The sequence below is a fragment of the Hydrogenophaga pseudoflava NBRC 102511 genome (assembly GCF_001592285.1).
GTDB lineage: Bacteria > Pseudomonadota > Gammaproteobacteria > Burkholderiales > Burkholderiaceae_C > Hydrogenophaga > Hydrogenophaga pseudoflava.
The window spans coordinates 1-56657 of sequence record NZ_BCWQ01000004.1 but is presented as its reverse complement, the minus strand read 5'-3'; the positions used below and the strand labels follow the sequence as shown (position 1 = coordinate 56657).

Below are 56657 nucleotides of genomic sequence, written 5' to 3'. Positions count from 1 at the left end.
TGCCTGTGGTGCGCGGTGACGCCATGCTGCTGGCCCAGGCCTTCGGCAACCTGCTGAACAACTCGGTCAAGTACACGCGGCCGCGCGAGAAGGCCCACATCGAGATCGGCTGGAAGATCAACCCCGTGGGTGGCCGCACCTTCTACGTGCACGACAACGGCGTCGGCTTCGACCTGGAAAAGGCGCACAACCTGTTCGTGATGTTCCAGCGCCAGCACCACTCGATGGACTTCGAGGGCACGGGCACCGGCCTGGCCCTGTCGCAGCGCATCATCGAGCGCCACGGCGGCCGCATCTGGGCCGAAAGCGCGCCCGGCGAGGGCTGCACCTTCTACTTCACGCTGCCGTTCGAGGGACCCGAGCCGGAGATGGACTTTCCGAAGTCGTCGATGGCCGACCTGACGGTCTGAGCAACCGGCCCGCCGCCGGGCTCAGACCTGCAGCGGCGGCTGAGAGAGGTGCAACACCACCTTGCGCGGATCGTCGGAGAGGCGGTCCAGCGCCCGGTTCAGGCGCGCCAGCAGGCGTTCGTCGCTGAGTGCATCCTCCAGCGAATCCTTGTCGTCCGGCGGGGTGCTGGAGACCAGGCGGAAGCGCAGCGGCAGTTCGACGGGCAGGTTGGGCACCTTCTCCAGCCCCTTGGCCACCACGTGCTGGCCCAGCAGCTTGAGCAGCTCGGGCTTCTGCGGACCTTCGATCAGCATGGCGAAGCGGGTGTCCGAGATGCGGCACACCGTGTCCACGTCGCGCACCACGCCGCTCAGGCGCGACGCCGCCACCACCAGCGCCCGGTCACCGGCCTCGCGCCCTTCGCGCGCCACGATGTCCGCATGGTTGGACAGCTCCACCAGCATCACACCGCAGCGATGCCCCGAACGGCGCGCCCGCTTGAGCGCGTCGCGCAGGCGCAGGCGCAGCACCGGCGCGATCGTCAGCCCCGTCAGCGGGTCGGTGCTCTCCATCGCCCGCAGCCGCGCCCGGTTCTCGCTGAAGTCCTTGGCCCGCCGGTGCAGGATGTACAGCAGCAGAGGGATCTCGATCGCCGAGCCGATCAGCACCCCGTACTGTGTCGCCAGGCTGTCGGGCAGCACGCCGGCACTGCGCAGCGCCGGGAACGGGTACCCCAGGTGGACCGGCAGGAAGCCCAGGAAGAGCCAGCCGGCGTAGGTTTCGCCCCGGCGCCAGGTCCAGAGGCAGAGCGCAATGCTCAGCACCACCGACAGCAGGCCGTAGAGGTTGAGCAGCTTGAATGCCAGCGGCGACAGCAGGGCCGCGTAGACCAGGGAATAGACCACGCCGAACAGCGACCAGGCCACCACGAAGCGGTCGACACCCCGGGAATGGCGTGGCACCGCACAGGCCTCGCGCACGAACCAGATGCCCGAGCCGGTGAGCCAGAGCATGAAGAACGACGGCGCCAGATCGTTCCACACGGCCCAGTGGGGCCAGAAGAACAGCCCCCCGATACCAGTGAACGAGGCCTGGAAGCCCAGCATGGACGCCACGTAGAAACAGTAGGCGACAAAGGCCCGGTCACCATAGAGCCGGACGTGGACCCAGCCCAGGAACAGCACCAGCAGCCCGAACCCGAGGTAGCCGCCGATGAACAGGAAGGTGGTGTAGCGCTTGGACTGCAGGTTCTCTTCGGTCAGCAGCTGCAGCCGAGGGCTGGTGGGCGCCGGCGCGTTGGCCAGCCGCAGCCACAGTGGTTCGGTGAGCAGGGGATCGACCGAAAACACCGGCGTCTGGTCGGGGTGGCTCCACTGGGCCACCGGCAGGTGGTCGCCCGCACGCTGCTCGGTCCATCCACCGTCCGCCCCGCGGGTGTAGAGGCGGGCATCGTTGGTGAAGGCGGCCGCGGTCAGCATCAGGTACCAGCGCCGCCGGGAGTCCAGCTGGCCAGGCTCGATGCGGACCCACAGCGCCGACGAACCGAGCTCGAAGGACCGGTAGTGGTCCATCGCCTCCCAGGTGCCCGGGGACTCGGCGGCGACCTGGTCCACCGTGGCGCTGCCGGAGGAGTCGATCCAGAACCGCGTGGACAGGGTGATGTCGCCCTCGCCCGGCACCTTGTCGGCCCGGGCCGTCAGGGGCAGCAGCGCGGCCAGCGCCAGCAGTCCCAGCAACACCATGCGCCAACAGGCATGGAAGCTGGAGCGGAGGCGGGCAGTGGCGCTGGACGGCATGCCCGGATCGTAGCGGCTGCACCGCGCAGCTGTTACAACTTTCACGCCACTCATCCGGCCTTGGCGCCATCTGTCGCGTGAACGCCTCGAAGCGGTCGCCGGTGCCAGTCGCCGGTGGTCGTCAGCCGGTCTTCCAGCCGGTTCACCCAGCCTGGCGCGAGCGGGTCGTGGCTCCAGCCGGTGATCAGCTCGCCCATGGGATTGAGCACCCGGTCCGGCAACGCTAGGGGCCGGGTCTGGTTCATCAGGAAGCGGGTGAGCAGGTGGTAGCCGATGGCGCGGGTGAACAGCCGGGACAGCGAGAAGCCGGGCACCACCAGGCCGACGACGCCGTCGGTCACGCCCACGAGCAGCCGCCCGAGCTGGAACACCAGCCGCGTGGCCCAGGACACGTGCCCGTCGATGCCGATGCGGGCCGCCGTCTCGGGCCCGATCAGCCACCGGGTCAGCGGCACCGGCAGGCCGCGCAGCACCGGCACGCGGATCGAATGCGCCATGGCCGCCACGAGCGCCCGGCCCAGCGGCGGCCGCGGGTCGGCCTGGCCGGGCAGCAGCGGGGCCTGGGCCTGCAGCAGGTCGAACAGCGCGGCCGCCTCGTCCATGGTCCAGGCCATGAGCTCGCGGCGCACGCCCAGCACATGGCCCATCACGTTCCAGGCGTGCAGGTAGGCCTCCTCGTCCTCGCGCGGCAGGCCCAGCCCGAGGGTGCGCATGCCCTTGAGGAAGGAGTAGCTGAAGGTCAGCAGGGTGTAGGCCAGTTCGATCTGGTTGCAGGGCAGCCCCTGGGCGTCGACGTCCCAGCCGTGCGCGGCGAGTGCGCGGTGCATGCTGCGGTCGGCGCCCGCCAGCAACTGCGGCAGCACGCGACCACGCACCTTCTGCGGGTCGCCGCGCAGGATCAGGTGCCGGATCGTGGCGTGGATCAGCCGCACCTTGAGCACCTGGGCCACGCCCGAGCCCTCGGGGTCGGTCAGGCCGCCTTTCATCATCACCGGGAACACCATGGCGGCGGTCTGGCGGATGCGGTGCTCGGTGTGCTGTTCCAGCTGGCCGGCGATGTGCAGCACCTCGGCCAGCTGCGGCATCACGTAGCACTCGGGCAGGCTGGAGCAGAACAGCAGGGTGCAGGACAGCGGGCCGTGCTCCATGAAGATCGCCTCGGCCCGTGCGATCTTGCCCGCGTCGGCCCAGTCGGGCAGCGCCCGGGCCTGGGCCACATAGGCCTCCAGCGCAGCCGCCACCTCGGGGTCGGCCTGGCTGGCCGCCGCCCAGCCCGGCGCCAGCGCCGCGTTGTGGGTCCAGGCCGACATCAGCTGGTTGGCCTGCGCCAGACGGGTCGCCCCCTCGCCCGTGACCGCGCTGTCGCCCGTGCGCCGGCCGATCAGGGCGGTGATGGTGTCGTCCGCCGCTGGGTCGGCCTGCATCGATTGTGCGGCCAGATCCAGCCCGGCCAGCGGACGCGCATGGGCGGCGCGCTGGTGCGGGTGGGACCACTGGCGCCAGACGGCCCAGGCCACGACCACCGGCAGACCCATCGCAAAGAAGGCGATGGCCCGCACCTCGATGGGGTGGCCCAGCAGCACCTGGAACACCAGCCCGCTGGCGTAGATGAGGATGGGCACCAGCACCGCCAGCGGCAGGCCATCCGCGGGCGGTGGCGAGCGGCGCGGCGCGGCCAGCGCCTGGAAGCTGCCAACGATCAGCAGCGACACCGCCATCCAGCCGGCAAAGCCCTGCAGGGTCTCGCCGAACCAGCCGCCGTCGGTCTTCTGCATGATCCAGGCCTTGAGCACAAACACGAAGTACGGGTCGGCGCCCAGGTCGAAGGCGGTGATCACCATCGCCGCCAGCCAGGCCGTCAGCAGGCCACTGCGGAAACCTGGATTCGCGTGGACCGGCTGGCGCCAGAGCATCAGCGAGGCCATCACGTAGCCGATCAGCGCCAGCGCGAACCACATGAGCGGAATGGCCATCGGCACGTCCCCCAGGCGCGGGCCGAGCACCTCGGTGTAGGTGTAGCGGCCGAAGAACCAGCCGTGCGAGGAGCCCATCTGTTCGGCGAACCAGCCCAGGCCCAGGGCCAGCAGCATCAGGGCGCGCGACCGCCGGTAGCCCAGCAGCCGGGTGGCCGACCAGGCGCAGACCCAGAACATCACGGCGCACGAAACCACCAGGGCCAGAGTGAGGCCGGGGTAGTGCCAGGCGGTCCAGATCAGCAGCAGCGCCGTGCCAGCAGCCGCCGCCTGGAACACGGCGCGGTCAAGAACAGATGGGGCGGAGGAAGTGAGGGCAAAAGAAGGGGCCACAGCCAACGGCTTTCATTGCTTGGTCAACCCCCTTGGGCCGGCATTGTGACCGCAAGCACGGCGCGATACCCGCGCGGGTTCCCCCGCCCCGCGCGCAGGCGCCGTCAGCGCGGCACGAGGAAGGTGGTCTTCTCGTCCAGCCGGATCGCCTCGTCGGTGCTCGACTGCAAGCGGAACAGGATGGGGTGCGAGCCGCTCGCGGCGCCCGGGGGCACCTGCACCCGCACGGCCAGCGTGCGCACCTCGGTCGGCAGCACATCCACCACCGGCTCCGAGGCGAGCGCGATGCCCTCCATGCCCTCCACCGCCAGCCGGATCAGCTGCCGGTCCTCGGTGGCGTTCATGATCTGCAGGCGGTAGACGTTCTCGATCCGTCCCTGGTCGACCATGCGGGCGAGTGCGCCGCGGTCGCGGATCACGTCCACCTTCATCGGCACGCGCAGGTACAGGCTCACGCCCACCGCCACCGCGATCGCCCCCAGGATGGCCGAATACACCAGCACGCGCGGGCGCAGCGCGCGGCGGATCGTCTGTGCCTTGTCCCAGCCGCCGGTCATGGCGTTCTGGGTCGAGTACTTGACCAGACCGCGCGCGTAGCCGAACTTGTCCATCACCTCATCGCACACGTCGGCGCAGGCGCCGCAGCCGATGCACTCGTACTGCAGGCCCTTGCGGATGTCGATGCCGGTGGGGCAGACCTGCACGCACAGCGTGCAGTCCACACACGAACCCAGGCCCTTCTCCTTCGGATCGACCTTCTTGCCACGCGAACCGCGCGGTTCGCCGCGGGCGGCGTCGTAGGTCACGATCAAGGTGTCCTTGTCGAACATCGCGCTCTGGAAGCGCGCATAGGGGCACATGTACTTGCAGACCTGCTCGCGCATGAAGCCCGCGTTGCCGTAGGTGGCGAAGCCGTAGAAGAAGATCCAGAAGGTCTGCCAGGCACCCATGGTGCCCGCCAGCACCTCGGCGGTCTGGGCGCGGATCGGCGTGAAGTAGCCGACGAAGGTGAAACCGGTCCACAGCGCGAACAGCACCCAGGCCAGGTGCTTGGCACCACGGCGCGCGAACTTGGCGCCGCTCATGGGCGCGTCGTCCAGCCGGATGCGGGCGGCGCGGTCGCCCTCGATCTTCTTCTCGATCCACATGAAGATCTCGGTGTAGACCGTCTGCGGGCAGGCGTAGCCGCACCACAGGCGCCCGGCCACCGCGGTGAACAGGAACAGCGACAGCGCCGACATCACCAGCAGGCCGGTGAGGTAGATGAAGTCCTGCGGGTACAGCACCAGACCACCCAGGTAGAAGCGGCGCGAGAGCAGGTCGAACAGCACCGCCTGGCGCCCGTTCCAGTTGAACCAGGGCAGCGCATAGAACAGGATCTGGGTGAACCAGACCGCGGCCCAGCGCAGGTGGGTGAAGGTGCCGCTGACCGAACGTGTCTGGATCTTCCGGCGCGACTCGTACAGGGAGATTTCAACGGCGTCCGGCTCGGGACTGGCCGCCGGTGCGGCGGTGGCTGCAGTGGTGGTGGACATGGTGAGGGTGGGGGAAAGTCTGCCGATGCCTGCCACTTTCCAAGAACCGTGCCAGACAAAAAATTCTTTGAATTCAGGCACTTGCCATCGGCCAAGTCTCTGCGAAACACTGCCACTCCGCCAATGGCTGCCAATATGGCAGATCATCTGGCAGCCTGGAATTTCCGGGGACGCACTTGAAATGGGCAGGACCGGCCCTTATGATTAGCACTCGCTGGAGTTGAGTGCTAACACCCGACTCCCAGTCGATCCGCGGGGCCTAGCCCCATGGCCAGTGGCCCCGCCCATCTGACCCCCAACATTTGATCCATTTCAGGAGATGCAATGAACCTTCGTCCTCTCGCCGATCGCGTGATCGTCAAGCGCATTGACAGCGAAACCAAGACCGCCTCCGGCATCGTCATCCCCGACGCCGCCGCAGAGAAGCCCGACCAGGGCGAAGTCCTGGCCGTCGGTCCCGGCAAGAAAAACGACAAGGGCGAACTGTCCGCCATGAACGTCAAGGTCGGTGACCGCGTTCTGTTCGGCAAGTACAGCGGCCAGACCGTCAAGGTCGATGGCAACGAACTGCTGGTCATGAAGGAAGACGACCTGTTCGCGGTCGTCGAGAAGTAATTCGCCCCTCATCCATCCCCAATTACTGAATCGGAGAAATCAACATGGCAGCAAAAGACGTCATTTTCGGCGGCGAAGCCCGCGCCCGCATGGTTGAAGGCGTGAACGTCCTGGCCAACGCGGTCAAGACCACCCTGGGCCCCAAGGGTCGCAACGTGGTGCTTGAGCGCTCCTTCGGCGCCCCCACCGTGACCAAGGACGGTGTGTCCGTGGCCAAGGAAATCGAACTCAAGGACAAGCTCCAGAACATGGGCGCCCAGATGGTCAAGGAAGTTGCTTCCAAGACTTCGGACAACGCCGGTGACGGCACCACCACCGCCACCGTGCTGGCCCAGGCCATCGTGCGCGAAGGCATGAAGTACGTGGCCGCCGGCATGAACCCGATGGACCTGAAGCGCGGTATCGACCGTGCCGTCGAGTCCCTGATCGCCGAGCTGAAGAAGGCCTCCAAGCCCACAACCACCAGCAAGGAAATCGCCCAGGTCGGCTCCATCTCCGCCAACAGCGACACCTCCATCGGCGAGATCATCGCCAACGCGATGGACAAGGTCGGCAAGGAAGGCGTGATCACCGTGGAAGACGGCAAGTCGCTGCAGAACGAACTCGACGTGGTCGAGGGCATGCAGTTCGACCGCGGCTACCTGTCGCCCTACTTCATCAACAACCCCGAGAAGCAGGCCGCCCTGCTGGACAACCCGTTTGTCCTGCTGTTCGACAAGAAGATCAGCAACATCCGTGACCTGCTGCCCACGCTGGAAGCCGTGGCCAAGGCCGGCCGTCCGCTGCTGATCATTGCCGAAGACGTCGAAGGCGAAGCCCTGGCGACCCTGGTGGTCAACACCATCCGCGGCATCCTGAAGGTTGTGGCTGTGAAGGCTCCTGGCTTCGGCGACCGCCGCAAGGCCATGCTGGAAGACATCGCCATCCTGACGGGCGGCAAGGTCATCGCCGAAGAAGTCGGCCTGACCCTCGAGAAGGTGACCCTGGCCGACCTGGGCCAGGCCAAGCGCATCGAAGTGGGCAAGGAAAACACCACCATCATCGACGGCGCCGGCGCTGCCGCTGACATCGAAGCCCGCGTGAAGCAAATCCGCGTGCAGATCGAAGAAGCCACCAGCGACTACGACCGCGAGAAGCTGCAAGAGCGCGTGGCCAAGCTGGCCGGCGGCGTGGCCGTCATCAAGGTCGGTGCCGCCACCGAAGTCGAGATGAAGGAAAAGAAGGCCCGCGTGGAAGACGCCCTGCACGCCACCCGCGCTGCCGTGGAAGAAGGCATCGTCGCCGGTGGTGGCGTGGCCCTGCTGCGCGCCAAGCAAGCCGCTGGCGCCATCAAGGGTGACAACGCCGACCAGGACGCCGGCATCAAGCTGGTCCTCAAGGCCATCGAAGCCCCGCTGCGCGAAATCGTGGCCAACGCCGGTGGCGAGCCCTCCGTCGTGATCAACAAGGTGCTGGAAGGCAAGGGCAACTTCGGTTTCAACGCCGCCAACGACACCTACGGCGACATGATCGAAATGGGTATCCTGGACCCGACCAAGGTGACCCGCACCGCGCTGCAGAACGCCGCCTCCGTGGCGTCCCTGATGCTGACGACCGAGTGCATGGTTGCCGAGTCCCCCAAGGACGACGCACCCGCCATGCCCGGTGGCGGCATGGGCGACATGGGCGGCATGGGCATGGGCATGTAATGCACTGACCCGGCCCGGGGGCTTCGGCCCCCTGCCCAACAAAAGCCCCGCAAGGCGACTTGCGGGGCTTTTTTGTTGGGCCCCGCCGTGGGGTCGGCAGCGTTCAGGCCACCCGCTGCGGACCGGCCAGCGCATCGCGCATCGCCAGTGGCCGGAACAGGCGCCACCACGCCAGGCTGATGCCGATGGTGCCCAGCCCGCCCAGCACCACCGAGCCCACCGGACCGAAGGCCGCGGCCGTCACGCCCGACTCGAACTCGCCGAGCTGGTTGCTGGCGCCGATGAAGAGCGTGTTGACGGCCGCCACGCGGCCCCGCATCTGGTCCGGCGTTTCCAGCTGCACCAGAGTCTGGCGGATGACCACGCTGACCATGTCGGCCGCGCCGGACACCGCCAGCGCCAGCAGCGACAGCCAGAACGAGGTGGACAGACCGAACACCACCATGCACAGGCCGAACACGGCCACCGACACCAGCAGCTTGGGGCCGACGCGCCGCTCCAGCGCATAGCGCGACAGCACCAGACCGGCCGCCAGCGCACCGACCGCCGGGGCCGAGCGCAGCAGGCCCAGCCCCTCGGGGCCGACGTGCAGGATCTCCTTGGCGAAGATCGGCAGCAGCGCGGTCGCTCCGCCCAGCAGCACGGCGAACAGATCCAGCGACACCGCCCCGAGCAGCACCGGGTGGCCCCATACGTAGCGCACCCCGGCCAGCAGGGTCTGCGCGCTGACCGGCTCGTGCGGCACCGGCTGGCGCTCGTAGCGCACCCACAGACAGGCCAGCGCCGCGCCCAGGAACATAACGGTGCAGACGATGTAGACCGCGTTCAGGTTCACCGCAAAGATCAGCCCACCCAGGGCCGGCCCGCCGATGACCGCCGCCTGCGTGCCGGTGGAGGTGACCGCCGTGGCGCGGGCCAGCAGCGGCGCCGGCACCAGGGACGGCAGCAGTGCCTGCTGCGCCGACATCTGAAACGGCCGGATCGCCCCGAGCAGGGCCGACAGTGCCAGCAGCCACTCGCGCGAGACCGCGTGCGCCAGCGTGCCGGCCACCAGCAGCAGCGCCACCACCGCCTGCGCGGACAGGCACAGCGCCACGATGCGGGCGCGGTGGTGGCGGTCGGCCGCATGACCGGCGGGCAGCGTCGTCGCGAGTGCGGGGCCGAACTGGAACAGCCCGACCAGCCCCAGGTCCCAGGCGCTGGCGGTCAGCTCGTACATGTGCCAGCCGATGGTCAGCATCAGCATCTGGGTGCCGGCGACCGCCGCCACCCGGGCACACCAGAAGCGGACGAACGACGGATGGGACAGCAGATCGGACATGGCCGCAGGCTAGCACGCGCCCCGGGACGGCACCGGGGGGCCGGAAGCTCAGTCGCGGACCACCGGCTCCCAGCGCCCGCTGCGCTCGGACTGCCACAGCGCGTCGATCACCCGGGCCTGGGCGACCGCCTCACCAAGCCCGGACGCGTCGGGTGCTGTGCCGCCGCGCACGCGGCGTGAAAACGCTTCCACCTCCAGCCGGTACTGCTCGGCCGCGGGCAGGGTCTCGACCGTCACGCCGCTGCCGTCCAGCGCCCCTCCCTCGTCCAGCGCCAGCCGCATCTGGCCGCCGCGCGCCGCGTTGAAGGGGATGAAGAGTTCGATGCGACCCGTGGAGCCGACCACCTGCACCCGCTGGAACGGCACGCTCTGGGTCGAGACGGTGAAGCTCACCTGCCGCCCGCCGCCGAAGTCCAGCAGGGCGCTGGTCAGCCGGTCGACGCCCATCACCGGGTCGCGGTCGACCAGCGAGACCGCGCGCAGCGGCTCGGCCTCGAACAGGTAGCGCCCGGCCAGCACCGCGTAGCAGCCGATGTCGTACAGCGCGCCGCCGCCGATGGCCGCCTGGTTGCGGATGTTGGCGCCGTCGTCGTTGAAGTAGGAGAAGAACACCTGCACCGCGCGCGGCGTGCCGATGCGCCCGGCGCGCACCAGCTCGCGGGCCCGCTGCCACTGCGGGTGGTGGCGCACCATGAAGGCCTCTTCGATGTGCACCCGGGTGGCCGCGGCCTGCACGGTCAGCGCCTCGTCGGCGCTGAGGGCGAACGGCTTCTCGCACAGCACGTGCTTGCCGGCCGCGGCCGCCTGCAGGGTCAGCGGCACGTGCAGGTGGTTGGGCAGCGGGTTGTAGATGGCCTCGATGGCCGGGTCGGCCAGCAGGTCCTCGTAGCTGCCGTAGGCCTGAGGGATGCCCAGCTGACCCGCCGCGGCCTGCGCCGCCGGCAGGCTGCGCGAGGCGATGGCGCACAGCTCGACCAGCGGGCTGGCGAGCATCTCCGGGATCACCTTCTCGGTGCCGATCTTCGCCGTGCTCAGCACGCCCCACACCACTGGTTTCATGCGCGCTCCCGGTTCGGTTCAATGCTCAGATGTAGCGGTTGAGCAGGTTCTCCAGCAGCTCCTGCCGCCCGGAGACCGGCCGCGTGTCCTGGTTGCGCTCCAGCGCACGCGCAGCCACCTGGTCCAGCCCCAGGCGGCCCGCCATCAGGTCCTGGCCGAAGGGGGTGTTCCAGCCGGCGTAGCGGGCCTCGACATGGCGGGCGAGCTGGCCGTCGAGAACCATCTGCTCGGCGATCAGCAGCGCGCGCGCCGACACGTCCATGCCGCCGATGTGGCCGTGGAACATGTCCTCGGCGTCGATGGACTGGCGCCGCACCTTGGCGTCGAAGTTCAGGCCCCCAGTGGTGAAGCCGCCGGCCTGCAGGATCAGGTAGAGCGCCAGCGCGGTCTCGGGGATGTTGTTGGGGAACTGGTCGGTGTCCCAGCCGCACTGCATGTCGCCGCGGTTCATGTCGATGGAGCCGAAGATGCCGAGATCAATAGCGGTGGCGATCTCGTGCTCGAAGCTGTGGCCCGAGAGCGTGGCGTGGTTGGCCTCGATGTTGACCTTGATCTCCTTCTCCAGCCCGTGGCGCTGCAGGAAGCCGTAGACCGTGGCGGTGTCGAAGTCGTACTGGTGCTTGGACGGCTCGCGCGGCTTGGGCTCGATCAGGATCGTGCCCTTGAAGCCGATCTTGTGCTTGTAGTCCACCACCATGTTCAGGAAGCGGCCCATCTGGTCCAGCTCCTGGCCGACGCGGGTGTTCAGCAGGGTCTCGTAGCCTTCGCGGCCGCCCCAGAGCACGTAGTTCTCGCCGCCGAGTTTCAGCGTGGCGTCCATCGCCTCCTTCACCTGCAACGCGGCCAGCGCGAAGATCTCGGGGTCGGGGTTGGTGGACGCACCCGACATGAAGCGCCGGTGGCTGAACAGGTTGGCCGTGCCCCAGAGCAGCTTCATGCCGGTCTGCGCCTGCTTGGCCTGCAGCACATCCACCATTTCGTGCAGGTGGCTCACGCTCTCGCGCGGCGTGCTGCCCTCGGGCGCCACGTCGCGGTCGTGGAAGCAGTAGTAGGGTGCGCCCAGGCGCGAGAAGAAATCGAACGCAGCGTCGGCCTTCATGCGCGCCGCCGCCATCGGGTCGGCCACGCGCTGCCAGGGGCGCTCGAAGGTGCCGTCGTAGCCGAAGGGGTCGAAGCCGTTCCAGCAGAAGCTGTGCCAGTAGCAGACGGCAAAACGCAGGTGGTCCTCCATGCGCTTGCCCAGCACCAGGCGGTCCTTGTCGTACCACTTGAAGGCCAGCGGGTTGGTCGATTGCGGGCCTTCGTAGGCGATGGCGGGAATGTCGGAGAAGTAGGTGCTCATGGGTGTCTCGGTCTCGGGTGAAGTCGTTCGTTGGAAGTCGTCAGGGCCTGCGGTACAGGCTGCGGAACAGGTCGTGGCGCGGCGCCAGCAGCGCGCGCTCGGCGGGGTCGGGGCGGTAGACGGTGTCGACCGGCGGCGGCAGGCAGACCGAGGCCATCGGCGCGCCCACGGCGAGCGCACCCAGGCGGGCCGCCCCCAGCGCACCGCCAACGGCCGAGCCGCCGTGGGTGACGATGTCGACGTCCAGCGCGCTGGCCAGCATCTGGGCCCAGAAGCCGCTGCGCGCGCCCCCGCCGACCAGCGACAGGCGCGAGACGGTGCTGCCGGCGGCGTGCAGCGCGGCCAGACCGTCCAGCAGGCCAAAGCTCACGCCTTCCATCACCGCGTAGCCCAGGCGCGCGGCGTTGGTGTCGAAGTCCAGGCCGTGGAAGCTGCCACGCACTTTCGCGTCGTTGTGCGGCGTGCGCTCGCCGCTCAGGTAGGGCAGGAACAGCGGGGACGCGGCGCGGTCGCTGGCGCTCAGCCCCGCGGCGCGCGTGGCCACCTCGCCCGCGTTGGCGGCGCCCAGCAGGTGGGACACCCACTGCAGCGCGCTGGCAGCCGAGAGCATCACGCTCATCTGGTGCCAGCGGCCCGGCACCGCGTGGCAGAAGGCGTGCGTGGCGCTGGCCGCGTTGGGCTGGTAGTCGGGCGTCACCACGAACAGCACGCCGCTGGTGCCCAGCGAGAGAAAGCCCTGGCCGGCCTCGACCGCGCCCATGCCCACGGCGCTGGCCGCGTTGTCGCCCGCGCCGCCGGACACCACCGTGTCCGGCCGCAGGCCCAGCGCCTGCGCCACATCGGCCTTGAGCCGGCCGCCGGCCTGGCTGCCTTCGACCAGGCGCGGCATGTGGGCGCGCGTCAGCCCCGTGAGGGCCAGCAGCTCGTCGGACCAGTCGCGCCGCCGCACGTCCAGCCAGAGCGTTCCGCTGGCGTCCGACAGGTCGCTCACGTGTTCGCCGGTCAGCATCAGGCGCACATGGTCCTTGGGCAGCAGCACCTTGCTCACTTGCCGGAACACCTCGGGCTCGTGGCGCGCCACCCAGCGCAGCTTGGGCGCGGTGAAGCCGGGCATGGCCAGGCTGCCGCCCAGGTCGCTGAGCGCCGGCAGCTCGGCCATCATCTCGGCGCACTCGGTCGCGCTGCGGGTGTCGTTCCAGAGGATGGCCGGGCGCAGCACGCGGTCCTGCGCGCCCAGCAGCACCGCGCCGTGCATCTGGCCGGACAGGCCGATGGCCTCGGTCGCGGCGTATTCGGCCGGGTGCGCAGCCCGCAGCGCGGCCAGCGCGGCCTGGGTGGCGGTCCACCAGTCGGCCGGGTCCTGTTCGCTGTGGCCCGGGTGGGGCCGCGACACGCTGAGCGCAGAACCGGCCGAGCCGATGACGCGCTGGTCTGGGCCCAGCAGCAGGGCCTTCACCTCGGAGGTGCCGATGTCGATGCCGATGTACATGTGTGTGAAGCTCAGTGAATGAGGGAGGGGGCGTGCATGGGTCGCAGCTCGTGGTGCAGCACCAGGGCGGCGGCGCCGACGGCCGAGGCCAGCAGACCGTAGCGCGCCGGCCGCACCGGCGGCGGTGCCACGCCCGCGCTGGTGGCGTAGGCGTCGAGCGTGTCGCGCGCGGTGCGCACGATGTCCGGGTGCCGTTCGCAGGACGGTCCGCCGACCACCAGGGCCCCCGGGTTGAAGGTGGTCCAGAGGTTCTGCAGCACCACGCCCAGGAACACGCCGCCACGCGCCGGGTCGGGCAGCTGGCCCAGGGCCCGCGCGCCGAAAAAGGTTTCGGCGCAGCCCCGGCGGCCGCAGGAACAGGCCGGGCCGTCGATCTGCAGGATGCTGTGGCCGATTTCGCCGGCCATGCCCTGCAGGCCGGTGAACAGGCGGTCGTTGAGCACGATGCCGGCGCCCACGCCGACGCCGCAGGTGACGAAGATCAGCGAGTCCTTCGCGTCACCGTCGGTGAACTCGTATTCGCTGAGCGCGGCGGTGTCGGCCTCGTTCTGCACATGCACCGCCACCGGCGGGCAGCCCGCCTCGGCCAGGGCGCGCGTGATCAGCGGCAGGAAGGACACGTTGCGCCAGCCCAGGTTGGGCGCGAAGCGCACGGTGCCGCTGGCTTCGTCGAAGGCGCCGGGCAGGCCGATGCCCACGCCCGAGACCAGCACCGGCCGCGCCGCCAGCGCGGCGTGCGCGCGCACCACCAGCTGCGCCACCTGGCGGCACACCGCCGCCGGCTCGTGCTCGGCCAGCGCTTCTTCGACGGACCACAGCACCTCGCCGGTGAGCGACACGCCCACCACGCGCAGCGACTCGACCGCGATCTCGACGCCGATCATGGCGCGGCGGCTGCCGTCCAGCTGCAGCGGTGTCGACGGCCGGCCCAGGCCATGCGCGGCGGCCGGGCCGGTCTCGGTGACCCAGCCCTCGTCGATCAGCTCGCGCACCAGCAGGCTGACCGTCGACTTGGTCAGGCCGCTCTCCTGCGCGAGCTGGGCGCGTGAAAGGCCGCTGCGCCGCCGCAGCAGCCTCAGCAGCACGCTGCGGTTGATGCGTTTGACAAGTTGCTGGTCGCCGGTGGTTTTCATTCGGTGTGCGGGAGCGCGCAGGCCTCAGAGGCTGTGGGTCTGCGCCTTTCCTTCAGGTTGTTTGCCCGCGATGATCATGCCCAACACCTCGTCCTCGTTGACGTCGGCGGTGCGGTAGGCACCCACCAGGCGGCCGTTCTTCATCACCGCCAGCCGGTCGCTGAGGCCGAACACGTCGGGCATGTCGTGGGTGATCAGGAAGATGCCCACGCCCTCGGCCTTGAGCTGGCGCACCAGGTTGCCGACCATCGCGGTCTCCTCCGGCCCGAGCGCCGCGGTGGGCTCGTCCATGATCAGGATGCGGGCGTTGAAGTAGATCGCGCGCGAGATCGCCACCACCTGGCGCTGCCCGCCCGAGAGGCGGCGCACCGGCGTGCGCACGTTCTTGAAGTTCTTGTTGAGGCGGTGGAACACCTTGCGCGCCTCGGCGTCCATGCGGTGGTCGTCCAGGGTGTTCCAGCGCGTGAGCAGCTCGCGGCCGAGGAACAGGTTGGCCACGGCGTCGAGGTTGTCGGCCAGGGCCAGGGTCTGGTAGATCGACTCGATGCCGCAGCGCTGCGCGTCGACCGGTGTGCGGATGTGGGCCTTCTCGCCGTTGATCCGCACTTCGCCGCTGTCGATCGGGTAGGCCCCGGCCAGCATCTTCATCAGCGTGGACTTGCCGGCGCCGTTGTGACCGAGCAGGGCCACGACCTCGCCCGGGTAGAGGTTCAGGCTCACATCGTCGACCGCGCGCACGCCGCCGAAGGACTTGCCGATCTGGCGCATTTCGACCAGCGGTGCGCTCATGACAGGTCTCCCGTCAGGCGTCGGTAGACGACATCAAAAACAACAGCGGCGATCAGCACCTGGCCGATGATCACGTAACGAAGTCCGATGGAGATGTCCAGCAGCAGCAGGCCGCTGTCGATGCTCTGCATGATCAGCGCGCCCAGCACCGAGCCTAGGATGGAACCGCTGCCGCCGGCCAGCGCCGTGCCGCCGATGACCGCCGCGGCGATCACGTACAGCTCCATGCCGGTGCCCAGCGAGTTGGTGCCGGCGTTCAGCCGCGCGATGGAGACCATGGCGGCGATGGTGATCAGCACACCCAGCAGGGCGAACAGCATCAGCGTGACGCGGCGCACCGGGATGCCCACCAGCGCCGCCGCCTCGGGGTTGCCGCCCATGGCGAACACGTAGCGGCCGAAGCGCGTGCGGTGCACGATGAAGGACAGCACCAGCGCCACGCTGCCCCAGATCAGCACCGGGATCGGCACACCCTGCGGCGCGTCCTTGGTCGGGATCTGGTAGGCGTTCATGGTGGCCACGAAGCCGACCACGATCAGCGCCGGCACCGCCGCCACCAGGGCGTCCAGCCACAGCGGCGGATTGGGCACGTCGTAGGCAGCCTTGGCACGGCGGCGCAGCGCCGTCTGCAGCACCAGCGCCGCCACCAGCACAGCGGCCAGCACCCAGCTGGCCTGCACGCCGATGGCGCCGTCGAAGCCGCCGCCCAGGCGCTGGAAAAAAGCGTCGTTGACCGGCTGCGTCTTGCCGTCGGCCACCAGGAAGGCCGCGCCGCGGAAGGACATCAGCCCGCCCAGCGTGACCACGAAGGAGGGCACGCCCAGCATGGCCGTCAGCGCGCCCTGGTAGAGCGACACCGCGATGGCCACCGCCAGCCCGGCCAGCGAGGCCTCGACCCAGTGCCAGCCGGCGGTGTACATCAGCGTCGCGATCAGCACGCCGACAAAACCCATCACCGAACCCACCGAGAGATCGATGTGGCGCGCCACGATCACCAGCACCACGACCGTGGCGACGATGCCGACGACCGCCGTCTGCTGGGCGATGTTGTAGAGGTTCTCGGGCGAGAGGAACAGGCCGCCCGAGAGGATGTTGAACACGATGGCGGTGGCCACCAGGACAGCCCCCATCAGCACCAGCCGCCAGTCGACGGCCAGTTGTCTCAGCACATTGGGAACAGGACTCACAGACGCACTCCGCCGAAAAAAAGGACCGCGGGCTGAACCCAGCCCGCGGTCCGAGGGCCTCCATCCATCAGGAGAAACGCAAATTCAAATGCCGGGTCATTTGCAGGCGGCCGGACCCTTGGCCATGTCCACGCCCTTGCACAGGTCTTCCTTCTTGATCCAGCCGGCCTTGACCACCAGGTCCAGGTTCTTGGCCGTGATCGGCACCGGCTTGAGGAACTGCGCCTGCAGCGACACCTTCTTCTCGCCGCCGGCCCAGGCCGCGGCGCCCGCGACCTTCTGGCCCTTGGCCAGGGACACGGCGGCAGTGGCGGCGTCGCGGCCGAGGTCACGGGCGTCCTTCCACACCGACACCGTCTGCGTGCCCATGGCCACGCGGTTGAGCGCGGCGTGGTCACCGTCCTGGCCCGACACCGGAATGCCCTTGATGCCTTTGGCGGTCAGCGCCGCGACCACACCACCGGCCGTGCCGTCGTTGGAGGCCACCACGGCGTCGATCTTGCCACCGGTCTTGGTGATGATCTGTTCCATGTTCTTCTGCGCCACTTCCGGCTTCCAGCCGTCGGTGTACTCCTCGCCCACGATCTTGATGTCGCCCTTCTTGATCGCCGCGTCCAGCACCTCCTGCTGGCCGCCGCGCAGGAAGTTGGCGTTCGGGTCGGTGGGCGAGCCCTTGATCATCACGTAGTTGCCCTTGGGCTGGGCCTCGAAGACCGCGCGCGCCTGCATGCGGCCGACCTCGACGTTGTCGAAGGTGATGTAGAACACGCCGGGCGCCTCGATCAGGCGGTCGTAGGCCACCACCGGGATCTTCTGCTGCGCGGCCTTGTTGACGGCGGGCAGGATGGCGTCCTTGTCCATGGCCAGCACGATCAGCACCTTGGCGCCCTTGGCGATCAGCGAATCCACGTCGGACAGCTGCTTCTCGGGTGAGCCGCCCGCGTCGGCGCTGATGTAGCTGGCGCCCAGCTTGGCCAGTTGGTCCTTGATCGCCTTCTCGTCGGTCTTCCAGCGCTCTTCCTGGAAGTTGGACCAGCTCACACCCACCACCTGGGCGAACGCACCGGCGCTGGCCAGACCGAGCGCCAAAGCGGTCAACGTTGTCTTCAGTTTCATCCTTGTCTCCAGTGAACGGCCTGCTTGCGGGCCGCGGTTATTGAACGGATTGTTGGGACTTATCGTGCGCTGGCCCCCTCGCCGGCAGCCATTTAGTACGAACGACAAACTAATTATTTGTCGCCCCGGGTGCCGGCTCCTATTGGGACAAACCCGACATAGTTTGATGATTGAACTTAATAAGATGGGCCATGACCTTCCCACTGACAGCAAGCGCGGGGCGCATTCACTGGCTCGACGACGGCCGCCAGCGCCTGGGCCTGGTGCCCGGCTTCGGCGGCAGCGCCGCCGCGTGGTTCCTGCACCCGCAGGCCGATCCGGACCCGCGCCACCCGGACGTGCCGTTCCACCTCTGGCGCCCCTGGTTTGGCGACCCCGACCCGTTCAGCGTGGCCTCGCTGCCCCTGGTGCCCTGGTCCAACCGCATCAGCGGCGGCGGTTTCGAGCAGGACGGCGTGTTCCACCCGCTGGCGCCCAACCGCGCCGGAGAAGCCTGCCCCATCCACGGCGAGGGCTGGCTGCGGGCCTGGGACGTCATCGCCCACGACGAGCGGCAGATCGAGCTGCGGCTGGACTCGCGCCACTTCATGGGCAGCCCGTACGACTACATCGCCACGCAGCGCTATCAGCTGCTGCCCGACGGCATCGAACAGACCCTGTCGGTGACCCACCAGGGCGTTGCGCCCCTGCCCTTCGGCCTCGGGCAGCACCCCTGGCTGCTGCGCACGCCGGGCACCCGGGTGCAGGCCCGGGTGGGTGGTGTCTGGCTCAGCCACCCCGACCGCCTGCCCCGGGCGCACACGCCCGTTCCGCCAGACTGGGACCTGAGCGCCGGCATCGATGCCCACGGGTCGCTGATCGACAACGCCTTCACCGGCTGGGACGGCCTGGCCCGCATCGAATGGCCGGAAAGCGGCTGGGCCCTGACCGTGGAAGACACCGCCGCGACCGGCGACGGCTGCCTGCTGCTGTTCCGGCCCGAGGCCGGGCCGAGCTTCTGCGTGGAACCGGTCAGCCACCCGGTCGACGCGGTGCACCTGCCGGGCCGGCCCGGGCTGCAGCAGCTCGGGCCGGGTGGGTCGATGACCCAGTGCCTCCGGTGGCGTTTCCACCGGATCGGCGGGCCTGCGCTCAGCGCATCATCGCTTCGAGCTTGATGGTGTCGGCCACGAAGGCGCGGATGCCTTCGGCCAGCTTCTCGGTGGCCATCGCGTCCTCGTTCAGCGCGAAACGGAAGGCGGCCTCGTCGTACTGCACGAACGGGATGTCCATGGCCTGGGCCGCGGCAGCGTCCAGGGCCTTGGCCAGCGGCGCCTCGCTGGCCTGCAGCTGCGCCAGCAGGTCGGGGCTGATGGTCAGCAGGTCGCAGCCGGCCAGCGCGGTGATCTGGCCCACGTTGCGGAAGCTCGCGCCCATCACCTCGGTGGCGATGCCGTGCTTCTTGTAGAAGTTGTAGATCGCGCGCACCGACTGCACGCCCGGGTCGTTGGCGCCGGCCATCGCGGCCTCGTCCCACTTCGCGCCGGCCTGCTTCTTGTACCAGTCGTAGATGCGGCCGACGAACGGGGAGATCAGCTGCACCTTGGCCTGGCCACAGGCCACCGCCTGGCAGAAGGAGAACAGCAGCGTGAGGTTGGTGTGGATACCGTCGCGCTCCAGCCGCGCCGCGGCCTGGATGCCCTCCCAGGTCGAGGCGATCTTGATCAGGATGCGGTCCACGTGCACGCCCTCGCCCTGGTAGAGGTCGATGATGCGGCGCGCGCGCGTCACGGTGGCCTCGGTGTCGAAGCTCAGTCGGGCGTCCACTTCGGTGGACACGCGGCCGGGCACATGCTTGAGGATCTCGATGCCGAAGCGCACCAGCAGGCGGTTCATCACCTCGTCCGCTCCATGCTGCCCGTACTTCGCCACGGTTTCCTGCAGCAGGTGCGCGTACTCGGGTTTCTGCACGGCCTTGAGGATCAGCGACGGGTTGGTCGTCGCGTCGCGCGGTGAATAGGCGGCGATCTGGTTGAAGTCACCGGTATCGGCGACCACGGTGGTGAGCTGCTTGAGGGCATCGAGCTGGTTCATCGGTCTCTCTCAGGGTTGTCGAGGTTTCACAGAAAGATGTAACTGGGTTACCATTTTCGCATGCTTGACCGAATCAGAGCCTCCATGCCCTCACTGGCGCCCGCGGAACAGCGCGTGGGCAAACTCGTGCTGCTCGACCCGCGCAGCTTCGCCAGCCTGCCCGTGTCCGAACTGGCCGACCGCGCCCATGTGAGCAAGCCGACTGTGGTGCGCTTCTGCCGCAGCATGGGCTACGACGGCCTGTCCGACTTCAAGCTGAAGCTGGCCGGCACCGTGAGCGAAGGCGTGCCCTTCATTCATCGCAGCGTCGACGTGGACGACAAGGTCAGCGACGTGCTGGTCAAGGTGATCGACAACACGGTCGCGGCCTTCCTCAAGTACCGCAACGACGCCTCGACGCACTCGATCGAGAAGGCGGTCGACGCGCTGCTGACCACCTACAAGAACAAGGGCCGCATCGAGTTCTACGGCGCCGGCAATTCCGGCATCGTGGCGCAGGACGCGCAGCACAAGTTCTTCCGCCTGGGCATCAACGCCATCGCCTACAGCGACGGCCACATGCAGGTGATGAGCGCCTCGCTGCTGGGCCCGGGCGACTGCCTGGTGATCGTCTCCAACTCGGGCCGCACGCGCGACCTGATGGACGCGGCCGACATCGCGCGCAAGCACGGCGCCACGGTCATCACCGTCACCGCCAGCGGCTCGCCCCTGGCCACCGCCGGCCACATCCACCTGGCCGCCGACCACCCCGAGGGCTACGACCGCTACAGCCCCATGACCTCGCGCCTGATGCACCTGATGGTGATCGACGTGGTCGCCACCTGTCTGGCGCTGCGCATCGGCGGCAACAAGCTGCAGCCGTTGCTCAAGGAAATGAAGAACAACCTGCGCAGCAAGCGCTACGCCTGAGCCCAGCCCGTCAGGGTGCCGGCTTGTGCGACTTCAGCTCCGTCAAGGTGCTGGTGTTCAGGCTGCTGTTGCGGTAGTCCTTGTAGTCGGACTTGACCGCGCGCCCAATGGAAGGTGCGAACCAGATGGTCTGGGACACGCGGATTGCACCTTGCCAGTTGACTCCATTGATCCAGCCGTTCGACTCGATGCGAAAGGCATCGAACTCTCCACCGGGCGTCGCGACTTTCTCCTGCGCCACCACCTTGACTTCCAGTTCGGAGCGGGAGCGGCTTCCTGTCAGTCCCACCGCCTCAGAGCGGGTCCTCCAGGAATCGCCCACCTTCAAGGGAAACCGGTAGATTTCGATGGCCGGCTCGAACTTGGTTCCGGAAGCGCCTGAGACCAGCGGATTCAGATCGAGGTTGGTCACACCTTCGAGCTCCGGAGGATTGCGGTCCGGACGAACATGCTTCGTCTTGATCTGCCCTCCCTCCACCGAGGTGACCGTGACCGTCTCTTCCGACTGCTTGTTGTCGCTGCGGTTGTTGACCATGTAAACCGAGACATCGCCCACTTTGACCGAGGGCCTGGCGTTGCCGTCCGCCTGCGCCAGAACCACCACGGGCCAGGCCAGGAATCCAAACAGAAGATGTCTCAGCAGCATGGGACCTCCTGATCAAGAACGCGTGGCCCACTGTAGGACAAAGCCCCCGGCGGCTCAAGCCCTAGCCTGAAATCCGCCCCTCTTCCACCGCGTGGCAGGCCACACGGGCACCACCGAAGTCCAGCAGCACCGGCCGCTCGACCCGGCAGCGCTCGTTCGCATGCGGACAGCGCGGGTTGAACGCGCAACCGGCCGGCGGGTCCAGCGGATTCGGCACCTCGCCCTGCACCGGCGTGCGCGCCCGGCCGGTGTCGTGGATCTTCGGGATCGCGTCCAGCAGCATGCGCGTGTACGGATGCCGCGGGCTGTCGAACAGCGTGTGCTTGTCGGCCAGTTCCACCAGCCGCCCGAGGTACATCACCCCCACCTGGTCGCTCACATGCCGCACCACCGCCAGGTTGTGGCTGATGAACAGGTAGGTCAGGCCCTGCTGCCGCTGCAGGTCCTTCATGATGTTGAGCACCTGCGCCTGCACGCTCACGTCCAGCGCCGAGGTCGGCTCGTCGCAGACCAGGAACTCCGGGTGCGTGGCCAGCGCTCGCGCGATGGAAATGCGCTGGCGCTGGCCACCCGAGAACTGGTGCGGGAACTTGGCCGCGTCCAGCGGCGAAAGGCCCACCGACTGCAGCAGCTCGCCCACCCGCTCGCGCAATTCGCCGCCCCCCGAGAGCAGACCATGCTCAACCAGCGGTTCGGCCACGATGTCCTGCACCCGCCAGCGCGGGTTCAGGCTGGCATACGGGTCCTGGAAGATCATCTGGATGCGGCGGCGCAGCTGGCGCCCCTGCGGCGTCCTGAACGCCGCGTGCGCGTCCTGTCCGTCGAACTGGAAGCCCCCGCGCGTCGGCGCGTACAGGCCCACCAGCAGGCGGGCGACGGTGCTCTTGCCGCAGCCCGATTCGCCCACCAGCGCCAGCGTCTGGCCGCGCTGGATGTCGAAGCTCACCCCGTCCACCGCGCGCAGCAGCTGGCGCGGGCGCCGCTCCAGCACGCGGTTGAGCCAGGGTGCCGAGACATCGAAGGTCTTGGCCAGGTCGGTGGCGCGCACCAGAGCTTGTGCAGAAGTGGCATTGCTCAAGAAGCGCCTCCCGTGGCATCGGCATGCAGCCAGCAGGCGGCCCGAGTCGTCCCGGCCGGCATCAGCTCGGGCCGCTGCGCGTGGCAGCGGTCGAACGCGCGGTCGCAGCGCGGATGGAAGGCACAGCCCGCCGGAATGGCATTGAGCCGCGGCATGGCGCCGTCGATCTGGTGCAGGCGCTCGCGGTCCTGGGTCATGTCGGGAATGCAGGCCATCAGGCCCGCGGTGTAGGGGTGGGCCGGCCGGTGGATCACGTCGTGCACCGGTCCGATCTCCGCGATGCGGCCGGCGTACATCACGGCCACCCGGTCGCAGGTCTCGGCGATCACGCCCATGTCGTGCGTGATCAGCATCACCGCCGCACCGCGCTCGCGGCAGATGCGTTTGAGCAGGGTGATGATCTGCGCCTGGATCGACACGTCCAGCGCAGTCGTCGGTTCGTCGGCCACGATGAGCTTGGGCTCGGCGGCCAGCGCGAGCGCAATCACGACCCGCTGGCGCATGCCGCCGGAAAACTGGTGCGGGTGGTGGTCGATGCGCTGCTCGGCGGCCGGGATGCCGGTGTCGCGCAACAGCTGGATCGCCCGCTCGCGCGCCTCGGCCTGGCTCACCGGCAGGTGGGTGCGGATGGTTTCGGTCAGCTGGCGACCCACGGTGTACAGCGGGTTCAGCGAGGTCAGCGGGTCCTGGAAGATCGCGCCGATCTGCCGCCCGCGCACCTTGCGCAACTCGGCAAAGGGCAGGTTGTTGATGCGGCGCCCCTCCAGCAACACCTCGCCGCCCGCGATGCGCCCAGGCGGTTCCAGCAAGCCGATGATGGACGCGCCCGTGAGCGACTTGCCCGCACCCGATTCGCCCACCACGCCCAGGATCTCGCCGGGCGCGATGTCGAAGGACACGTCGTCGAGTGCCCGCAGCGTGCCGCGGCGACCCGGGAACTCGACGACCAGGTTCTTGACTTGCAGCAGGCTCATCGCAATTTGGGGTTGAGGGCGTCGCGCAGCCAGTCGCCCAGCAGGTTCACCGAGAGCGCGATCAGCACCAGCATGGCGCCGGGGAACACGGTGATCCACCACTCGCCCGAGAACAGGTAGTCGTTGCCGACCCGGATCAGCGTGCCCAGAGAGGGCGCGGTGATGGGTGCGCCGACGCCGAGGAAGGACAGCGTGGCCTCGATGATGATGGCGGTTGCCACCTGGATGGTCGCCAACACCAGCACCGGCCCCATCACATTGGGCAGCACGTGCCGGCGCATGATGCGCAGCGGCGGCACGCCCGTGACCCGCGCGGCCTGCACGTACTCCTTGTTGCGCTCGACCAGGGTGGAACCTCGCACCGTGCGCGCGTACTGCACCCAGCCGGTGAGCGTGATGGCCAGCACCAGCACACCGAACGCGAGCTCGTCCTGCGAGTTGGGAAACAGCGCGCGGCCCACGCCTGCGATCAGCAGCGCCACCAGGATCGGCGGGAACGAGAGCATCACGTCGCACAGGCGCATCAGGAAGGCGTCCACCCAGCCCCCCAGAAAACCGGCCAGCAGGCCCAGCACCACCCCGATCAGCACCGACAGCGCGACCGAGGTCAGTCCCACCGCCAGCGAGATGCGCGCGCCGTACATCAGCGCGGACAGGATGTCGCGCCCCTGGTCCTCCGTGCCCAGCAGGAAGGCGGGATTGCCGCCCTCCATCCAGGCCGGCGGCAGGCGCGCGTTGCTCAGCTCCAGCGTCGCCAGGTCGAACGGGTTGTGCGGCGCCACCCAGGGGGCGAACGCCGCACAGAACACGCAGGCGAAGGCGATCAGCGCCGCCACCATGGCGGTGGGCGACGAGCGGAAACTGTGGCCGACGTCGCCGTCGAGCCAGCGTCGAAGGGCGGCGATCAAGGCTCAGCCGATCACTTCACCGACATGAAGCGAAACGGCATGAAGTTGTCCGCCAGCTGGACCAGCTGCACGTTGCTGGCCACGCCCCAGGCCAGGGCCTGCTGGTGCAGTGGCAGATGGCCGACATCGTCGGCGTGCAGCTTGAAGGCCTCCTTGATCATCGCGTCGCGCTTGGGCTTGTCGGTCTCCGACTGGATCTTCAACGTCAGCTCGTCCACCTTCGGGTTGCAGTAGGAGCCAAGGTTGAACTGGCCACTGCCCTTGTCGTCGACGCAGCGCATCAGCGCGTTCAGCGCGTTGTGCGAGTCGTAGGTGCCCGGCGTCCAGCCCAGCAGATAGAAGCTGGTGTCGCGCTTGAGGATCTTGGGGAAGTAGGTGCCCTTGGTCTCGGCCTGCAGGTTCACCTTCACGCCGATCTTCGCGAGGTTCGCGGCCACCGCCTGGCAGATGTCGCCGTCGTTCACATAGCGGTCGTTCGGGCAGTTCATGCCCACCTCGAAGCCGTTGGGGTAGCCGGCGTCGGCCAGCAGCTTCCTGGCGGCGTCGGGGTCGTAGGGCAGGCGGGTGTTCATCGCGGCGTCAAAGCCGTTGATGCCGGGGCCGACCATCAGCGCCGTGGGCTTGGAGGCGCCCCGCATCACGACACGCTGGATGGTGTTGATGTCGATGGCCTGGTAGAAGGCCTGGCGCACGCGCTTGTCCTTGAACGGGTTCTTGCCCTTCACGCTGGAGTACAGCAGCTCGTCGCGCTTCTGGTCCATGCCGAGGAAGATGGTGCGCAGCTCCGGCCCCTGCAGCACCTTGGACTTGCCGCTGGCGTTGATGCGCGCCACGTCCTGCAGCGGCACCGGCTCGATCACGTCCACCTGCCCGGACAGCAGGGCGGCCACGCGGGTGGCGTCGTTGCCGATCGGCGTGTACTCCACGTTCACCACGTTGCCTTCGATCTTGCCCCAGTAGCTGCCGTTGCGGACGAAGCTGGTCTTGACGTTGGGCTGGCGCTCGCGCAGGCGGTACGGACCGGTGCCGTTGGAGCGGAAGGAGGCCGCGTTCTCGATGCCCTTGCGCCGGTCCACCGGCCGGGTGGCCTGGTTCTCCTCGGCCCACGGCTTGCTCATGATGTAGACCAGCGCCAGCAGGTCGGGCAGGATGGGGAACGGCGTCTTCGTCTCGATCTCGATCGCGGAATCGCCCACCTTGCGCACTTGCTTGAAGTCGTTGGTGTAGCTCTGCATGTCCGAGCCTTCGCCCGCTGCGCGGGCAAAGGAGAACAGCACATCGTCGGCCGTGAACGGCTTGCCGTCATGGAACTTGACGCCCTTGCGCAGTTCGAAGCGCCACACCGTCGGCGAGGTCTGCTTCCAGCTGGTGGCCAGCGCCGGCACCAGCCTGAGGTCCTTGTCGCGGGCCACGAGCCCTTCGTAGACATTGCCCGTGACGCTCAGTTGCAGGGACTCGTTGAGCGAGTGCGGGTCCATCGACAAGGCGTCGCCCTGGTTGCCAATGCGCACCGTCTGCGCCACCGCCGTGCCCGCGATGGCGGCCAGAGCGATGGAGGTGATCAGCGAATGCTTGAAGTTCATGGTTTCTCCTGGTCGGTTGGATGAAAGCTCAGGGGGACTCTTCGGACAGGGGCATGCCCTGTTCGATCAGGCTGGCGTGCAGGGCCGCACCCAGCGGCAGCACCTCGTCGTTGAAATCGTAGCGGCTGTTGTGCAGGAAGCAGCTGCCCTCCCCGCCCTGCCCCAGCCGCAGGTAGGCGCCCGGTTTGACCTGCAGCATGAAGGAGAAGTCCTCGGCGCCCATGCTCGGGTCCATTTCCGCGTCCACGTGCTCATCACCCACCAGATCGCGCGCCACGCGGGTGGCGAACCGGGCCTCGTCGGGCGTATTGATGGTGGCGGGATAGATGCGCTCGTAGCGGACATGCGCCGAAGCGCCCAGACCCAGCGCCACCCCGGAACACACCTCGTTCAGCCGCCGCTCGACCAGCGACTGGATCTCGGGGCTGAAGGTGCGGACCGTGCCGACCATCGTCGCCTTTCCCGGCACCACGCTGAAGGCCCCGGGATCTCCTGCCTGCATGGAGCACAGGCTGATGACCGCGTTGTCGATGGCCCTCACGTTGCGCGAGACGATGCTCTGCACGGCCGTGATGATGTGGGCCGACACCAGCACCGGGTCCACCGTGAGGTAGGGGTGGGCACCGTGGCCGCCCTTGCCGGTGACCTCGATGGTGATGCGGTCGGCCGCGGCCATCATCGGCCCCGGATTCACGCCGACCGTGCCAGGCCGCATCTGCGGCCAGTTGTGCATGGCGTAGACCGACTGCACCGGGAAGCGCTCGAACAGGCCGTCCTCGATCATGGCCTTGGCGCCGGCGAAGCCTTCTTCGCCCGGCTGGAAGATCAGGACCGCCGTGCCGTTGAAGCGCCGGGTCTCGGCCAGGTAGCGCGCTGCACCGATCAGCATGGCGGTGTGCCCGTCGTGCCCGCAGCCGTGCATCAAGCCCGCCCGGGTCGACTTCCAGGCGAAATCGTTGAGTTCGGTCATCGGCAACGCGTCCATGTCGGCGCGCAATCCGATCATCCGACCGCTGTCCCGGCGGCTTCCGTGGATCAGCGCTACCACGCCGGTCTTGCCGATCTGTGTGTGGATCTCGTCCACGCCGCAGATCTTGAGGGACTCGACCACCCGCCGGGCGGTGTAGTGCTCCTCGAAACCGAGTTCCGGGTGGGCGTGCAGCTCGCGGCGCAGCGCCGTCAGTTCAGGGTGCAGGGCCGCGATGTGGGCGAACGCGCGGCCATGGGCACGGATGCGGGAGGTGTGGGGGATCATCAGTGGGCTCCGGCCCTTTCAATGCGCAAACGGGGATCGACTGCGAAATAGAGCAGGTCGACCACCAGGTTGATCACGACAAAGATCAATGCAATCAGACAGAGATAGGCCGCCATCACGGGGACGTCGGCGAAGGTCACGGCCTGGATGAACAGCAACCCCATGCCCGGCCACTGGAACACCGTTTCGGTGATGATGGCAAAGGCAATCAGCCCCCCGAGCTGCAGGCCGGTGATGGTCATCACGGGCACCAGCGTGTTCTTCAACGCGTGGCCGAAGTGCACCGCCCGGTTGGTCAGTCCGCGGGCACGGGCGAACTTGATGTAGTCGGTGCGCAGCACCTCCAGCATCTCCGCCCGGACCAGCCGCATGATCAGCGTGAGCTGGAAGATCGCCAGGGTCAGTGCCGGCAGGACGATGTGGTGCCATCCTTTGGCGGTGAGCAGCCCGCTGCTCCACCATCCGAGCTGGACCACATCACCGCGGCCAAAGCTCGGAAACCAGCCCAGGTTCACAGCGAACACCAGGATCAGCAGGATGCCGATCAGGAACGTTGGCAGGGACACCCCGAGCAGCGAGACGGTCATGAGCAGCTGGCTCACAAAGGTGCCGCGCTTCAGGGCCGCATACACACCCATCGGGATGCCCAGAAGCAAGGCGAGCACGGCGGCCACCATCGCCAGTTCCACCGTGGCAGGCAGGCGCTCGGCGATCAGGCGCGAGACCTTGGCCCCCTGGCGCAGGCTGATGCCAAATTCACCCCGCGCCGCGTTGACCAGAAAGTGCCAGAACTGCACCACCACGGGCTGGTCCAGCCCGAGATCGGCGCGGAGGTTCCTGATCTGCTCCGGCGTGGCGTCCTGGCCCAGCAGAAACACCACCGGATCACCCACGTACTGAAACAGCATGAAGGCGATGAACGCCACGCTGACCATGACGAGCACCGCCTGGGCCATGCGTCGTAAAACAAATGCAAGCATGAATGACGATCTGAGACGCTCGGCTGGGACATTGGCCGCACCCACAAAGGGCAGCCGCAGAACGCACGGAGACTTTGCAATAACTGTTCCAGCCACCCAAGCGTGCTAACCCTATGGAGCGCCTGAGCAGGATGCCACAAGACTCAGCGAGCGGTGAGGGTCATGCGGCCATACCAGGCACGCAAGCTGGACTGGGTGTTGTCGGTGTCGGTCATGATGGCAACCGCCCGCAAAGGTCCAGGCTCCTCTCCGAAGGCCCGGAAAAAATCTGCTCGGATGTTTCTTTGATAGTCCCGCCAGTGGCCCACCTGCTGCGCACCGCTCTCCACCACCACCTTGCGGATACGGTCAGTTCGTGCGTTGACGATGACCGTCTCTGGGGCATCGTGGTTCGCCCAGACGTACATCAGCGTGGCATAGGGCAACTCTTCCCCCGTCAGCAGACGACTCATTTCGGACATGCGGTGGTTGCGCCCCGTCCACTTGCTGCGGTCGCCTTCGAACGACAGCAGAATCCGGACAGGCGCATCGTCCTTGCCCGCCTCGCCCAGGCGCGCCTTGTCGGGGAGACCATCGACCTTCCATGAAAACGCAATCCGGTCGACCTCGGGCAACGCTTTGTCGAAGCGCTTGCGCAGAATGCTGACAGAACCGTCGGCACTCACCGACAGCGCTGCGCTCCCTGCTTGCCCGGCCACCTCAAAAGCGGCAAAACGCTTCCCCGGTAACAGAAAGGGCTGCCAGGCATCTCCACCGGGCGGGGTTTTCAGCAGCTCATCGACAGTGGCCCGCCACTCGGCCTGCTGATGCAATCCCACATCAGGCTTTAACCCGCCGGTAGAAGCTTCGCCCGTCTCTTCGAGCTGTGGCGCCTTCGCAGCGCAGGCAGCAAGCACCAAGGCAGTCGCGGCCGGCAATGCCCTGATCAGCATGTTTTTCACTAAGCCGCCCATCCATACCCCGCAGACGTTGATTCTTGCGACAAAAAGTAGCTAGTTTGCAGTCTATCGTTTCTGACCTGCGCGTACCCCTCTCTGGGGAAGTCAAAAACCAGGGCATTCGATACATTTTTCGCCGTGGATCCGCCAATGCGCCCACGTTCACCGCTGTCACTTTCACTTTTCAGGAGGAACCCATGTACAAAAAGCTGTTGTCCCTATTCATCGCGGCGTTCACAGCCACATCGTTCGCAGCCGTGGACGTCAACACCGCCAATCCTGCCGATTTGGACAGCATCAAGGGCATCGGCCCAGGCACCTCGACCAAGATTCTCGAAGTCCGCAAGAACGGCAAGTTCAAGGACTGGGCGGACTTGATCGAACGCATGCCTGGCATCGGTGAGAAACGCGCAGCCAAGCTGTCCGCAGAAGGTCTCACGGTGAACGGCGAGGCCTTCAAACCCGTCGCAGCAACCGACAAATCCGTCAAGCCCGGAACGACGCCTGCGTCCACTTCCAAGCAATAAACAACCGAGAACAAAAAAAGCCACTTGGCAATGCCAAGTGGCTTTTCAACTTTCGGAATCAAGCGGCCGAGGCCGCCGTCATCAGAAGGTGTGCTTCAGGCCAAAGCCGTAGCGAGTGTCGGGACCGGTGTTCTTCGTGTCCAGGAAACCGCCGTAAACGGTGGTGCGCTTGGACAGCGAGTAGGCAACGCCCAGACCCAGGCCGGACAGGCGCTCAGCACCGTCGGTCTTGGAGGAAGCGTAACCAGCAGACAGCACCAGATTGGCACCCAGCGGCACGTCGGCGCCGAAGGACAGGTCGGTGGTCTTGACGCTACCGGCCTTCACGTTGCCGTAGCCAGCCAGCAGCTTGGCAGCGCCCAGATCATAGGAGCCGTTCACGCGGGTGAACTTGGTGTCGCCAGCGGCGGTCTTGTCCACTTGGTAAGCGACGCCAGCGTACACCGGGCCACCTTCGTACTTGACGTGGAAAGCGTTGGACTGGTTGTCCGAACCTTCCTTCAGGTTGGTGCTGAAAGCACCGCTGACGCCGCCCATTGCCGGCGTAGCGTAGTAAATACCGTTGGACGGATTGGCAGCGTAGCCAACGCTGGCCCACACAGAGTTGTTGGGCGACAGAACGGAGTCGAACACCGGGTTGGTGGCGCCAGAGATGTCGTCATAGGCGGTCCAGATGCGGCCCAGCTTGAACTCACCGAAGCCACCGGACAGGCCAACATAGGCTTGACGGTTGAACGAAGAACCTTCTTCGCCTTGCTTGCCGGTGTCGATCTTGAAGCCGTGCTCCAGCAGGAAGTTGGCCTTCAGGCCACCACCCAGGTCTTCCGTGCCCTTGAAGCCCAGACGGCTACCGCTCACACCACCCGAGGTCAGAGCAGCGGACGCATCCTTGTCCTTGTGCAGCACAGCGTCGGCAATGCCGTAAACGCTGACGGAGGACTGGGCCTGGGCCACACCGGCCACCGAACCCAGAACGGCGAGAGCAATCAGAGATTTCTTCATATCAACATCCTTTAATGCTGGGCTTTACAGCCCGGTTGAGAAACTGACACTTCATGGTAGCGCGAGCCATCCCGCACTTCGAGGGAAAACCCGTAAAAAGATAGCATGCCGTTGGATTTTGGCGACACGCCGACATCCCCATACCAAAGGTCGCGGGTAAGAGCAAAAAAAGCCTGTCTTGTTCCCAAGACAGGCTTTGATTCTCCTTACATCAACCGGCTTTCGCCGGCAGACGATCAGAAATTGTGGTGCAGAGTGAAGTCGGCGCCGCCCACGTTCTTGCCGGTGGCGGTCTTGGCCTTGCTGTCACGACCGTAGGTGAATTCCAGCGCGGTGCGCTTGCTCAGAGGGTAGTAGTAACCCAGGCCAACCTTCTGGTTGGTGGTGGTATCGGTGGTTTTGTTCTTGGCTTGAGCAACACCGACCAGCACCTTGCCAGGACCTGCAGGGATCGTGGCACCGAACAGCAGGCCTTCGGTCTTCACGCCAGCGGCGGTCTTCTTGTTGCCCAGGCCGAACGCCAACTTGGCAACGCCCAGATCATAAGTGGCATAGGCGTTGGTCACATCGCTGCCAGCATCCTTGTCGGCACCGACGCCCACGTCCAGAGGACCATTGGCGTATCCGACGGCAAAGCTGTTGTGTGCCTTGGCTGCGCCTTCCTTCAGACCGGTCGACACGGCGACGTTCACACCACTGAAGCTGCCACTGTAGTGGATGATGTTGGCGGTACGGACGTGGGTCGTCTGCATACCGATGCCACGCAGTGCGCCAGCGCCGTCACCACCGAAGGGGTCGGGCTTGTTGTTGGCGCCCAGGAAGTTCGCGCTGTAGTAGCGGCCCAGACGGATTTCACCGAAGGAACCGGCCAGACCAACCGTGGACATACCGTTCCAGAAAGTCGACGAAGCGGGAGTCACGACACCGGTCGTGGGATTGGTGCCACCCGGGCTGTAAGTTGCATCCATGCCCGTATCGGGGCTGAAACGGTGCTCAATCTGGAACTTGGCTTGCAGACCGCCGCCGAGGTCTTCAGCACCGCGGAAACCCAGACGCGAGCCGTGGATGTTGGTCATCTTCAGCGAATCGCCGTTCATCTTCTGCAGACCGGCTTCCACCTTGCCGTAAATCGTCACGGAGGACTGAGCGAATGCAACGCCGGTGGCAGCCACAGCGGCCAGAGCAATCAGGGTCTTTTTCATTGAGGGTATCTCCAAGGTTGATGAATGGGCCGGCGGTCTGAGCCTCCGAGCCAACCTCCGTTACTGGAAGTGTCTTCATTGCACCAGAAGGGCTCGGGGGGTGCAAAGCTTTCAGGGGTGTTTGTCGTTCATGGACAACAAGGAAAAGCCCTTCCTCGGGTGACTACCTAGAACAATAGTAATCATCGCCTTTAATGCATCGAGCGACAATCAATTTGCCATTTTTCATGACTGCCAAATCCATGGACTCTCTTCTGGTTGCTGCCGACACTGCTTTGCGAACCCTTTTTGCCAGGCCGCGCGCGACTCGACCTTGCAACACTGTGGCTGAATCTCCGCACACCCACCTGAGTGCGGAGGACAAGGCGACATCTGGTGCGCTGATGCGCGTGAATCACGTCGGCGAGGTCTGCGCCCAAGCGCTTTACACCGCTCAGGCCATGGCTGCGCGCAGCAGCACCCATCCGCAACGAGAACGGCTGGCGCAACAGCTGGAAGCAGCAGGACGGGAGGAGACCGACCACCTGGCCTGGACCCGGGACCGACTGGATGAACTGGACGCCCACCCGTCTATCCTCAACCCTCTGTGGTATGCAGGAGCGTTCGGAATCGGTCTGCTCGCTGGGCGGATGGGGCCCGGCGTCAGCCTTGGGTTTGTGGTCGAAACCGAGCGGCAGGTCGAGGATCACCTGGCCTCTCACATGGACCGGCTGCCCATCTCGGACCACGCATCAAGAGCCATCGTGGCCCAGATGCAGGCCGATGAAGCCAGGCATGCCCGGGAAGCACAGCATGCAGGCGCCATGGAACTTCCCTTGCCTGTCAAGCTGCTCATGAAGACTGCAGCGAAGGTGATGACCACCGTGGCTCACCGGATCTGAGCCCAAAGAGAGGGTAGTCAGGCTTCCAGCAGATCGAAGCTGGTGCTGATCTCCGCTGTCTTGCCCAACATGATGCTGGCAGAGCAGTACTTCTCGTGACTCATCGCGATGGCACGTTCCACGGCAGCGGGAGGAATCGCCCGACCGGTCACAGTGAAATGCATGTGGATTCGCGTGAACACCTTCGGATCGGTCGGCGCGCGCTCGGACGTGAGCTTCACACTGCAGCCCCGCACATCATGGCGGCCGCGCTTGAGGATCAGTACCACATCGTAGGCCGTGCACCCACCCGTACCGGCCAGTACGGTTTCCATGGGCCTGGGCGCCAGATTCGCGCCCCCGTTTTCCGGCTTGGCCGCATCCGGGGCGCCGTCCATGGCCAAAATGTGACCACTGCCTGTTTCAGCGACAAATCCCATGTGGGAGCGGGTACCGGCGGCGCCGGTCCAGGTCACGGTGCATTCCATATCTGTGTCGGTTGTGAAAAATCTGACAGTTCGAGAGTCAGCTCCCTAAAAGGTAGCAAAAACACTTTCAACCGTGTTGCGCCGCAGCATTTCTCGATACAATGGCGGCATTGTATTGAAGGTTGTCTCCTCTGCCCTCTACGGGTGGATTCAAACCCGGACCGGTTCCACCAGTCCGGGTTTTTTTTCGCGACCTCGGCTCGCTATCATCGTTGGACAGGACAAACAATGACCACACGATCCAACAGAAAGAGGGCCGCGGCACCGGCGCCTCGCACCAGCGCCCCGCTCAGTCCGTCGGACTACCTCACCAGAATCCTGAATGCGCGCGTCTACGACGTCGCAGTGGAGTCTGCACTGGAACCGGCCCGCAACCTCAGTCGCCGCCTTCACAACAAGGTGCTCCTCAAGCGCGAGGACCAACAGCCGGTATTCAGTTTCAAGCTGAGAGGCGCCTACAACAAGATGGCGCATCTGACTCCCGACCAACTTCGCAAGGGCGTGATCTGCGCTTCGGCCGGCAACCACGCGCAAGGCGTTGCCCTGGGCGCCCACAAGCTGGGCACTCGAGCCGTGATCGTCATGCCCACCACCACACCCCAGGTGAAGGTGGATGCAGTCCGCTCCTTTGGCGGAGAGGTGGTGCTCCACGGCGACAGCTATTCCGATGCCTACGGACATGCGGTTCACATCCAAAAGAAGGAAGGGCTTACGTTCGTTCACCCTTTTGACGATCCGGACGTGATCGCGGGACAGGGCACGATCGCCATGGAAATCCTGCGCCAGTTGCAAAGCCTCGGATCGGACCATCTGGACGCGGTGTTCGTTGCCATTGGCGGAGGAGGTCTGATCTCCGGCGTGGCCAACTACATCAAGGCCGTGCGCCCCGAGATCAAGGTGATCGGCGTTCAGACGGTCGACTCGGACGCCATGCTGAAGTCCGTCCAGGCGGGAGAGCGGGTCACCCTGGGAGACGTCGGCCTCTTTGCAGACGGCACCGCGGTCAAGCTGGTGGGGGAAGAAACCTTCCGGATTGCCAGCGGTCTTGTGGACGAGTTCGTGGTGGTGGACACCGACGCGGTCTGCGCGGCCATCAAGGACGTCTTCGTGGACACCCGCAGCATCGTCGAGCCGTCGGGCGCCATGGCCGTGGCGGCCATGAAGCAGTACGTGGCGAAGCACAAGACCAAGGGCGAGACCTACGCCGCCATCCTGTGCGGTGCCAACATGAACTTCGACCGCCTGCGTTTTGTCGCCGAGCGGGCGGAAGTCGGCGAAGAGCGCGAGGCGCTGTTCGCAGTCACCATTCCTGAAGAGCGAGGCAGCTTCAAGCGCTTCCTCGAGTCGTTCGACTCACTGCCCGGAGGCCCGCGCAACATCACCGAGTTCAACTACCGCATTGGTGACGCGAAGGTTGCCCATGTGTTTGTTGGTCTCACCACGCAGGGGCCTGGCGAGTCGACCAAGATCGCCAGCAACTTCCGCAAACGGGGTTTCGAGTCGCTGGACCTCACGCACGACGACCTGGCCAAGGAACACATCCGGCACATGGTGGGCGGCCACTCGCCACTGGCCCAGGATGAACGCCTGCTGCGCTTCGTGTTTCCGGAGCGACCCGGCGCGCTGCTGAAGTTCCTGAGTCTGATGCGTCCAAGCTGGAACATCAGTCTGTTCCACTACCGCAACCAGGGTGCCGACTACGGCCGAATCCTGGTCGGGCTGCAGGTGCCGCCCAAGGACGACAAGGCGTTTGCAAAGTTTCTGGGAACCCTGGGCTACCCCCACGTGGAAGAAACCCACAACCCGGTGTATCGACTGTTCCTCAAAAGCTGAGCAAGCCCATGAATCAACGGCCCAGGTCCCTTCCTGACCTGTCGACGGACAGGGATGACCGGGCATTGCCACCATGGCCTGAGGTGTCACCGACGGCGAACGCCCAACTCGGCCTGATGGTGCAGAACCGTCTGCGCGGCACCCATGGAGAGGAGCCGCCTCTTGGGCGTCTTGAGGGATTGGCCATGCAGTTGGCCCGCATCCAGCACCCCTCAGGGCACGGATTGGAGGAACTTCGGTTCGAGTCTCCCCAGCTGGTGGTATTTGCTTCCGACCACGGCATCGCGGATGAGGGTGTGTCCAAATCGCCGCAGGACCTGACCCACCAAAGCGCCTGCGAGCTGCTCGCGGGCAAGAGCCCTGCCAGTGCGCTGGCCGGGCACCATGGCTTCGATGTGACCCTCGTGGACGCCGGTGTCGCCCACCATATTCAGCTGCCCGAGGGCACCGAGACCGCCGCCACCCTCCTTCGGCGCAAGATAGGCTACGGCACACGCAACGCGGCGCTAGCGCCGGCCATGTCGCAGGCACAGGCGCGCTCTGCCATCCAGGCAGGCATGGATGTGGTGCGGCACCTGCCCGGCAATGTGCTGGCGCTGGGCAGCATCGGCGTTGCGGGTGAGGCCTCGGCGGCCTTGCTGTTGTCCCGCCTCTGCGGGGTTCCTCTGTCCGATGCCTGCGGCAAGGACCAGGAAGCAGACGAGGTGTTCGGGCAGCGCAAGCTGGAGCGGCTGTTCGTTGCCGCCAGCAGGCACCGCCGCGCCACCTCGGCGCAGGTGGCTCTGGCCGCCATGGGAGGTTTCGAGATCGCCATGCTGTGCGGCGCGATGATCCAGGCCGCCAGCGAGCGACGGGTGGTGCTGGTCGACGGCTTCGTGGCCGGAACCGCCGCGCTGGTGGCCCGCGCCCTGGTCCCGGCCGTGGCCGACTATCTGGTGTATGCCCACCGCGCGGCCGAGCCAGGGCACCGGCTCCTGCTGATCCACCTCCAGGCCAACCCGCTGCTGGACATGGAGCTTCGCAGCGCAGAAGGCGTCGGGGCCCTGCTGGCCTGGCCGCTGCTGCAAGCGGCACAGCAACTGCTCCAGCGTTGACCCGCGGCCCAGTCCGTTCTCAGCGCCGGGCCAGCCAGCGCCGGCGTCCAGCCAGTCGCACGGCATCGCGCCAGCGACCTCCCTCCGGCGCGATGCGAGGCCACAACCGGAGCAACAGCTCGGCCGTGGCCAGCGTGTCGGCGGACGCCTGGTGCCGGGCCGGGCACCGGATGCCGAAATGCGCCATCCAGTCGTCCAGCGACCGGGCCCGCACCTCCTGGTGGGTCACAGCACAGAGATGGGCCAGGTCCAGCCAAGGGTTGACCAGCCGGCGTCCCAGGTGCCGCCGGCAATGCCGGTCGATCAGGGTTTCGTCGAAGGCGCTGTGAAAGGCCAGCAGCGGCGCCTCGCCAATGAAGTCCACAAAGGCCTGCAGCGCCGTCGCAGGCTCCACGCCGTCCCGCTGACGCTGCTCACCGATGCCGTGCAGGAGAATGTTGTCGTGATCAGACACCGCCTCCTGACGCAGCACCACCTCGAAGCTGTCGCCCAGCACAATCTCCGGCCGCGATGCCGGCGCAGGACCAACCCTGAGACCGATGGCCGCGATGGCCAGGAGCCGGTCATTCTTTGCGTCCAGTCCACTGGTCTCCACGTCGACGACCACCCAGCGTTCGGCGTCGGAAGAAGCTACCGGGTCCTGGGGCCCCCACCATGACCGCACCGACGCCAGCAGCGTTGCAATCATCGCTGGTAGTCGAGCTGCACACGCTGCTGCAGGCTACGCACCACCCGCAGCGTCTCCCGCAGGATGCGGCGGTCGATGTCGTTGAGTGCGCCCACCGCGATGCGGTTGGGGTTGTCGCCCACCGAGGCGCCATCGAGCTGGGCACGCAGACGGAGCATCTGCAGAAACTCGAACCCGGCCACCCAGGCCTGGTGTTCGCGGGCAGGGACGCCGAGCTTCGGACCCGCGGTTTCGAACCGCTCCCGGGTCGAGGTGGCTGCGATGCCGTTGGCCAGCGCGTACAGCCGGGCCACATCGACCAAGATAGCCGTACCCTGCAGCTTGAGATCCAGCGTGTCGAGACCATCCACCGGCTTGGTGTCGATCTGGCCACGCCAGTTCAACGGTGGTGCCTGCAACAGGCCATTGACTGCCAGCTGGCGGACAAACCGCGGGTTGGCCGACGCGCGCTGGGTCACGAAACCGCGCAGACTGGCGGCCATACCGGCCTGCCCGGTCAGGGCGCGAAAGTCGAAGTAGATGCTGGCGTTGAGCAGATCCTTGGGTGCGCCCTGCTCGATCCACTGCACGAAACGCTGCTGCCACTGGGACAGCGTCAGGCAGCAATCGGGGTTGCCCGCCATGATGTTGCCCCTGCACAGCGGATAGCCACAGGCGTCCAGGGCGTGGTTGATGTCCTGTGCCATGTGCAGCAAGGCGTCCCGCTCGCCGGGGTTCACGTCGTCGGCGAGTATCAGCGCATTGTCCTGGTCGGTGGCGATGGTCTGCTCGCCCCGCCCCTCGGACCCCAGGGCGATCCAGCAGAAGCACTGCAGGTCAAGACCGTGTTCGCCGGCCTTCAACGCCACCAGCCGGGTCGTCAGCAGGTCGTTGAGGTGGCTGATCAGCTGTGTCAGCTGCAGCGCCTGCACACCCTGGCCGAGCAAGTGGCGCGCAAACTCGCGGATGTCATGGGCCGCGGCCTGCAGGTCGGGAATGCCTGTCGCATGGCGAATGCGCTCGCTCACCTGGTTGAGGCTCATGCGCTGAAGGGCATAGAGGTCGCGCTCGGACACGATGCCCACCAGCCGCCCCTGCTGCGTCACGGGCACGTGGCGAATGCCCTTGGCCGACATCAGCAGCGCCGCTTCCTGGGCGCTGCGGTCGGACTCCAGCGTGTGCACCGGACCCACCATGACCGCCGACATCGGCACGTCCAGCGACACACCGGCCAGCGCGACGCGGTCCAGCACGTCGTAGCGGGTGAGGATGCCGACTGGGCGCTGCCCTTCGTCCACCACCAGCATCGACCCGATGCGCAACCGGTGCATGTCCTCCAGCGCCTGGCGCAGCGGCGTGCCGGGCGCGCAGCTGACCGGCGCGTGGCGGCACAGACGCTCCAGCGGTGTTTCCATCGACTGCTCGGCCAGAGCCCGCGATGCGTAGGCCGCCTGCAGCGCCGCGCGTGAAAGCTCCAGGAACCGCAGCACACGCCGGTTCAGGAAGTCCCCGAACACCGGACTGAGCTGCGCCAGCGCCTGCATCCGCTCGGCTGGCAGGCGCAGCACGAAGGTGTCTTCGGTGGCCAGGTAGGCGGTGCTGGTGGCGCGCTGGGCGAGCACCGCACTGATCGGGAACAGGTCACCGGCCTCGTACTCGAACGCCCCGCCTGCGACATCAGAAAGCCCCCGCTTGCCCACCACCGCGCCGCGACGGATGAAAAACAGTTCGCTGGCGGGCCCATCCTCTGGCCGAGCCAGTGCCTCGCCGGGAGCGAAGTACGCCTGCCGCGACGCCTCCACGAAGGCCCGGACGTGGCCCGCATCCATCTCGTCAAATGGGGGAAACCGGCCCAGCTCCGCCGCCAGCTGGTCCAGCAGCGAGGCGGACGGGCTGGGGGCAGAAGGTGCCAGGCTCACCGAGACTCCACGGGCTCCGGGAGATTGAGCTCCAGTGCTGATGGGTCTCCAGCGGTGGTGCCCAGGCGGGCCACTTTGGGCCCGACCGAGAGCAGTCGCAATTCGCCGTCGACCACACCACCCACCACCACGGGGCGCGGCGGCTGTCCATCGACGGCGATCAGCGCAGCACCGCTCTGGCCTGGCTGGCTTGCCAGCCCCAGAAGCCTGAAACGGGACGACAGAGGAGCCGTCGCCGGAGCGGTCGCCTGCGCCTCGGGCACGGCACCGAGCACGCGGGCGACGCCCGCTGCGTCCGACTGGATCGGCGGGGTTCCAAGGGCACCCACCGGAACCAGTGGTTCCCGGCCCCACAGCTGCAACATCCAGTAACCCGAAAGCAGCGCCACCACCAGCCAGAGCAGGCCGGCCGCGAGGCTTGCAAGGGAAGGTGTCTTGAGCATGAACACATTATCATCCACCTTCTCTGGCGCACCGCGCCGCGTGCTTCCGGGAGCCTGTCTTGAAATTCGCATCTGTCACTTCGATGTCCACCCCTGGTCCCTCGTCTGCGCACGGTCGGCGTCAGCGCGGTTTCACGCTGATCGAGCTGATGGTGGTGCTGGTCATCATTGGTGTGCTGGCGGCCCTCATCGTGCCCAACGTGCTGAACCGCGCCGACGATGCGCGCGTAACCGCCGCCAGGACGGACGTCAACAACCTCATGCAGGCGCTCAAGCTGTACAAGCTGGACAACCAGCGCTTTCCCACCGGCGCGCAAGGCCTGACCGCACTGGTGGCCCGGCCCACCGCTGCACCGGTGCCGCCCAACTGGCGCCCCTACCTCGACAAGCTGCCGGCCGACCCCTGGAACCAGCCCTACCAGTACGTGAACCCCGGTGTGCACGGCGAGGTGGACGTGCTGTCGCTGGGCGCCGATGGTCAACCCGGCGGAGAGGGCAAGGACGCCGACATCGGCAGCTGGCAGTGAACACCCGCACACGCGGCTTCACACTGCTGGAGCTGCTGGTGGTGGTGTCCATCATCGCGCTGGCCACCGCTGGCGTGAGTCTTTCCTTGCGGGACAGCGATTCCACGGCGCTGGAGAACGAGTCCCTCCGGCTGGCCGCACTGCTCGAGTCGGCGCGGGCGCAGTCGCGCGCCAGCGGCGTGCCGGTGCGCTGGAAACCCAATGGAGAGGGTTTCGAGTTCCAGGGCATCACCTCGCGCTCCAAGTCGGCGGACTCACTGACCAGACCCCGCAGCTGGCTTCACCCGGAAACACGGGTGCGCGTGGTCCAGCCGCCAGGCACCTCGGAGCTGCTGCTTGGGCCGGAACCGCTGATCGCGGCCCAGCGCATCGAACTGGCCCGAGGCGAGCAGCGCCTGGTGCTGGGCACAGACGGCCTCGCCCCCTTTGCCGTGATCGCAGAACCGGCCACGCCATGAACCGGCACAGCCGCGGCTTCACGCTGATCGAGATCCTCGTGGCCCTGGCCGTGGTGGCAGTGGCGCTGGCCGCCGGTTCCCAGGCCACCTCGGCACTCACACGGGCCGCCGCGCGCCAGAGCGACCAGTGGCTGGCGCAGCTGTGCGCCGAAAACGAGCTCATCCGGCTGCGCCTGCTGCGCCAGTTGCCGGGCACCGGTGAAAGCAGCAGCGAGTGCCTGCAGGCGGGCCGCACACTCAAAGTGAGGCTGTCCGTGCAGCCCACCCCCAACCCGAACTTCCAGCGCGTCGATGCGATCGTGGAGGGCGCGGTTGATGGCAACGAAGTCCGGCTGCTGAGCCTGTCGACCGTGATGGGACGGTACTGATGCGTACGGGTGACCGGACCCCACTGCGACGCGAACGGGGCTTCACGCTGGTCGAACTGCTGGTGGCGCTGGCGGTGATGTCCATGCTGGCCATGCTGAGCTGGCGTTCCATCGATGCCATGCAGCGGACCCAGACCCTGACCCAGGAGCGGGCCGACGAGCTGCTGCGGTTGCAGGCGGCGCTGGGACAGTGGGCCGCCGACCTGGACGCGCTGGTGGACACCAAGGAGCTCAGCCCGCTGGCGTTCGACGGCCGGGTGTTGCGCCTGACCCGGCGGGATGCCGCGGAAAGCGCGCTGCGCAGCGACGGCATCCGAGTGGTGGCCTGGACACGCATGCAGTCCGGCAATGCGGGCGCCCAGTGGATGCGCTGGCAGTCCGGCCCGATCAAGCGCCGGGACGAACTGGCCGATGCCTGGGCCAGGGCCGCGGCATGGATCGAATCGCCCGCGGAGATCGACGGCCGAGACACCCAGGTCGCGCTGGCGGCGATCGACCAGTGGCAGCTGTTCTATCACCGTGGTGAAACCTGGGGGAACCCGCAATCCTCCGTCGGAAACGAAAACGCAGGCGTCACCCTGGGGGGCGGCGACGCGATCCCCAACGGCGTGCGTCTGGTGCTGAACCTGTCGGCGGGAAGAGGCCTCTCCGGAACGCTGACCAGCGACTGGGTGCGCCCGTCCCTGCTGGCCGCACGCTGATGAAGAAGATGCGCGCTTCATCCAAAGAACGTGGTGCCGCCCTGCTGCTGGCCATGCTCACGGTGACCCTGGTGGCGACCCTGGCCTCCGCGGCCCTCTGGCAGCAGTGGCGGTCCTCCGAAGTCGAGGCCGCCGAGCGGCAGCGCCTTCAGGCCGGCTGGATCCTGGTGGGCGCCCTGGACTGGGCGCGGCTCATCCTGCGCGAAGACGGGCGCAGCAACCGCACCAGCGGGGCCGCCGACCACCTGGGCGAGCCGTGGGCGACGCCTCTGGAAGAAGCCCGGTTGTCCTCCTTCCTGGCCGCCGACAAGAACAACAGCGCGGACGACCTGATGCCCGCGTTTCTGTCCGGCGAAATCAAGGACGCCCAATCCCGGCTGAACTTCGGCAACCTCGTCAGGGTCAGCCAGACGGGTTCTCAATCGAAGGTCGAGCTGTCGTCCGCCGACCTTGCCATGTTCGAGCGGCTGTTCGCCCTGCTGAACCTGCCCAAGCCCGAACTGGAAGCGGCGTCGGCCAACCTGCTCAAAACCACCGAACGGGCCCTCAACGACCCGGAACCGTCCACCTCGCCGCTGACGCCCCAGCGCTTCGCCCAGCTGGCCTGGCTGGGCCTGAGTCCGAGCACCCTGCAGGCCCTGCGGCCCCATGTGACGGTCCTGCCCGAACGCACCCTGCTCAACCTGAACACCGTCACACCCGAGGTGCTCAGCGCCAGCGTGCCGGGCCTGGACCTGGCGCTGGCCCAGCAGGTGGTGGCTGCGCGGGACACCATGCCCTTCACCAAACTGGAGGATGCCATCCAGCGCATCCCTGGCGCCAGCCAGCAATCGGTCAGCAGCCAGCGCCATGATGTGCGCAGCCGGTTTTTTGAGGTGTACATCCGTCTTCGACTGGACGACACCGTGATCGAAGAACGCTCGCTGGTCCAGCGTGATGGCTTGAGAACCCGGGTGCACTGGCGCGAACGGGTGGCGCCATCATGAACATCAGCTTCATCCGCTGGCCCCGCCTCGTCCCTAAAATAGCCCTCCGCCCAGTACCCACGGGGCATTGCAGCCCCTCTATCACGTGCTGATCCTCACTCCGACCAACTTCAGCGCCGCCATGCCCACATCGACCTCGGTGCTGGACTGGGTGCTTTCTTCCAACGGACGGGTCGCGTCGGACCACGGGGGCTGCGCACTGTCGTTGCTGCCCGCCGACGACGATGTCGTGCTGGTGTTGCCGCCCCGCCTCGTGTCCTGGCACCGGGTGGCGCTGCCCAAGGTGGCGAGCGCCCGCGTGAGGGCTGCCCTGGACGGGATGCTGGAGGACCGGCTGCTGGATGATCCGGCGGAGCTTCACCTGGCCCTCGAACCGGGCAGCCGTCCAGGGCAGACGCTCTGGGTGGCCGCCTGCAACAAGGCCTGGCTCCAGGCCTGGCTCCAGACCCTCGAGGCCGCCGGACGGCCCGCCACCCGCATCGTGCCGGCCCTCTGGCCCACGTCGGCGGTCGATTCGGAACACGGCGAAACCGTGCACTGGGCGCACGACGAAGGCAACCGCGTCTGGCTGTCCACCGCCAGCCCGCTGGGGGTGCGCAGCATTCCCCTGCGCGAAAACGGTTCAAGCACCTACGGCGCCACCAGCAGGTTCGGCACCGACAGCTCCTTTGGTCCGGCCAGCACCTTCGGCGACTCCAGCTTCGGCAGTCTCGGATCGTCAACCGGCCGAGGCCCCGAGTACACCCTGACCGCAGCGTCCGACCCGGCCACCACGAGCTGGTTCGCGGACCCGTCGATCACCGGTCTGGCCGAACAGGTGTGCAACCAGCGTTTCGACCTCATGCCGACAGCCGACTGGCTGCTGCGCTGCGCGCAGTCCGACTGGAACCTCGCCCAGTTCGATCTCCGGCTGTCCAGCGGAGCGCGGCGCACGCAGCGCATGCGGCAGGGATGGCGCCACTTTGCCAGCGCCGCACCATGGAAGCCGGCGCGCTGGGCCCTGGTGGCGCTTGTGCTGACCGTCCTTGGCGGCGTGAACGCGATGGCCTGGAAAGAACGTTCGGCCCTCCAGGCCAAGCAACAGGCCATCCGGCAGACCTTGCAGAGCACCTTCCCCGAGGTCGGTCTCGTGCTGGACGCCCCGGTGCAGATGCAGCGCGAACTCACCCGGCTGCAGCAGGCCAGCGGCACCCTGTCGGCACAGGATCTCGAAGGCATGCTCGCCTTCATTGCGGCGACCGAGCCTGGCGCGTCTCTCAGCAGCATCGACTTCCTGAGCGGCGAAGCAAGACTGGGCATCGGGGGGCTGCCCGACGACCGCCTGTTGGCACTGCAACAGGCCATGGCCTCGCGGGGCTGGCAGGTCAGCTCGGATTCGGGCATGTTGAATGTCCAGGCGAAGGCCCCCTGATGTCTGCCAAACGATCTATCGCTGTGTCTTCGGCCTTCGCCCGGGTGGGCCAGCGCCTCGGTGCCTCCTTGCAAGGCCTGCCCGCCCGCCAGCAGAAGGCCCTGCGCCTTGCGGCCTGGGTGGTGGGTGTGGCCCTCTTGTGGTGGGTGGCACTGGCGCCGGCCGTGTCCACCCTGCGGCAGGCGCGCACACAGCACATCGAGCTGGACAAGTCCTTGGGGCGCATGCAGGAGATGGCGGCCAGCGCCGAAATCATCCGCACCCAGAACGCTGCCCCCGTGCCCGCACCCGAAGTGGCCAGGCAGGCGCTGGAGCAGGCCACCAGCGGACTGGGCGCCGGCGCGCAGCTCGCGCAGCAGGGCGACCGCGTCACCGTCACCCTGCGGGAGATTCCGGCCGCGACCCTGGCGCAGTGGCTGCAGCAGGTGCGCGTGAACGCCCGCGTGGTGCCGGTGCAAGTGCAGCTCCAGCGCAGCGGCAACAACCCCTCATGGACAGGACAGGTGGTGCTGGCCGGTCCGGGACTGGGGGGCCAATGACGGAACACCGCAAACCCGCACGCTGGGCCTGGCTGGGGGCCATCCTCGGCACGCTGCTCGCCCTGATCGCGTTTGCGCCCGCGTTGTGGGTGGGTGCCCTGCTCTCGCACTACACCAGCGGCAAGGTGCAATTGCTCAACACCGGGGGCACGGTTTGGAGCGGACATGGCGATGTGCTTCTGAGCGGCGGCGAGGGCAGCCGCGGCCAGACGGCGCTGCCACAGGGACTTCGCTGGAAGCTGCGTCCCGGCTGGTCCCAGGGCCCGGTGCTGCGCATGAGCCTGTCCTCGCCCTGCTGCACCGAACAACCGATGTCCATTGCCTTGCGCCCCAGCTTCGGCGGTGCACAGGTGCGTGTCGACGCCTTCAGCAGCCGCTGGCCGGCCGCCATGCTGGTCGGCCTGGGCACGCCGTGGAACACCCTGCGCATGGACGGGCAACTGCTGGTGCAGTCGCCCGGCTTTTCCCTGGCCCTGAACGGCGGGCGTCCCCGCCTGGACGGGCAGCTGGTGGTGGAGGCCCACGACCTCGCCACGCGCGTGTCCACCCTGCGCCCTCTGGGCAGCTACCGGGTCGAGTTCCGCTCGGCGGGGGATGGCGACAACGCCGCATTGAAGCTGGCCACGCTCAAAGGCGGCCTGCTGCTCGATGGCGATGGTCAGTGGTCGGGCGGGCGCCTGCGTTTCCGGGGTGTGGCATCGGCTGCGCCCGGCCAGGAGTCGGCCCTGGCCAACCTCCTGAGCATCATTGGCCGCCGCGATGGCGCCCGTACCCTGTTGACGTTTGGTTAACAGCCAGAGCGAGACTTCGCGATAGGATCAACAGATGAAATCGACCCATTCCCCTGCCGTGCTGGCACTGGCGCTCGCCGTGCTGACCGGTACCCTGGGCGCCCCGACCGCATGGGCCCAGTCCAAGAACGCTGCCGAGCCGGTCGTGCTCAACTTCGTCGGCGCCGAGATTGAAGCCGTGGCCCGCACCATGGCCACCATCACCGGACGCAATGTGGTGGTGGACCCGCGGGTCAAGGGCACCGTCAACCTGTCGACCGACAGGCCGGTGGCCCCCATCGTGGCTCTCAACCAGTTCGCCGCCGCGCTGCGCCTGCAGGGCTTCTCACTGATCGAAACCGGCGGCCTGTACAAGATCGTGCCCGAGGCCGACGCCAAGCTCCAGAGCAACACCGTCAGTGCCGGCCCGGTCAGCCAGCTGCCCGCCAGCAACCAGATCGTCACCCAGATCTTCCGGCTCAACCACGAATCCGCCAACAATCTGGTGCCCGTGCTGCGCCCGCTGATCGGGCCCAACAACACCATCAACGTCAACCCGGGCAACAACTCGCTGGTCATCACCGACTACGCCGACAACCTGCAGCGCATCGGTCGCATCATCGCGTCGCTGGACGTCTCCGGCGCCACCGATGTGGAAGTGATCCCGCTGCAGCACGCCCTGGCCGCCGACCTGGCCCCCATGGTGCTCAAGCTGATCGAGCCAGGCAGCACGGGCGTGGCCGCCGCCGGACAGGCGGGGGACACCTCGTACAAGACCACCCTGATCGCCGAACCCCGCAGCAACAGCCTCGTGTTGCGGGCCGCAAATCCCGCGCGCCTGGCCCTGGCCCGATCCCTGGTGGCCCAGCTGGACCGCCCGAGCAGCGTCGATGCGGCCGGCAACATCCATGTGGTCTACCTGAAGAACGCCGATGCGGTCAACCTCGCGGCCACGCTGCGGGCCGCCATGGCCGGCGAAGGCAGCGGCGGAGCGGCCGGGGCGACCGGCGTCACGACGGTGCGCAGCAGCACCGGCGGCATGTCCCAGACGCCCAGCACCGCCGCCAACCCCGCCACCACGCCGGTGACGGCGAGCGCCGGCCCGTCCACCGGCGGCCAGATCCAGGCCGACCCGGCGACCAACGCCCTGATCATCACTGCGCCCGAGCCGCAGTACCGCCAATTGCGCGCCGTGATCGACCAGCTGGATTCGCGCCGTGCGCAGGTCTATGTGGAGAGCCTGATCGCCGAAGTCAATGCCGACAAGGCCGCCGAGTTCGGCATCCAGTGGCAGGGCCCACTGGGCAACCTCGGCGAGAACACCGTGGGGCTGCTGGGCACCAACTTCGGCACCGGTGGCAACAACATCCTGACCAACCTGCTGCCCATCGCCCAGGCCGACACCGCCAAGATCCAGGCGCCCGGCACGGGCCTGAACTTCGGTATGGCCTCGCGCCGCAACGGCATCTACCTGCTGGGCTTCCTGGCGCGCTTCCTGCAGCAGAACGGCGACGGCAACATCCTGTCCACGCCCAACCTGCTGACGCTGGACAACGAGGAAGCCAAGATCGTGATCGGCCAGAACGTGCCGTTCGTGACCGGGCAATTCACCAACACCGGCGCCGGCAACGGCAACAACGGCTCGGTCAACCCGTTCCAGACCATCGAGCGCAAGGACGTGGGCCTGACGCTGCGCGTCAAGCCGCAGATCAGCGAGAACGGCACCATCAAAATGACCATCTTCCAGGAGGTCAGCAGCGTGCAGGCGTCGTCGGTCAACTCGACCACCGGCCTCATCACCAACAAGCGCACCATCGAATCGACCGTGCTGGTCGATGACGGCGGCATCGTGGTGCTGGGCGGCCTGCTGCAGGACGAATACTCCGGCAACCAGGAGAAGGTGCCCGGCCTGGGCGACATCCCGCTGTTTGGCAACCTCTTCAAGAGCGAGAGCCGCAACCGCAAGAAAACCAACCTGATGGTGTTCCTGCGGCCGGTGGTGTTGCGCGACGCCCGCGCCACCAACAGCTTCTCGCTCGACCGCTACGAACTGATGCGGTCGGCGCAGAAGGACGCGCAGCCTTCCTCCAGCGCTGTGGTTCCCGTGAATGTGGGTCCGGTCATGCCGCCGCAGCGTGCCCCCGAAAGCACACCCCCGGCCGCGCCTGCAGCCACTCCGGCATCGCCGGCTGCGCCGTCGAACTGACGGAGCCCCGATGAAACACCCGCTGCCCTATGCCTTCGCGCGCGAGAACCTCTGGCTGCTGGAAGAGGAGGACGGGCGGCTGACCCTGCGGGGCAGCTCCAGCGCCGCCGAGGACGAAGATGCGCAGACGCGCCGGCTGTCGGCGCTGTCGGAAATCCTCCGCTGCCACGACGTGGAGGAACTGCAGTGGGAGCCGGGCGAGTTGCTGGCCCAGCGCATCAGCGCGGCCTACGCACAGGGCGAGTCCAGCGCCGCGGCGGTGGTCAGCGAGGTGCAGAGCGACGCCGACCTCAGCCGCATGATGCAGGAGCTGCCGGCCATCGAAGACCTGCTGGAGACCGCCGACGACGCGCCCATCATCCGCATGCTCAACGCCCTGCTGACGCAGGCCGCGCGCGACGGGGCCAGCGACATCCACATCGAACCCTTCGAGCGCCATTCGAGCGTGCGCTTCCGCGTCGACGGCACGCTGCGCGAGGTGGTACAGCCCAACCGGGCGCTGCACGCTGCACTCATCTCGCGCCTGAAGATCATGGCCGAACTGGACATCTCCGAGAAGCGCCTGCCGCAGGACGGCCGCATCTCGCTGCGCATCGGCACCCGCGCGGTGGATGTGCGCGTCTCCACCCTGCCCAGCGCCCACGGCGAGCGCGCGGTGCTGCGCCTGCTGGACAAGAGCGAGAGCCGCCTCAACCTGGAAGCGGTCGGCATGCAGGGCGATGTGCTGGAGCGCTTCGAGAAGCTGATCCACCAACCGCACGGCATCATCCTCGTGACAGGGCCGACCGGCTCGGGCAAGACCACCACGCTGTACGCCTCGCTGCAGCGGCTGGACGCGACGCAGCAGAACATCATGACGGTCGAGGACCCGATCGAGTACGAGCTGCCCGGCATCGGCCAGACCCAGGTCAACGCCAAGATCGACCTCGACTTCGCCCGCGCCCTGCGCGCCATCCTGCGCCAGGACCCGGACGTGGTCATGATCGGCGAGATCCGCGACTTCGAGACCGCGCAGATCGCCATCCAGGCCTCCCTCACCGGTCACCTGGTGCTGGCCACGCTGCACACCAACGATTCGGTCAGCGCCGTCACGCGCCTGATCGACATGGGCGTCGAGCCCTTCCTGCTCAGCAGCTCGCTGCTGGGCGTGCTGGCGCAGCGCCTGGTGCGCAAGCTCTGCCCGAAGTGCAAGCGCCAGGATGCCAACGGCCGCTGGCACCCGGTGGGCTGCGCGCACTGCAACCAGACCGGCTACAAGGGCCGCACCGGCATCTACGAGCTGCTGGTGACCGGTGACAAGATCCGCTCGCTCATCCACAACCGCGCCGCCGAAAGCAAGATTTTTGTGGCCGCCGAAGCCGCCGGCCTGCGCACCATGCGCGCCGACGGTCAGCGGCTGATCGACGAAGGCATCACTTCGGAAGCCGAAGTCCTGAGCGTGACGAGAGACTGAGCGTTCTCATGCCCGCCTATTCCTTCGAAGCGCTGAACGCGCAGGGCGCGACGCAGAAAGGCCTGATCGACGCCGACACCGCCAAGGCGGCGCGCAGCATGCTGCGGGGCCGGGGCCTGGTGCCGCTGGCGGTCGAGCCGGCGGTGTCATCCAACAGTGGTGGCCGTGGCAGCGGCCTGAACATGACGCTATGGGGCGGCCGTGTCTTCAACGCCACCACACTGGCGGTCTGGACCCGGCAGCTCGCCGGCCTGGTGTCCTCGGGCCTGCCACTGGAACGTGCGCTCTCGGCCCTGGCCGAGGAAGCCGAAAAAGACGAGCAGCGCCGCCTGGTCGCCAGCCTGCGGGCCGAGGTCAACGCCGGGGCGTCGTTCGCCACCGCGCTTGGCCAGCACCCGCGCGAGTTCTCGCCCATCTACACCGGCGTCATCGCGGCCGGCGAGCAGAGCGGGCAGCTGGGCACGGTGCTGGAAAGCCTGGCCGACGACCTCGAAACCCGCGAGGCCCTCAAGAACAAGCTGATCGGCGCCTCGCTCTACCCGGCCATCGTCACCGTGGTGGCGATCGTGATCGTGGTGTTCCTGGTCAGCTACGTGGTGCCGCAGGTGGCGGGCGTGTTCGCAGGCAGCAAGCGCGCCCTGCCCTTCCTGACCGTGGTGATGCTGGCCATCAGCGACTTCGTGCGCAACTACGGCTGGCTCATGCTGGGCCTGCTGGTGCTGGCCGGTGTGGGGCTGGCCCTGGCCCGGCGCAACGACGCGCTGCGACTGCGCATGGACGCCGCCTGGCTGCGCCTGCCCCTGGTGGGGCGCCTGGCGCGCGGCTACAACGCAGCCCGTTTCGCCGCCACGCTGGCCATGCTGGCGGCGGCCGGCGTGCCCATCCTGCGGGCGCTGCAGACCGCGGCAGAAACCCTGTCCAACCGCTCGATGCGCGCCGACGCGCTGGACGCTCTGGTGCTGGTGCGCGAAGGTGCGCCGCTGGCGTCCGCGCTGGCCAGCAAGAAGCGCTTTCCGCCGCTGGTGGCCATGTTCGCGCGGCTGGGCGAGCAGACCGGCCAGCTGCCGGTGATGCTGCAGCGCGCCGCGGTTCAGCTCGGCGCCGAGGTGCAGCGCCGCGCCATGCACCTGGCGACCATCCTGGAGCCACTGCTGATCGTGGCCATGGGTGTGGTCGTGATGCTGATCGTGCTGGCGGTGCTGATGCCCATCATCCAGCTCAACCAACTCGTCAAGTAAACATGCCGGTCACCCTGGACGGACAGCTCGTCGTCGCCATTTCCTCGCGCGCCCTGTTCGACTTCGAGGAAGAGAACCGCGTTTTCGAAACCGGTGACGACCGGGCCTACATGAAGCTGCAGCTGGACCGGCTGGAGCAGCCCGCCCAGCCGGGCGTGGCCTTCTCGCTGGTGAAGAAGCTGCTGGCCTTCAACGACCCGCAGGCCCAGCGGGTCGAGGTGGTGATCCTCTCGCGCAACGACCCGGTCTCGGGCATGCGGGTGTTCCGCTCGGCACAACACTACGGCCTGCCGATCCAGCGCGGCAGCTTCACGCGCGGCCAGCCGCCCTGGCGCTACCTGCGGCCACTGCGCGCCAACCTGTTCCTATCCACCCACCTGGCCGATGTGCGCGCCGCGCTCGACGCCGGCGTGCCGGCCGCGCAGGTCTACCCGCAGTCGGTGCGCGCCAGCGATGCCCACCCGCACGAGGTGCGCATCGCCTTCGACGGCGACGCGGTGCTGTTCTCCGACGAGGCCGAGCGCGTGTTCCAGGCACAGGGTCTCAACGCCTTCCAGCAGCACGAGCGCGACAAGGCCGCACAGCCGCTGGCCGGCGGACCGTTCAAGCCCCTGCTCGAAGCCCTGCACCGACTGCAGGCCGAAGGCACGAACGCCATGCGCATCCGCACCGCGCTGGTCACGGCGCGCTCGGCGCCGGCCCACGAACGGGCCATCCGCACCCTGATGGACTGGGGCATCGACGTGGACGAGGCCATGTTCCTCGGCGGCCTGCCCAAAGGGCCGTTTCTGCGCGAGTTCGAACCCGACTTTTTCTTCGACGACCAGACCGGCCACATCGAATCGGCCTCGCTCCATGTGCCCGCCGGGCACGTGGCCAGCGGCATTTCGAACGACTGACCCATGAACAAATTCCAGAGCTTTCGCGCCTTCGCGCGCAAGGTGCTTGCGCTCGCCGTGCCCTACTTCAACTCGGAAGAAAAGTGGCGGGCGCGCGGCCTGCTGGCGGCGATCATCGTGCTGAACCTGGCCGCGGTGTACATGCTGGTGCTGCTCAACGAGTGGAACCGCGTCTTCTACGACGCGCTGCAGAACAAGGACCAGGTCACCTTCTGGCGCGAGCTGGGCCGCTTCACCTACCTGGCGTTCGGCTTCATCATCATCGCGGTCTACCGCTTCTACCTGCGCCAGGTGCTGGAGATGCGCTGGCGCACCTGGATGACCAAGCACTACCTCGACCGCTGGCTGTCCAACAAGGCCTTCTACCAGCTCGAACTGCACCGCTTCGCCAAGGACACCGACGCGCCGCCCGACAACCCTGACCAGCGCATCGCCGAGGATCTGAACCTGTTCACCAGCTCGACGCTGGGCCTGTCCATGGGCCTGCTGAGCTCGGTGATCACGCTGGTGAGCTTTGTCGGCATCCTCTGGACGCTCTCGGGCAGTTTCTCGTTCGATTTCAACGGCGGCTCCTACACCATCCCCGGCTTCATGGTCTGGATGGCGGTGCTGTACTGCGCGGTCGGCAGCGTGCTGGCGCACTACATCGGCCGGCCGCAGATCAAGCTCAACTTCCAGCAGCAGCGGGTGGAGGCCGACTTCCGGGTGCACCTGGTGCGCGTGCGCGAATACAGCGAATCGATCGCGCTGGACCGCGGCGAACCGGTGGAGCGCCAGCACCTGGGCGAGCGCTTCGGCGCGGTGCTGGACAACTACTGGCAGCTCATCAAGGCGCAGAAGCGCCTGATCTGGTTCACCAACGGCTTCGGTCAGGCCGCCGTGGTGTTTCCCTTCATCGTGGCCGCGCCGCGCTTCTTCAGCGGCGCAATCCAGCTGGGCGAGCTGATGCAGATTTCCTCAGCCTTCGGCCGGGTGCAGGACTCGCTGTCCTGGTTCGTCGACAACTACGACGCGCTGGCCGCCTGGCGCGCCACCACCGACCGGATCACCAGCTTCGAGGAAAGCTTCCAGGCGCTGCAGGCGGCGCCGCTGCAATCGGCGCCGGCCACCGAGGCCGACACACTGCAGATCGACTCACTGGATCTGGCGCTGCCGGGCGGCGTCGCGCTGGTGTCGGCCGGCGGGCTGAGCCTGAAGGCGGGCGACAGCCTGCTGGTCAAGGGGCCCTCGGGCAGCGGCAAGTCGACCCTGTTCCGGGCCCTGGCTGGCATCTGGCCCTGGGCGAAAGGCCAGCTGCAAAAGCCGGCCGACTTCGAACAGCGCGTGATGTTCCTGCCGCAGCGGCCCTACTTCCCCGTGGGCAGCCTGCGCAAGGCGCTGGCCTACCCCGAACCGGCCGACCGCTACGGCGATGAACAGCTGCGGCAGGCGCTGGTCGACGCCCTGCTGCCGCATCTGGCCGACCGGCTGGACGAAGAAGACAGCTGGGGCCAGAAGCTCTCGGGCGGCGAGCAGCAGCGGCTGGCGGTGGCGCGCGCCCTGCTCAAGCAGCCGCGCTGGCTGTTTGTCGACGAAGCGACCAGCGCGCTGGACGAGGCGGCCGAACACGCGGTCTACGAAAAGCTGCAGGCGCTGGTCCGGTCGCAGAACGGTGCCCTGGTGTCCATCGCCCACCGGCCCACGGTGGCTGCCTTCCATGCCCGGCGCTGGGAGCTGGAACCCGGCGCCGCGGATGGGGCCCGTTTCGCCCTGGCGGCGCGCTGAGCGACGGCTGGTAACACTCTCGGCCAGCCAGGCCTTGCGCAGCCGGTTGCGCCGTCGTAGGCTGGGTCCTTTCTGTGGTGGAGACACGCCGTGGGCACACACCTGCCGTCTGCGGCCAGGCGCCAGTCGGCCGCCCGTCACCAGGCCCTGCAACAGTACAAGGCCCGGGCCGACCGGTACGACAGCGAACTGGAACCGTTCGAACCCCTGCGCCGGGAGGCAATTCAGCGCCTGGACCTGCGGCCCGGCGAGACCGTGATCGACGTGGGCTGTGGCACGGGCCTGAGCTTCGGGCCGCTGCTCGACCAGCTCGGCCCCCGCGGCCACATAATCGGCATCGAGCAATGTCCCGAGATGATGGCCCAGGCACGCCTGCGCTTTTCCGACCAGCGCGCACAACAGCTGCGGCTGGTGCAGGCACCGGTGGAAGAGGCGCAATGGCCGGGCCAGGCCCACGCCGCCCTGTTCCACTTCACGCACGACATCCTGCGCAACCCGCGCGCACTCGACAACGTGCTGACGCACCTCGCGCCCGGCGCGCGCGTGGTCGCCACCGGACTTCAGTGGGCCGCGCCCTGGGTCTGGCCGGTCAACCTCTTCGTGCTCGGCGCGGCGCTGTATTCGGTGAGTTCGCTGGACGGCCTGGCGCAGCCCTGGAGCGAACTGGCCCCGCGGCTCGAAGGCTTCGAGGTGCACCCCACCTGGATGGGTGGCATCTTCATGGCCACCGGTGTCTGGCCGGGCCGGGCGCCCTGAACCCGGGGCGCTGGGCCAGAGGCGGGCTCAGGGCACCTCCGCTGCGTGGCAGGCCACGCAGAGCTTGTTGCCCTCGGTGTCGCGGAAGTAGGCCCCGTAGTAGTTCGAGTGGTATTCGGGCCGCAGGCCCGGCGGCCCTTCGCAGCGACCGCCATGGGCCAGTGCGGCCGCGTGGGCGAGGTCGACCATGGCGCGGCTACTGGCCATGAAGGCTGTCATCGCCCCGTTGCCCGGCGTGTGCGGCTGGCCATCGAAGGGGGTGCCGATCAGCAGCAGCGGGCGCGGGTCGGGCGACGACTGCCAGCCGGCCCAGGGGCGCCCGGGTTCGCAGAAGCGCTCCTGCACACCGAGCACCGGCATCAAGGCGCGGTAGAACGCCAGTGCCCGCGGGAAGTCCGACACGCCGATGAAGATGTGGGAAAACATGCGGTGCGCTCTCCTTGGAACAGGCTTCAGACCCGTGTCCGCAGTTCCTGCATCGTCGTCACGAGCAGGCGCAGGCCGAAGGCGCCGACCAGGCCGGCCGCCCCGCGGTTGAACACCGTGCGCCCGCGCTGGTAGGCGGACTGGACGCGGCCGTGCGAGAACGCGAGCGCCAGGAACACGTGCCAGACCACCGCGTTGAACCAGCACAGCAGCACCGCGCCGGCCAGCACCGCAGGCCCCGGCGAGGGCGGCAGCGCGGTGGCGAACACGCTGCCGAAGAACAGCGCCGTCTTGGGGTTGAAGACGTTGGTGACGAAGCCCATGCGGAACGCCGCCGCGCGGCTCGTCGTCACGGCCTTCACCTCGGTGGCGACCGCCGCTGGCGACTGCCACAGTTTCCACGCGACGTAGCACAGGTAGGCGCCCCCGGCGATCTGGAACGCCTGGCGCAGCGCCGGGTGGGCGGAAAACGCCGCCCCCATGCCCAGGATCGCCAGCAAGGCCCAGAGAAAGGTCACGGTGGTGATGCCCGCCACCGCCGCCAGCGACACACTGCGCGGACTGCCCGCCGCCAGCTGCAGGATCAGCACGAAATTCACGCCCGGCGTGACCAGGGCAACCCAGTGCAGCACGGCGATGGTGAGGAAGGTGGTGAGCATGGCAGGTCGGTTCTTGAATGCCTCAATGGAAGCTGATTTCCCGGGCACAGACCACCCGGTTCCTGCGCCCCGGGTACGACAGCCAGGGCAGCACCGCGTTGAACTCGCGCACGATGGCATCGGCTTCGACCACGGTGCCCTCGCCGGTGTCGAGGCGTTTGGCGATATGGCCGTCGCCGATCAGCGTGAGGTCGTAGCCGCGTTCCAGTGCGGCGTAGGCGGTGGCGCGGATGCACCAGCCGGTGACGGCCCCGCACAGCACGATGTGGGCGACCCCGCGCGCCGCCAGCTCGGCCTCCAGCGTGGTCTGTTCGAACGATGAGTTGTGCTGCTTGTAGACGCGGATGTCGTCCACCTGCGGCGCCAGCGCCGGCACCCACTGCCATTCGGCGCTGCCCCGGGGCAACTCCTCGTCGTCGTGCTGCACCCAGATGATGGGCACACCCGCATCGCGGGCCTTGCGCACCGCGAGCTTGATGTGGTCGAGCTGTCGGGATATGTCGCCCGCGGCGGCGACGACGCCAACCTGCACGTCGACGATGAGCAATGCGGACCGGTTGCCCGTTCGAATGGTGGCCATGCGCTGGATCTCCCAAAAGTGGGCCACAGTCTAAAGGCGGCACCGGCCCGCGGACCGTCCGCGCCTCACCCCAGCGGGTTGATCACCCCGGCGGCCGGTATGTTGCCCTGCCCCTTCATGCTCTCGACGAACTTGAACAGGTCGGTCATGGTGAAGTGGGTTCCCGCCTTCGGCAGGTCGCGCGGCGTGCCGGCGTTGAGCACGCTTTCCGGATCGTCCTTGATCAGGCCCACGATCACTTCGGCCACGATGGCACCGCCGATCGGCCCCAGGTGCTGACCGCCTTCCAGCACCTCGGCCTCCTTGAGGATGTAGAACCACAGCGGCGTCTGGTGGGTCAGGTGGTGCTTCTTGACCACGGCCCCGGCGGTGCCGGATTGCAGCTGCGCCGCCGTCAGCGGCGCGATGCCCATGCGCGCGGCCACCGCCTGGCCTGGCGGCAGCTTGTAGTGTTTCGCGCCGCGCAGCAGGTTCAGCTGCGCCAGGAACGGCGAGTCGGGGGCGTTGCCGATGCGCAGCCGGTCGGTGAGCGCGGCGTCGATGGCGAAGGCCCGCTGCGCCGTGGCGCCCAGGCCGTCGAACATCTGCCGCCAGTCGAGCAGCCAGTTGGTGGGGTAGCGCGTGCCGCCGAGAAACCCCCCGTCGCCGGTGAAGGTGAAGGCCAGCCGGAAGTCCGCGAGCTGGGGCCCCGCGGCGAAGTTGAACACCTTGTTGAAGTGGTAGGCCGGGCGGACCATGCTGTGGCCGAAACGGTAGGCCGCGCCTGAGAACTCCAGCGGCATGTAGGGCGAGCTGGCGAGATAGCCCGGGCCGATCAGGTAGTACTTGAGCTCCTTGAGCGCGTTCTTCACCGCCTTGGCGCCCGCCACCGCCGGCAGGTACTCGTGCAGCACGATCTGCTGGTAGTGGTGGGTCACCACCTTGCGCACATCGGCGAACGAGAGTTCGGGAAAGCGCAGGCTGACCGCGTTGTGGAAGTGCAGCATGGTGCGGTGCAGCTGCGCCACGATGAGGTTCTCGTCGTTGCGCTTGTCGCCCAGAACCGCCGTGCGCTCGGGCAGGCCGTCGGCCACCCGCGGCAGGTCGTAGAGCGCACCGTCCAGCGCCTGCACCTGCGCGTCGCCCCCTCCTGGCGCGGCCGCGGGCACCCTCTGCGCCGGCCCCACCAGCATCTGTGCCGAGGCGGTGGTGGTGTTGCGCTGGTACAGATAGGGCTGGTCGCGCGGGCCGGAGCCGTACACGCTGTCCAGGTCGAGCGCGGGGGTGCGGAAGTTGACCAGGTCGTCCACGTCCACCGCGTTCTCGCCCAGACTGGTGGGGTCGAAGGTCATGTCGTGGTCGACGAACTGGCCGAAGTAGGTGAAGCCGGCGGGAATGACGCCGTCCTTGCGTTCGGCCACGTGCATGGCCTCGCCCAGTTCGCGCAGGATGACCTCGTCCCGGGCGGGATCGCCGGTGGTCCAGGGCACGGCGGCGAGTTCGGGGAAGAGCAGGCCGAAGCGGCCCGGCTTCTGGAGGTTGCTGCGGGTGGGGTTGGCGTTGTCGGTGCTGTACCCGTGGCTGCGGGCGTGGGGTTTCTGATCCATCGTGACACTCCTGAAAGGCGCGGACATGGTCCGCTCAGACATGGATGACAGATTCACGTGGGCGAAGGCTGCTCCCCAGAGCTTGTACTTCTGCAGCGCTGCTCTCGATGATCCGCCGCGGTGCCGGGCGGGCGCCATCGTGCGGCGCGGTTCCAGCGGCGGCGATGCTATGCCCGCCCCCCCCC

General features: G+C 67.5%; 53 protein-coding genes (1 of these 53 running past the window's edge). 23 read left to right on the top strand and 30 right to left on the bottom strand.

The annotated features are described in order from the left end of the window. Positions 1 to 410, top strand: partial view of a PAS domain-containing sensor histidine kinase gene (locus tag HPS01S_RS06475; RefSeq protein WP_084397126.1) — the final stretch only. 1669 nt of this gene lie to the left of the window's left edge; the window shows 410 of its 2079 coding nt (coding positions 1670-2079); the start codon falls outside the window, past its left edge; the stop codon is at positions 408 to 410. A gap of 21 nt (positions 411 to 431) precedes the next feature. On the opposite strand, the gene HPS01S_RS06470 is transcribed toward HPS01S_RS06475, so the two are convergent. The 3 genes from HPS01S_RS06470 to ccoG form a co-directional block, all read right to left on the bottom strand. Continuing rightward, entirely contained in the window at positions 432 to 2186 is a 1755-nt protein-coding gene (locus HPS01S_RS06470; RefSeq protein WP_165961748.1) for a sensor domain-containing diguanylate cyclase, read from the bottom strand. Between the two features lie 50 nt (positions 2187 to 2236). Then, complete coding sequence (locus tag HPS01S_RS21735; RefSeq protein WP_157576125.1) at positions 2237 to 4438, bottom strand: carotenoid biosynthesis protein; 2202 nt, start codon at positions 4436 to 4438, stop codon at positions 2237 to 2239. Positions 4439 to 4596: 158 nt separating this feature from the next. Further along, positions 4597 to 6027, bottom strand: coding sequence for a cytochrome c oxidase accessory protein CcoG (gene ccoG, locus HPS01S_RS06455; protein ID WP_066152740.1), 1431 nt, complete (start codon positions 6025 to 6027; stop codon positions 4597 to 4599). Positions 6028 to 6351: 324 nt separating this feature from the next. Here ccoG and groES point away from each other — a divergent pair, with 324 nt between their 5' ends. Next, a complete protein-coding gene (gene groES / locus HPS01S_RS06450; RefSeq protein ID WP_066152738.1) occupies positions 6352 to 6642 on the top strand; it encodes a co-chaperone GroES in 291 nt (96 codons plus the stop codon). Between the two features lie 44 nt (positions 6643 to 6686). Continuing rightward, positions 6687 to 8330, top strand: a complete 1644-nt coding sequence (gene groL, locus HPS01S_RS06445; RefSeq protein ID WP_066152735.1) for a chaperonin GroEL — start codon at positions 6687 to 6689, stop codon at positions 8328 to 8330. Between the two features lie 103 nt (positions 8331 to 8433). Here the strand turns inward: groL and HPS01S_RS06440 are convergent, their stop codons facing one another. From HPS01S_RS06440 to xylF, 8 genes are all read right to left on the bottom strand, one after another. Then, positions 8434 to 9651 (bottom strand): MFS transporter, encoded by a 1218-nt coding sequence (locus tag HPS01S_RS06440; RefSeq protein ID WP_066152732.1) that lies wholly within the window; start codon positions 9649 to 9651, stop codon positions 8434 to 8436. A gap of 48 nt (positions 9652 to 9699) precedes the next feature. Next, positions 9700 to 10710 (bottom strand): Gfo/Idh/MocA family protein, encoded by a 1011-nt coding sequence (locus HPS01S_RS06435; RefSeq protein WP_066152729.1) that lies wholly within the window; start codon positions 10708 to 10710, stop codon positions 9700 to 9702. 25 nt (positions 10711 to 10735) lie between these two features. After that, the gene (gene xylA, locus HPS01S_RS06430) at positions 10736 to 12052 is read right to left on the bottom strand and encodes a xylose isomerase (RefSeq protein WP_066152726.1); all 1317 of its coding nucleotides are present in this window, start codon (positions 12050 to 12052) and stop codon (positions 10736 to 10738) included. A gap of 40 nt (positions 12053 to 12092) precedes the next feature. Continuing rightward, positions 12093 to 13541: a xylulokinase gene (xylB, locus tag HPS01S_RS06425; RefSeq protein WP_066152723.1), complete on the bottom strand. Its 1449-nt coding sequence runs from the start codon at positions 13539 to 13541 to the stop codon at positions 12093 to 12095. An 11-nt stretch (positions 13542 to 13552) separates the two neighbouring features. Beyond that, the gene (locus HPS01S_RS06420) at positions 13553 to 14674 is read right to left on the bottom strand and encodes an ROK family transcriptional regulator (protein ID WP_066152719.1); all 1122 of its coding nucleotides are present in this window, start codon (positions 14672 to 14674) and stop codon (positions 13553 to 13555) included. Between the two features lie 24 nt (positions 14675 to 14698). Further along, positions 14699 to 15463, bottom strand: coding sequence for an ATP-binding cassette domain-containing protein (locus HPS01S_RS06415; protein WP_066152716.1), 765 nt, complete (start codon positions 15461 to 15463; stop codon positions 14699 to 14701). Beyond that, positions 15460 to 16593 (bottom strand): sugar ABC transporter permease, encoded by a 1134-nt coding sequence (locus HPS01S_RS06410; protein WP_066153400.1) that lies wholly within the window; start codon positions 16591 to 16593, stop codon positions 15460 to 15462. The genes HPS01S_RS06415 and HPS01S_RS06410 overlap by 4 nt, the downstream gene beginning before the upstream one ends. A 153-nt stretch (positions 16594 to 16746) precedes the next feature. Further along, entirely contained in the window at positions 16747 to 17766 is a 1020-nt protein-coding gene (gene xylF, locus HPS01S_RS06405; protein WP_066152713.1) for a D-xylose ABC transporter substrate-binding protein, read from the bottom strand. A gap of 191 nt (positions 17767 to 17957) precedes the next feature. Here xylF and HPS01S_RS06400 point away from each other — a divergent pair, with 191 nt between their 5' ends. Next, positions 17958 to 18923 carry an aldose 1-epimerase gene (locus HPS01S_RS06400; protein ID WP_157576123.1) on the top strand — a complete coding sequence of 322 codons (966 nt, stop codon included), beginning with the start codon at positions 17958 to 17960 and terminating at the stop codon, positions 18921 to 18923. Here the strand turns inward: HPS01S_RS06400 and tal are convergent. Then, complete coding sequence (tal, locus tag HPS01S_RS06395; RefSeq protein WP_066152710.1) at positions 18898 to 19839, bottom strand: transaldolase; 942 nt, start codon at positions 19837 to 19839, stop codon at positions 18898 to 18900. The two genes, HPS01S_RS06400 and tal, sit on opposite strands and share 26 nt — an antisense overlap. A 60-nt stretch (positions 19840 to 19899) precedes the next feature. Between tal and HPS01S_RS06390 the strand changes: the two genes are divergently transcribed. Further along, positions 19900 to 20748: a MurR/RpiR family transcriptional regulator gene (locus HPS01S_RS06390; protein ID WP_066152707.1), complete on the top strand. Its 849-nt coding sequence runs from the start codon at positions 19900 to 19902 to the stop codon at positions 20746 to 20748. Positions 20749 to 20758: 10 nt separating this feature from the next. Here the strand turns inward: HPS01S_RS06390 and HPS01S_RS06385 are convergent, their stop codons facing one another. The 8 genes from HPS01S_RS06385 to HPS01S_RS06350 form a co-directional block, all read right to left on the bottom strand. Next, positions 20759 to 21394: a hypothetical protein gene (locus HPS01S_RS06385; protein ID WP_066152704.1), complete on the bottom strand. Its 636-nt coding sequence runs from the start codon at positions 21392 to 21394 to the stop codon at positions 20759 to 20761. Positions 21395 to 21455: 61 nt separating this feature from the next. Beyond that, positions 21456 to 22472 carry an ABC transporter ATP-binding protein gene (locus tag HPS01S_RS06380; RefSeq protein ID WP_066152700.1) on the bottom strand — a complete coding sequence of 339 codons (1017 nt, stop codon included), beginning with the start codon at positions 22470 to 22472 and terminating at the stop codon, positions 21456 to 21458. After that, on the bottom strand, positions 22469 to 23446 hold the full coding sequence (locus HPS01S_RS06375) for an ABC transporter ATP-binding protein (RefSeq protein ID WP_066152697.1): 978 nt from the start codon (positions 23444 to 23446) through the stop codon (positions 22469 to 22471). Before HPS01S_RS06375 ends, HPS01S_RS06380 begins: the two co-directional genes overlap by 4 nt. Then, the gene (locus tag HPS01S_RS06370) at positions 23443 to 24351 is read right to left on the bottom strand and encodes an ABC transporter permease (protein WP_084397145.1); all 909 of its coding nucleotides are present in this window, start codon (positions 24349 to 24351) and stop codon (positions 23443 to 23445) included. The genes HPS01S_RS06375 and HPS01S_RS06370 overlap by 4 nt, the downstream gene beginning before the upstream one ends. A gap of 14 nt (positions 24352 to 24365) precedes the next feature. Then, a complete protein-coding gene (locus tag HPS01S_RS06365; RefSeq protein ID WP_066152691.1) occupies positions 24366 to 25937 on the bottom strand; it encodes an ABC transporter substrate-binding protein in 1572 nt (523 codons plus the stop codon). 28 nt (positions 25938 to 25965) lie between these two features. After that, positions 25966 to 27192: a M20 aminoacylase family protein gene (locus HPS01S_RS06360; protein WP_066152687.1), complete on the bottom strand. Its 1227-nt coding sequence runs from the start codon at positions 27190 to 27192 to the stop codon at positions 25966 to 25968. Then, on the bottom strand, positions 27192 to 28172 hold the full coding sequence (locus HPS01S_RS06355; protein WP_066152684.1) for an ABC transporter permease: 981 nt from the start codon (positions 28170 to 28172) through the stop codon (positions 27192 to 27194). Before HPS01S_RS06355 ends, HPS01S_RS06360 begins: the two co-directional genes overlap by 1 nt. 143 nt (positions 28173 to 28315) lie before the next feature. Next, on the bottom strand, positions 28316 to 29104 hold the full coding sequence (locus HPS01S_RS06350) for a DUF3047 domain-containing protein (protein ID WP_084397143.1): 789 nt from the start codon (positions 29102 to 29104) through the stop codon (positions 28316 to 28318). 203 nt (positions 29105 to 29307) lie between these two features. Between HPS01S_RS06350 and HPS01S_RS06345 the strand changes: the two genes are divergently transcribed. Then, a complete protein-coding gene (locus HPS01S_RS06345) occupies positions 29308 to 29637 on the top strand; it encodes a ComEA family DNA-binding protein (protein ID WP_066152681.1) in 330 nt (109 codons plus the stop codon). A gap of 81 nt (positions 29638 to 29718) precedes the next feature. On the opposite strand, the gene HPS01S_RS06340 is transcribed toward HPS01S_RS06345, so the two are convergent. Together HPS01S_RS06340 and HPS01S_RS06335 are read right to left on the bottom strand one after the other, a co-directional pair. Then, positions 29719 to 30639, bottom strand: coding sequence for a porin (locus HPS01S_RS06340; RefSeq protein ID WP_066152678.1), 921 nt, complete (start codon positions 30637 to 30639; stop codon positions 29719 to 29721). 236 nt (positions 30640 to 30875) lie between these two features. Further along, positions 30876 to 31841, bottom strand: a complete 966-nt coding sequence (locus tag HPS01S_RS06335; protein WP_066152675.1) for a porin — start codon at positions 31839 to 31841, stop codon at positions 30876 to 30878. Positions 31842 to 32068: 227 nt separating this feature from the next. On the opposite strand from HPS01S_RS06335, the gene coq7 reads away from it, so the two are divergent. After that, positions 32069 to 32722 carry a 2-polyprenyl-3-methyl-6-methoxy-1,4-benzoquinone monooxygenase gene (coq7, locus tag HPS01S_RS06330; protein ID WP_066152671.1) on the top strand — a complete coding sequence of 218 codons (654 nt, stop codon included), beginning with the start codon at positions 32069 to 32071 and terminating at the stop codon, positions 32720 to 32722. A 17-nt stretch (positions 32723 to 32739) separates the two neighbouring features. Here coq7 and HPS01S_RS06325 read toward each other — a convergent pair whose 3' ends face one another. After that, positions 32740 to 33189, bottom strand: coding sequence for an OsmC family protein (locus tag HPS01S_RS06325; protein ID WP_066152668.1), 450 nt, complete (start codon positions 33187 to 33189; stop codon positions 32740 to 32742). 228 nt (positions 33190 to 33417) lie between these two features. On the opposite strand from HPS01S_RS06325, the gene ilvA reads away from it, so the two are divergent. Together ilvA and HPS01S_RS06315 are read left to right on the top strand one after the other, a co-directional pair. After that, positions 33418 to 35022 (top strand): threonine ammonia-lyase, biosynthetic, encoded by a 1605-nt coding sequence (gene ilvA, locus HPS01S_RS06320; RefSeq protein ID WP_066152665.1) that lies wholly within the window; start codon positions 33418 to 33420, stop codon positions 35020 to 35022. 83 nt (positions 35023 to 35105) lie between these two features. Continuing rightward, complete coding sequence (locus HPS01S_RS06315) at positions 35106 to 36116, top strand: nicotinate-nucleotide--dimethylbenzimidazole phosphoribosyltransferase (protein ID WP_503826367.1); 1011 nt, start codon at positions 35106 to 35108, stop codon at positions 36114 to 36116. A 19-nt stretch (positions 36117 to 36135) separates the two neighbouring features. On the opposite strand, the gene HPS01S_RS06310 is transcribed toward HPS01S_RS06315, so the two are convergent. From HPS01S_RS06310 to HPS01S_RS21730, 3 genes are read right to left on the bottom strand one after another with little or no spacing between them, the layout of a single operon-like run. Then, positions 36136 to 36804, bottom strand: coding sequence for a 3'-5' exonuclease (locus HPS01S_RS06310; RefSeq protein WP_084397118.1), 669 nt, complete (start codon positions 36802 to 36804; stop codon positions 36136 to 36138). Further along, positions 36801 to 38702, bottom strand: coding sequence for a DUF294 nucleotidyltransferase-like domain-containing protein (locus tag HPS01S_RS06305; protein WP_255284171.1), 1902 nt, complete (start codon positions 38700 to 38702; stop codon positions 36801 to 36803). The genes HPS01S_RS06310 and HPS01S_RS06305 overlap by 4 nt, the downstream gene beginning before the upstream one ends. Continuing rightward, the gene (locus tag HPS01S_RS21730) at positions 38699 to 39145 is read right to left on the bottom strand and encodes a general secretion pathway protein C (RefSeq protein WP_127804358.1); all 447 of its coding nucleotides are present in this window, start codon (positions 39143 to 39145) and stop codon (positions 38699 to 38701) included. The genes HPS01S_RS06305 and HPS01S_RS21730 overlap by 4 nt, the downstream gene beginning before the upstream one ends. 83 nt (positions 39146 to 39228) lie before the next feature. Here HPS01S_RS21730 and gspG point away from each other — a divergent pair, with 83 nt between their 5' ends. The 14 genes from gspG (at position 39229) to HPS01S_RS06235 (ending at position 53221) form a co-directional block, all read left to right on the top strand. Beyond that, positions 39229 to 39672 (top strand): type II secretion system major pseudopilin GspG, encoded by a 444-nt coding sequence (gene gspG / locus HPS01S_RS06300; RefSeq protein ID WP_066152656.1) that lies wholly within the window; start codon positions 39229 to 39231, stop codon positions 39670 to 39672. Next, on the top strand, positions 39669 to 40130 hold the full coding sequence (locus HPS01S_RS06295) for a prepilin-type N-terminal cleavage/methylation domain-containing protein (RefSeq protein WP_241559688.1): 462 nt from the start codon (positions 39669 to 39671) through the stop codon (positions 40128 to 40130). Before gspG ends, HPS01S_RS06295 begins: the two co-directional genes overlap by 4 nt. Next, the gene (gene gspI / locus HPS01S_RS06290) at positions 40127 to 40498 is read left to right on the top strand and encodes a type II secretion system minor pseudopilin GspI (protein ID WP_066152653.1); all 372 of its coding nucleotides are present in this window, start codon (positions 40127 to 40129) and stop codon (positions 40496 to 40498) included. The genes HPS01S_RS06295 and gspI overlap by 4 nt, the downstream gene beginning before the upstream one ends. Next, on the top strand, positions 40498 to 41199 hold the full coding sequence (locus tag HPS01S_RS06285; RefSeq protein WP_084397116.1) for a PulJ/GspJ family protein: 702 nt from the start codon (positions 40498 to 40500) through the stop codon (positions 41197 to 41199). The genes gspI and HPS01S_RS06285 overlap by 1 nt, the downstream gene beginning before the upstream one ends. Before the next feature lie 8 nt (positions 41200 to 41207). Beyond that, positions 41208 to 42185 (top strand): type II secretion system minor pseudopilin GspK, encoded by a 978-nt coding sequence (gene gspK / locus HPS01S_RS06280; RefSeq protein ID WP_066153381.1) that lies wholly within the window; start codon positions 41208 to 41210, stop codon positions 42183 to 42185. Positions 42186 to 42270: 85 nt separating this feature from the next. Then, entirely contained in the window at positions 42271 to 43596 is a 1326-nt protein-coding gene (gspL, locus tag HPS01S_RS06275; protein ID WP_066152649.1) for a type II secretion system protein GspL, read from the top strand. Beyond that, positions 43596 to 44135 carry a type II secretion system protein M gene (locus tag HPS01S_RS06270; protein ID WP_084397115.1) on the top strand — a complete coding sequence of 180 codons (540 nt, stop codon included), beginning with the start codon at positions 43596 to 43598 and terminating at the stop codon, positions 44133 to 44135. Before gspL ends, HPS01S_RS06270 begins: the two co-directional genes overlap by 1 nt. After that, on the top strand, positions 44132 to 44926 hold the full coding sequence (gene gspN / locus HPS01S_RS06265; protein ID WP_066152643.1) for a type II secretion system protein N: 795 nt from the start codon (positions 44132 to 44134) through the stop codon (positions 44924 to 44926). Before HPS01S_RS06270 ends, gspN begins: the two co-directional genes overlap by 4 nt. 34 nt (positions 44927 to 44960) lie before the next feature. Beyond that, positions 44961 to 47111 (top strand): type II secretion system secretin GspD, encoded by a 2151-nt coding sequence (gspD, locus tag HPS01S_RS06260; protein WP_066152640.1) that lies wholly within the window; start codon positions 44961 to 44963, stop codon positions 47109 to 47111. 10 nt (positions 47112 to 47121) lie between these two features. Then, complete coding sequence (gspE, locus tag HPS01S_RS06255; protein ID WP_066152637.1) at positions 47122 to 48564, top strand: type II secretion system ATPase GspE; 1443 nt, start codon at positions 47122 to 47124, stop codon at positions 48562 to 48564. A gap of 8 nt (positions 48565 to 48572) precedes the next feature. Beyond that, on the top strand, positions 48573 to 49802 hold the full coding sequence (gene gspF, locus HPS01S_RS06250) for a type II secretion system inner membrane protein GspF (protein ID WP_066152634.1): 1230 nt from the start codon (positions 48573 to 48575) through the stop codon (positions 49800 to 49802). Positions 49803 to 49804: 2 nt separating this feature from the next. Beyond that, the gene (locus tag HPS01S_RS06245) at positions 49805 to 50701 is read left to right on the top strand and encodes a 5'-nucleotidase (RefSeq protein WP_066152631.1); all 897 of its coding nucleotides are present in this window, start codon (positions 49805 to 49807) and stop codon (positions 50699 to 50701) included. Positions 50702 to 50704: 3 nt separating this feature from the next. Further along, positions 50705 to 52465, top strand: coding sequence for an ABC transporter ATP-binding protein/permease (locus tag HPS01S_RS06240; protein WP_066152628.1), 1761 nt, complete (start codon positions 50705 to 50707; stop codon positions 52463 to 52465). A gap of 90 nt (positions 52466 to 52555) precedes the next feature. Continuing rightward, complete coding sequence (locus HPS01S_RS06235) at positions 52556 to 53221, top strand: class I SAM-dependent DNA methyltransferase (protein WP_255284170.1); 666 nt, start codon at positions 52556 to 52558, stop codon at positions 53219 to 53221. 27 nt (positions 53222 to 53248) lie between these two features. Here the strand turns inward: HPS01S_RS06235 and HPS01S_RS06230 are convergent, their stop codons facing one another. The 4 genes from HPS01S_RS06230 to HPS01S_RS06215 form a co-directional block, all read right to left on the bottom strand. Further along, positions 53249 to 53647 carry a VOC family protein gene (locus tag HPS01S_RS06230; RefSeq protein WP_066152625.1) on the bottom strand — a complete coding sequence of 133 codons (399 nt, stop codon included), beginning with the start codon at positions 53645 to 53647 and terminating at the stop codon, positions 53249 to 53251. Positions 53648 to 53673: 26 nt separating this feature from the next. Then, a complete protein-coding gene (locus tag HPS01S_RS06225) occupies positions 53674 to 54306 on the bottom strand; it encodes a LysE family translocator (RefSeq protein ID WP_066152622.1) in 633 nt (210 codons plus the stop codon). 22 nt (positions 54307 to 54328) lie between these two features. Then, entirely contained in the window at positions 54329 to 54886 is a 558-nt protein-coding gene (locus HPS01S_RS06220; RefSeq protein WP_143434340.1) for an isochorismatase family protein, read from the bottom strand. 65 nt (positions 54887 to 54951) lie between these two features. Beyond that, positions 54952 to 56472, bottom strand: coding sequence for a peroxidase family protein (locus tag HPS01S_RS06215; RefSeq protein ID WP_066152614.1), 1521 nt, complete (start codon positions 56470 to 56472; stop codon positions 54952 to 54954). Positions 56473 to 56657: the final 185 nt, after the last annotated feature.

Coding starts and splice junctions, on each gene's coding strand:
- groL (WP_066152735.1), top strand. CDS start 6,687: ATGGCAGCAAAAGACGTCATTTTCGGCGGCGAAGCCCGCGCCCGCATG.
- HPS01S_RS06215 (WP_066152614.1), bottom strand. CDS start 56,472: ATGGATCAGAAACCCCACGCCCGCAGCCACGGGTACAGCACCGACAAC.
- HPS01S_RS21730 (WP_127804358.1), bottom strand. CDS start 39,145: ATGCTCAAGACACCTTCCCTTGCAAGCCTCGCGGCCGGCCTGCTCTGG.
- gspF (WP_066152634.1), top strand. CDS start 48,573: ATGCCCGCCTATTCCTTCGAAGCGCTGAACGCGCAGGGCGCGACGCAG.
- gspE (WP_066152637.1), top strand. CDS start 47,122: ATGAAACACCCGCTGCCCTATGCCTTCGCGCGCGAGAACCTCTGGCTG.
- ccoG (WP_066152740.1), bottom strand. CDS start 6,027: ATGTCCACCACCACTGCAGCCACCGCCGCACCGGCGGCCAGTCCCGAG.
- HPS01S_RS06325 (WP_066152668.1), bottom strand. CDS start 33,189: ATGGAATGCACCGTGACCTGGACCGGCGCCGCCGGTACCCGCTCCCAC.
- xylA (WP_066152726.1), bottom strand. CDS start 12,052: ATGAGCACCTACTTCTCCGACATTCCCGCCATCGCCTACGAAGGCCCG.
- HPS01S_RS06225 (WP_066152622.1), bottom strand. CDS start 54,306: ATGCTCACCACCTTCCTCACCATCGCCGTGCTGCACTGGGTTGCCCTG.
- xylF (WP_066152713.1), bottom strand. CDS start 17,766: ATGAAACTGAAGACAACGTTGACCGCTTTGGCGCTCGGTCTGGCCAGC.
- HPS01S_RS06360 (WP_066152687.1), bottom strand. CDS start 27,192: ATGATCCCCCACACCTCCCGCATCCGTGCCCATGGCCGCGCGTTCGCC.
- HPS01S_RS06440 (WP_066152732.1), bottom strand. CDS start 9,651: ATGTCCGATCTGCTGTCCCATCCGTCGTTCGTCCGCTTCTGGTGTGCC.
- gspD (WP_066152640.1), top strand. CDS start 44,961: ATGAAATCGACCCATTCCCCTGCCGTGCTGGCACTGGCGCTCGCCGTG.
- HPS01S_RS06390 (WP_066152707.1), top strand. CDS start 19,900: ATGCTTGACCGAATCAGAGCCTCCATGCCCTCACTGGCGCCCGCGGAA.
- HPS01S_RS06365 (WP_066152691.1), bottom strand. CDS start 25,937: ATGAACTTCAAGCATTCGCTGATCACCTCCATCGCTCTGGCCGCCATC.
- HPS01S_RS06385 (WP_066152704.1), bottom strand. CDS start 21,394: ATGCTGCTGAGACATCTTCTGTTTGGATTCCTGGCCTGGCCCGTGGTG.
- HPS01S_RS06230 (WP_066152625.1), bottom strand. CDS start 53,647: ATGTTTTCCCACATCTTCATCGGCGTGTCGGACTTCCCGCGGGCACTG.
- HPS01S_RS06335 (WP_066152675.1), bottom strand. CDS start 31,841: ATGAAAAAGACCCTGATTGCTCTGGCCGCTGTGGCTGCCACCGGCGTT.
- HPS01S_RS06435 (WP_066152729.1), bottom strand. CDS start 10,710: ATGAAACCAGTGGTGTGGGGCGTGCTGAGCACGGCGAAGATCGGCACC.
- HPS01S_RS06240 (WP_066152628.1), top strand. CDS start 50,705: ATGAACAAATTCCAGAGCTTTCGCGCCTTCGCGCGCAAGGTGCTTGCG.
- coq7 (WP_066152671.1), top strand. CDS start 32,069: ATGACTGCCAAATCCATGGACTCTCTTCTGGTTGCTGCCGACACTGCT.
- tal (WP_066152710.1), bottom strand. CDS start 19,839: ATGAACCAGCTCGATGCCCTCAAGCAGCTCACCACCGTGGTCGCCGAT.
- HPS01S_RS06245 (WP_066152631.1), top strand. CDS start 49,805: ATGCCGGTCACCCTGGACGGACAGCTCGTCGTCGCCATTTCCTCGCGC.
- HPS01S_RS06420 (WP_066152719.1), bottom strand. CDS start 14,674: ATGAAAACCACCGGCGACCAGCAACTTGTCAAACGCATCAACCGCAGC.
- HPS01S_RS06345 (WP_066152681.1), top strand. CDS start 29,308: ATGTACAAAAAGCTGTTGTCCCTATTCATCGCGGCGTTCACAGCCACA.
- HPS01S_RS06350 (WP_084397143.1), bottom strand. CDS start 29,104: ATGCTGATCAGGGCATTGCCGGCCGCGACTGCCTTGGTGCTTGCTGCC.
- HPS01S_RS06355 (WP_066152684.1), bottom strand. CDS start 28,172: ATGCTTGCATTTGTTTTACGACGCATGGCCCAGGCGGTGCTCGTCATG.
- groES (WP_066152738.1), top strand. CDS start 6,352: ATGAACCTTCGTCCTCTCGCCGATCGCGTGATCGTCAAGCGCATTGAC.
- HPS01S_RS06470 (WP_165961748.1), bottom strand. CDS start 2,186: ATGCCGTCCAGCGCCACTGCCCGCCTCCGCTCCAGCTTCCATGCCTGT.
- HPS01S_RS06220 (WP_143434340.1), bottom strand. CDS start 54,886: ATGGCCACCATTCGAACGGGCAACCGGTCCGCATTGCTCATCGTCGAC.
- xylB (WP_066152723.1), bottom strand. CDS start 13,541: ATGTACATCGGCATCGACATCGGCACCTCCGAGGTGAAGGCCCTGCTG.
- HPS01S_RS06310 (WP_084397118.1), bottom strand. CDS start 36,804: ATGATTGCAACGCTGCTGGCGTCGGTGCGGTCATGGTGGGGGCCCCAG.
- gspK (WP_066153381.1), top strand. CDS start 41,208: ATGCGCGCTTCATCCAAAGAACGTGGTGCCGCCCTGCTGCTGGCCATG.
- HPS01S_RS06285 (WP_084397116.1), top strand. CDS start 40,498: ATGCGTACGGGTGACCGGACCCCACTGCGACGCGAACGGGGCTTCACG.
- ilvA (WP_066152665.1), top strand. CDS start 33,418: ATGACCACACGATCCAACAGAAAGAGGGCCGCGGCACCGGCGCCTCGC.
- HPS01S_RS06400 (WP_157576123.1), top strand. CDS start 17,958: ATGACCTTCCCACTGACAGCAAGCGCGGGGCGCATTCACTGGCTCGAC.
- gspI (WP_066152653.1), top strand. CDS start 40,127: ATGAACCGGCACAGCCGCGGCTTCACGCTGATCGAGATCCTCGTGGCC.
- gspG (WP_066152656.1), top strand. CDS start 39,229: ATGTCCACCCCTGGTCCCTCGTCTGCGCACGGTCGGCGTCAGCGCGGT.
- HPS01S_RS06375 (WP_066152697.1), bottom strand. CDS start 23,446: ATGAGCCTGCTGCAAGTCAAGAACCTGGTCGTCGAGTTCCCGGGTCGC.
- HPS01S_RS06410 (WP_066153400.1), bottom strand. CDS start 16,593: ATGGGGGCTGTCCTGGTGGCCACCGCCATCGTGTTCAACATCCTCTCG.
- gspN (WP_066152643.1), top strand. CDS start 44,132: ATGACGGAACACCGCAAACCCGCACGCTGGGCCTGGCTGGGGGCCATC.
- HPS01S_RS06415 (WP_066152716.1), bottom strand. CDS start 15,463: ATGAGCGCACCGCTGGTCGAAATGCGCCAGATCGGCAAGTCCTTCGGC.
- HPS01S_RS06340 (WP_066152678.1), bottom strand. CDS start 30,639: ATGAAGAAATCTCTGATTGCTCTCGCCGTTCTGGGTTCGGTGGCCGGT.
- HPS01S_RS06270 (WP_084397115.1), top strand. CDS start 43,596: ATGTCTGCCAAACGATCTATCGCTGTGTCTTCGGCCTTCGCCCGGGTG.